Genomic DNA, 57,671 nt, shown 5'->3' on the forward strand with positions numbered 1-57,671 from the left:
CAGCGATTATACATACAGTATTTTTTATGATTGGTTTCTCGGTTATTTTTTATGCGTTAGGTTTATCGGTAAGCTGGATTGGGGTTACTTTTTCATCTAATCAAAGGCTGATTCAGCAAATTGGTGGGATATTTATTATTTTAATGGGGCTATTTATGACTGGATTGATTCAGCCTAAGTGGCTTATGGCAGAGAAAAAAGTACAATATAGAAGTAAATCGACAGGGTATATTCGCTCAATTTTGGTCGGCATGACATATGCAGCAGGATGGACACCGTGTGTTGGACCGATATTTTCTGCAGTGCTTATGCTCGGTGCGACCAATCCTGAAAGTGCGCTTCTGTATATTACAGCGTACACCCTTGGATTTGCAGTTCCGTTTTTCGTGATGGCATTTTTTATTGGAAAGGTAAAGTGGATTGTTACATATGCCAATGTCATGATGAAAATTGGTGGTGGAATGATGATACTAACAGGGGTTTTATTATATACAAATCAAATGACGAAAATTACAGCATTCTTTATTCGTATATTTGGTGGATTTACAGGATTTTAGAAATGAGGAGGAAGAAAAGTGAAGAAACTAATTGCTATTATACTGGCCGGGGCACTAATTTGGACAGGAGTTAACTTTTATAATACAAAGAAAGAAGAAAAAGAAAGAAAAGCGAAACAAGCGGAGTTACAAGAGAAAGAAGTATTACCACAAGTAGGATTTAAAGCACCAAACATAACATTAAAAGGATTAGATGGGAAGTTGTATTCATTAAATGATGCAAAGGGAAAACCATATGTTATTAATTTTTGGGCATCGTGGTGTGGCCCATGTGAAATGGAGGCTCCTGATTTAGTTCGTTTGTATGATAAATATAAAAAGGATGTTGAAATTTTTGCGGTAAATGCAACAATCGGTGATCCAGTACAAGAAGCGAGTGCATTTGCAGATCGCCACGGATTTACATTTCCAGTTCTATTAGATATGGACGGAGTAGCTGGATTAGATTATAAAGTATTCTCTTTACCAACGACATTTTTTGTTAATAAAGATGGAATTATAGTAGATCAAGCACGAGGTGTATTACCTCCAGATCAATTAGAAAAGAAGTTTAAGAAATTAATTGAGAATTAAGAGGGGATTTCATAGTGATGGAGTGGATGGTGAGGTTACAACCAGTTTCTCTTATAATAGGAAGTTTATTTGGATTTACTCTGATGAAACTAAGGATGAAAAAGCAAAATATTCAATATGAAAAAATGATGGATGCAGTAACGAATGGTTTTCTCATCATTGTATTAGTATGGAAATTTGCACCGGCAATATTAAATCCAGTATGGGCTTTTGGATCGCCGGTGCAAGCATTATTAGCTGTAGGGAGCATGCAACATATTATAGTAGGATGCATAATTGCCAGTATATATATTGTTTGGAAAAGTAAAAAAGAGCAATTTTCTCTTCGGATTTTACTTGATACATTGCCTTTTGGATTGTGCGTGAGTATTATCTTTTATTTTCTATTCCATCAAGAAGTAGGTGCACAAACGACACTGCCGTGGGGGATGAAAATATATGAATCAAGATTTTTGTATCATCCTATTTTCATGTATGAGATTATACTCGCACTCTGTATAATTGGCTCGTTATGGATTGAAAATGAAAGATTAGGAAAGGGAAAGAATATAAGCTTTTTTCTAATTTGCGAGGGAATTGCTCATATCATTATTTCACTTATTAGTGAACAAAATTCAGTTCTATTTGGTCTTTCAATACAGCAAATACTCAGTTTTTTTGTTATTAGTTTAGGGATCTTGTTCGTACCAAAAAAATAAAAGTAGCCATGCACAGAGAGCATCTATGCATGGCTATTTCTGTATCATTATATGAATTAAAAAATCGGCGGAGTAACAGAAAATAAAACAATCGCATTTTTCTCGAATTGATTTACCCATTTATGTTTTAAATAAGCTGGTATTTTTACGCTATCACCAGTTTCTAATGTGTATTCTTCTTCATTTAAGTGCAATGTGATTTTTCCATCTAATACAAATGCTAATTCTTCTCCTTTATGTTCTAGAACATTTTCTGATGAAGCAGTATTCGGTGGGATAGTCATAATTGCTGTTGCTAAATTTCCTGTGAAATCAGGTGATAACAATTCATATGATAAATTATCGATAATCATTTTTTTTCTTTTATGAGAGCGCACGATTAAATCATCTGTATTTGTTTCTTCGAGTAAAAAACTAAATGTTGGAACATCAAGAGCTTTTGCGAGTACCTTTAACGTTTGAATGGAAGGGTTAGCAGAACCACGTTCAATTTGACTAAGCATGGATGGTGTGATTTCGGCCATCTTTGCCAATTCTTTACTAGTTAATCCTTTCTCTTTTCTTTGTTTTTCAATTTTTTTACCGATATCTATATTCTCCATAATAAATGCTCCTTAATAATTATTAAATTATATTTAAATAAATTAAATTAAAATTAACTAAAATGAATTATTTATGTTAAACTATATTAAAATTAATTTAATTATAATTTATTATATGGCTAGCTACAAGGATATGAGGAGGAAGAGGAATGAAGGAGATAGAGGCATTAAAAGAGCAATATCCACTAGTAAATAACTTAATCGCAACAGAAGAAGTATTTTGGATAAACCCGAATATGGAAAAGTATGAAACAGCAATAAAAAATTCGCCACTTAATCAAGAACATGTAAAAGATGCGGAAGAGAGATTAAAGCGTTTTGCACCATATATTGCGAAAGTATTTCCTGAAACGAAAGAAACGGGCGGTATTATAGAATCACCTTTAGTGAAAATCTCTTCTATGAAACAATCTTTAGAGAAAAGTTATGGGCAACCTATTTTAGGGGAATTATTATTAAAATGTGATAGCGGGCTTCCGATATCAGGATCAATTAAAGCTAGAGGCGGCATTTATGAAGTGTTGAAACATGCAGAGCAATTAGCACTTCAGCATGGAATGTTAACAGAGGAAGACGATTATTCAATTTTAGATAGTGATAGATTTAGAGGTTTTTTTGCGAAGTATTCAATTGCAGTAGGTTCTACTGGAAATTTAGGGCTTAGCATTGGGATTATGAGTGCGAAATTAGGTTTTAATGTGACGGTCCATATGTCAGCAGACGCAAAACAATGGAAAAAAGATTTATTAAGAAGTAAAGGTGTAAACGTTATTGAATATGAAGCTGATTATAGTAAAGCGGTAGAAGAAGGAAGACTGCAAGCAGATGCAGATCCTAGCTGTTATTTTGTTGATGATGAAAACTCACATGATTTATTTTTAGGATACGCAGTAGCAGCGTCACGTTTACAAAAACAATTAGAAGAGTTAGAGATTGTAGTAGATGAAGAGCACCCTTTATTCGTTTATCTTCCGTGCGGAGTAGGGGGAGGACCTGGCGGAGTAGCATTTGGTTTAAAGTTATTGTATAAAGACAACGTACACTGTTTCTTTGCGGAGCCTACGCACTCTCCATGTATGTTACTCGGTTTAATGACAGGGCTTCACGATAAAATTGCCGTTCAAGATATCGGGATTGACAATGTAACTGATGCGGATGGGCTTGCAGTAGGAAGACCATCTGGATTTGTCGGTAAAACGATGGAACCATTTTTGAGTGGAAATTACACAGTAAGTGATGAAGCGTTATATAGATTATTAAAAGAACTGGCTGATACTGAAAATATTTATTTAGAGCCATCTGCATTAGCGGGTATGATAGGGCCGTTGAATGTATGCAAAACTGAAAATGAATATTTACAAAAACAACAGTTAACAGAGAAGGTGAAGGAAGGTACACATATTGTGTGGGGAACTGGTGGAAGTATGGTTCCAAAAGACGTGATGAATGGGTATTATAAAACAGGTGTGGAATTAACGTATAAATAAAAATGAGGCTATTTACAGCCTCATTTTTTTCATGTACATAAAATTCTTTGTTATTTTCGCACTAGTTCTTTATAGTATAGATATAAAGGATTGCTAATATCGAATGAAAATAACAAAAAGCTTTATTTTACATAATAAGAGGATGTGTATACGATGTCATTACAGACTAAATATATAGCGGGTATTTCGCTTGGGGTTATGGGCGTAGGTTTTGCGGCTACCATCCCTTTTCAAGGAACGGTAGCTGGGGAGATTATTCAAGGGGGATTTGAAGCTGGGTTAGTTGGTGGACTTGCGGATTGGTTTGCGGTTACGGCTTTATTCCGTCATCCGTTGGGAATTCCAATTCCACATACAGCATTATTACCTAAAAATCGGAAACGGGTAACAAAGGGTCTCGTTTCTACGTTAGAAAACGAATGGCTAACGAAAGAAAGTATTACAAGTAAAGTAAAAGAAATGCAGCTAGCGCAAATGGTACTGCAAATTGCTGAGAAAGAGTTACAGTCTGATGCTGTGAAAAAAGGGATTGTAACAATTGCTGAGAAAGCGATTCTTCAAATAGATACGGAAAAATTGGCAGTTATTATTGAAAAAGAATTAAAAACGTATTTGCATACAATTAACACAAGTAACATATTACAAGTTCTCGTGGATCAATTAGTAGTGCAAGAATATGATGAAAAAACACTTGATTACATATTGGTAAAAGTGAAAGATTGGACAGCTCAAGATGAAGCGCGTTATCAGCTCGGAAGCTTAGGAATGAAGGCGATGGAAAACATAAAAGTAGATGGATTCCTACAGTTTACTTTGAAATCGTTTATGAACATTGTTGATGAAGATAAAATTGGTGGCATTTTGCAGAAGTTTATTATTAGCAATATTAACAGCTTGCAAGATGCTGATAATAGCACAAGACAACTTATATTAGCGAAGATTCGTCAAGAAATTATAAATGTAAAAGAAAATGAATCTTTATTAGAGGAATTAGAGAAGTGGAAAGAAAAATGGATTGCAAATTGGGATGCTACTGAAAAAATAAAAGAGATGCTAGAGCAAGTACAACAAAGGGCAGTTACCTTTGTGAAGAATGAAGAATTTGCTGATAAATATGTTGTTCCATTCTTACAAACACAAATGAATAAAATAAAAGAAGACGAACTGACTGTTCAAAAAATAGAAGATTGGTTACAAAAACAAGTTGTTACTATAGTTGAAAAGAATCATTCGAAAATTGGAAAGCTTGTGCAAGAAAACCTTGATAAGTTAGATGATAAAACATTAATCGAAATGATTGAAAATAATGTCGGTAAAGATTTGCAGTGGATTCGTGTAAACGGGGCTGTTTGTGGTTTTATGATTGGATTAGTTTTAGAAGGAATAAAAGCGATTATATAAGAAAAACCTTCCACAATTGTGGAAGGTTTCTTATTTTTCGATAACACTCATATTTATATTATAAGCTTTCTCAATATTTAATTTGTACGTCCCATTTCCTGTTTTTATCGAGTTTTTATACCAATGTTCTTGCTCGTTTAATTCTGGATTTTCTTCTGAAGAATTATTTTCTTTTTTCGTTAAATCTTCTACTTGTTCCCAAGGTGTGTTTCCATGAGTTTCTTTTTTGTTTGTTACGGCGATTAAAGATACATCACTTTCTTTTGCTAAATGAACAGATACATTCGAACTTTCTTGTACAAACCAATTATTTTGTAATTGGCCTGGATAAAGGGATAGTTCGTTATTTGAAGCACGAACTTCTACATTTTTATTTTGCGGAAGAACGAGTGTTGGTTTTACCTGTGGTGCTGAATTCCATAACGTATGTTGAACTGGTAATGATTTTAAAGTGATATACATCGTTTCCCCAGCTGTTTGAACTGAAAGGAAATCTTCTTGTTTTAAATTAAGTTTTTCATTAGCTTTCGTTGTCATTTCATATGTTCCAAGAAGGTGAATTTGATTTGTATCATTACCCTCTATTGTTAGAGGATAATGCCCTGCATCCACTACAATTTTTTTGATAGATTCAGGTATATCAAGTTGTCCACTTGGAATATTACTCGTTTGCTGAGTGGTATGAATAGAATGACGAACTTCATCTAGTAATCCAGTTGATAATAAACAGTAAAAAGCAATTCCGACGCTTCCTAAAACGCCGATAAAGAAAATACTAAAAATATCATATTTAATAAAGGATTGTTCCTTCTTAGAAAATAGAAGGTATAGTAAAATTTCCACGCCAAGTATGATAAGTAAAACAGGCCACCAAGCTGTTAAGGAATCTAATACCTCAGTACCTTTTATAACTGAAAATAGTAAGAAGCAACCTAATGCAATAATAGAAAGCCCCATTGAAAATGTTCCAACGCGCCATGTTCTCATTCTTTTGTACCACCTTTGTTTTCTTTATTTCCAATTAACAATTTAAAGCCGCCACCAATTAAGAGGAGTGCAACGATAGATGTTTGGAAATAGCGATAATATAGTTCGCTAAGATGAATGTTAAATATAGTTGCAAAGTAATCGTTCAAAATAGGAAGGACTGTTTGATCTAATAAATAATAACCACCGAGTGTAATTAACCCAATGCCGATCCATCTTTGATGATTGATAAAATAATCAATGATAGGTTCGTCATTTACACGTTCTTTTCCATACTTTGCGGTTTGCTGTAAAGCGTCAAAAAAGCTATAGAACCAAATGATTGGAACTAAAAATAAAAACGCTGAAAGTCTTAATAAGTCGAGTAAATATATGGAAAGTAAAAAGGCTGCCATAAGCTGAAGGCCGCGGCGTTGTAAGCCTAAATACATATGTCCTGCTCCGGGGAACATCGCTAAAATAGAAGCGAATGTTTTATTCTTCTTTCCTTGTTCACGGTGTTCTTCAAACTCTTCAAAAATAGTACGATCATCTAGTTGCTCGCCACGTTCTTTTTTCTGGAGTTGCTGAACAACATCGAAGAAATTGTAAATCCATAAAACAGGTAATGTAATAAGGAAGATAAGGAAACTTTCTTGCGATGTTAAAAGTGCAACGAAAATAATCATACTTCCGATTCCTGTGCAAGCTACTAAAAATGTAAGTCCACGTTGCATAAGTCCTAATTGAAAATGTCCAAGTCCAGGGATGATTGATAGGAGAATGATATAAAATCGTTCGCTCTCTTTAGAGGACTCTGTAAATTCTCCGGCAGCTTGTTTTTTTGATTGATTAATAATAGTGATAACTAAATCTAATAAATTGATCGCCCATAAGACGACTAGTAAAAATAGAGAAAGAAAAGCAATATCACGCGCACCTAATGCTATTGTACAAAATGCTGCAAAGATAAATAGAAATACAGCCCCTCCGCTATATAAAATAAACCGTCCAAATTTCTTTAAATATAAATGTCCAAGCCCGGGAATTAGCCCTAATACAAGTGCTAAAAAGGGATTTTTATTCATGCTTTGAACCTCCGTCCTTTTTTGATGTGTCTACCGATTTGTTTACAATTTGTTGTGAGATAGAAGACTCGTTATGTTTTGAAGATTTCTCGAAATTTGATGTTGCTGTGAAAATATACTGGAATAAACCACTTACCATAAAAATAATTGTAGCCGCAGTTGCAATTATGTAGTGAATAATCGTGCGCTTTAGTGAGTTTGTTTTTATATTTTCATTAGATTGTAGTGTTTCAAAATTAATTTGCGTCATAACTTCGTTCGTAAATGAATCATCATTTATCATTGGAAGGTTTTCATGTTGTTCATCAATACTTTCCATATAAAGTGCTAAACAATGATCACATTCATAAAGATGTTCTTCCATAGATTCACGTTCATTGCTTGCTATAAAATCTAAAGTATAATTGCGCCAATCTTCTTTTGAATAATGCATCATAGAAACTCTTCCTCCTTCCAATGTTTTTTAATCCATTTTCTTGCCCGATACAGTTTCATTTCGACTGTTTTCACTTCGATATTTTCCTGAAAAGCAATTTCTTGATAACTTTTTTCCTCTAAATAATGCGCGAGAACGACATCACGGTAATTTTCCGGAAGTTCTCTCAGTTTTTGAGCAATCAATAATTTTTGTTCTTTCGTCAATAGTAAAGCTTCAATGTTATGAGAGGATTTTATATTTTCCTCAGTTTCTTTACATAAGGAGAGTTCTTCGTGTTCTCTAGCTTTCTTCCTTTTATAATCAATAGCGTGATTGGTGGCAATACGTGCCATCCACGTTTTTAATCCGCGAAATTGATAATTAGGGAGAGAGCTGTGAATTTTTACGAATACTTCTTGTGTAACATCTTTAGCATCTTCTTCATGTCTTAAAATAGAAAAGATAACTTGAAAAATATAATGACGATATGTTTGTACAAGGATACGAAAAGCATGTTCGCTTCCTTGCTGTGCTTTTTCAATTAATTGTTTTTCCTCAATGGGTCTCTCCCTCCTTTTTGACGCATTCTATTATATAGACGTAAGAAATGATCGGTCACCCTACACATGTTGTAAAAAAAGAATAATATATTTTTAGGAAGGAAGCTATATGAAAAAAGGTGTGAAAAAATGGTAAAGAGAAGTATATAATGAGCAAGTAGGAAATGTTACGGGAAGAAAGGATGTGAATGTTAGTAGGGGAAGGTCCATACTAACAAACATGAAAATTAAAATATTAATAGCGGATGATAATTCTTTTATTAGAGAAGGCATGAAAATTATTTTAAATACATATGAAGAGTTCGAAGTTGTAGATACAGTAAATGATGGGAAAGAAGCAGTGGACTATTGCAAAAAGAACGACGTCGATATTGCCCTTTTAGATGTTCGTATGCCAAACATGAACGGGGTAGAGGCAACAAAGTTCATTTGTGAAGAGACGAAAACGAAACCGCTAATTTTAACGACGTTTGATGATGATGAATATATTTTGGACGCAGTAAAAAACGGAGCGAAAGGTTATTTGTTAAAAAATAACGATCCAGAGCGTATCCGTGATGCAATAAAAGGAGTATATAACGGTCAAACTGTTATGCAAGATGTAGTACTTGATAAAATTAAGTCTAATTTAATGGAAAGTAAAGAAGAAGAATCTAAAATTGATAAGAGCCTTTTCACAGAAAGAGAGCTTAGTATTATCGCATTAATTGCGAAAGGTTTCTCAAATAAAGAAATTTCGAAGAAACTTTTCATATCTGAAGGAACGATTGCAAATTATATTACATCAGTTTTAGGGAAAACTGGACTTGAACATCGTACACAAATTGCAATTTATTATTTAACAGGGAAAGTAGATTAAAGATATGGAATTTTGGTTAATTGTAAGTAAATTAATTGTCTTTATATATATTGTGTTTAGTTACATTTATTTAAATGTCGCGAACTTACCATGGATTATACTTACTTTGCTTTTATATCTTTCTGTAAACGTTCTGATTTCTATATTTAAAAAAGATACGTACAAAAATATATTAACTAGTGTTTCAATTGGTATAGTTATGTTATTTACATGGAAGGTTCATCCGTTTTTTATTTTGTTTTTACCATTGAACTTATATGAAATTATATTTCATTATATAGAGAAGAAATGGCAGCTTTTTATCATTATGATGATTCCTATTATCTTTACAGAAGAAAGTATTCGAATGACATATGGATTAATTGTTGCATTTTCTTTCATCGTATTAACTATGGCAGAACGGTATATATCGCGTGTATTAAAGCTTGAATCACAAAATGATAAGATGCGAAAAGATATGCAGCGACTGACGAAAAGCCTAAATGAAAATAAAGAGTACATAAGGCAATCGGAGTACACATTTAAGTTAGAAGAGAGAAATCGGTTATCACAAGAAATTCATGATAAAATCGGTCACTCGATGACAGGTGCGCTAATTCAAATGGAAGCAGCAAAGAGATTAATGGGGATAGATAAAGAAAAATCTGCCGAGTTATTACAAAATGCAATTCATATTTCGAAAGATGGAATTGAAAGTATTCGGGTTACATTAAAAAATATGAAGCCACCAACAGAGCAAATTGGCATTCATCGTATGAAATTATTCATAGAGGAATTTGCTGGTAAGCATGATATAAATATTCCTTTCGTATATAAAGGGAATTTGGATATGATTTCACCAATTCAGTGGAAGATTATCGGTGAAAATGTTACGGAGGCACTAACGAACGCGATGAAATATGCTGATGCGACAGTCATTTCAATCGATATTCATGTACTTAACAAGATGGTGAAAGTACAAGTGAAGGATAATGGTAAAGGTGCAGATCTCGTTAAGAAAGGCCTCGGTATTATGGGGATGGAGGAGCGAACAGCGTCTGTAAACGGTAAAATCATTGTAGATGGAACAAGTGGTTTTTCAGTAACGATGTTGTTGCCGATATGAGGGATGAATCATCTCATATGAAAAAAGTGAATATTCTCATGTGAAAAGAGTGAACTTCTGCACTGAGCAGGTTCACTTTTTTTGTTTATAATAAACAGCAGAGAAACCGAAATAGGGGTGAAATGATGAATACATTAGAAATTAAAAATTTAACGAAAAAATTTGGTGATTTCATCGCGGTAGATAATATGTCGTTATCTATTAAAGAAGGAGAGATATTTGGCTTTTTAGGATCAAATGGTGCTGGTAAGAGTACAACGATAAATATGATTGCTGGGTTGTTAAGAAGTAATGAAGGTGAAATTAGCATACTAGGAAAAAATATAAAGAAACATAATCGATTTGCCAAAATGAACATCGGTATCGTTCCGCAAGATATTGCGATTTATGAAGAGTTAACTGCCTATGAAAATGTGAAATTCTTTGCTGGATTGTATGGGTTAAGAGGAGTGGAGTTAAAAGCGAGAGTAGAGGAAGCACTTCAATTTGTGGGGCTTAGCGATAAACATAAAAGTTACCCAAAAAACTTTTCTGGTGGAATGAAACGAAGACTGAATATCGCTTGTGCAATCGCTCATAGACCGAAATTAATTATTATGGATGAGCCGACAGTTGGAATTGATCCACAATCAAGAAACTATATCCTCCAGTCTGTTCGAAAATTAAATGAAATGGGAAGCACCATTATTTATACGAGTCACTACATGGAAGAAGTAGAAGAGATTTGTTCGAAAATAGCAATTGTCGATCACGGTAAAGTAATTGCAGAAGGAACGAAAGAACAGTTAAAAGCGATTATTACAGATACGAAAGATATTTGGATTGAAGTAAAGTCAGTAGAAAATTTAGATGTAGAAAATTTAAAAGAGATAAATGGTGTGAAAGCTGTTCAAATTGAAGAGAACGTAATTAAAGTAAACTCGGATGCAGGAGTAAATAATTTAAATAAAATTATTCAGCATTTCATTAATCATGACATTGAAATTCGTTCGTTAGAGGAGCAGGCCCCGAACTTAGAAACAGTATTCCTTACGTTGACTGGAAGAAACTTACGAGATAAATAAAAGGTAAATGAAGAAAAGGTAAAGGGAGGTTCATCAATTGAACATCTTCAATATTGCAGTTATGCATATTAAAAGAGATTTCAGGGACGTAAGAACTTTAGTTTTTATGTTAGCATTTCCGATTGTACTTATGCTTGTGTTAGGAACAGCGTTAACGAATGCATTTGATAGCGATAGTCAAGCAATTAAAGATATACAAGTGCTCTACAAAGATGAAGCGAGTAGCACATTTTCTCAATCGTTCGAAGCATTTACGAAAGAAGTCGATAAATCGGGTATTCATTTTAAAAAAGCTTCCGGCAGTATAGATGGGAAAGAAGAAGTGAAGCAAAATAAATATGCTGCTTATGTAGAGTTAAATAAAGATGGTGCAAAATTTTACGGAAGTGACAAAAGTAGTGTTGAGGGAAGTATTGTGGAAGGCATGCTTACAACATTTGTTGATAAGTACAATGTAGCGGCCGAAGTTGCAAAAGTAGATCCTAGTAAGGTGAGCACAGTTTTTTCAAGCGGAAATCATAATGATTATATAAAAGAAACATCTTTACAAGCTGCGAAAAAACCAGGTTCTATGGATTACTACGCGGTTGTAATGACAACGATGATTGCACTATATGCTGCGATGGGAGCGAGTTCTTTAATTCGAGGAGAACGAATACGTAAAACAGGAGATCGTCTCATTGCTGCACCTATCAGTAAGGCTGAAATATTCATTGGAAAAGTACTTGGTAGCCTAGTAGCAAATGCTCTGTGCATATTACTCGTCATGTTATTTAGTAAATTTGTTTTTCAAGCGAATTGGGGCGACCATCTTGGAATCATATTTCTTATTTTATTAACACAAATCTTCCTAGCAATTAGCTTCGGTTTAGGAATCGGATATATTACAAAAACACCGGAATCATCTAGAGCGATTATTATGGTTATTGTGCAATTAGCATCTATTTTTGGTGGTGCATATTTCGTAATAGAAGAAAATTTTGTTACGAATTTATCACCATTAACGTGGGCAAACACAGCTATTATGAAAATTATTTATGCAAATGATGTAGGAGCAGCACTGCCGGTAATATGTTTAAATCTTGGCATTTCGGCACTCTTTTTATTAATTGCAATTATTGCATTACGTAGACGGGAGGGGCTATAGTATGAAAGATATTTTATGGCTCATACAAAAAACGTTATCTGTACTTTTGAAAAATAAAAAAGGGTTATTCATTATTATTAGTTTGCCGATAATCGGAACGCTAATCTCTTTCTCAATGTATGGGAATGTGGGGCAAGGGACGTTAAATATCGGGGTTATAAATAAAGAAAATCAATCTATAGCAAATGATACGGTGAAATTTTTAGAAGGATTAAATCATGTAAAGGTAAGTAAAATTAAAGAATCTGAAGTAGAAGATAAACTCACTTCCAAAAAACTTGATGGAGTTATTACATTAGATTCTGGTTTTTCAAAAAGTGTTCGAGAAGGGAAACCAGCTCATATTGAAATTTCATCGATTAAAGGTGATCAAGTAACAGGATTTATAAAATCATATTTATACAATTATGTTGATAATATCGCTGCGATTAGTAAAGTAGCAGGAACAGAGCAAAGTACATTTGATAATATGTACGCAGGATATCAAAAAGGTTCAATTAAAATGAAAACTGAGACGCTAGAAGATACTTCGAAAAATAAAGATATGACAAACCAAACGATGGGTTACCTTATTATGTTTATGCTATTTTCAGCAGCGAACTTATCAGGTTATATTTTAAAAGAAAAAGAAAATAGAACGTATTTTAGACTCTTATCAACGCCGATAGATGGGAAGAAATTTATATTATCTAATGTCGGGGTAAATATGATGCTATTAACAGTACAAATTCTGATTACAATCTTATTCTTAACGAATGTTTTTCATATAAATATCAATATGCCTTTCGTAGTGATGATTGGTGTACTCATGCTATTTGCGTTAATAGCGATTGGAATATCGTTAGTCCTTGTCGCTTTTTCGAAAAACTCAGCATCGGCAAATGCACTGCAAAATATGATCATTGTACCGACATGTTTACTCGCTGGATGCTATTTTCCGTATGACATTATGCCAAAAGCGGTACAAAAAGTAGCTGATTTTCTTCCGCAGAGATGGCTATTAGACACAGTATCAAAACTACAACAAGGAATTCCAATTTCAGATTTGTATTTAAATATTTTAATTTTATTCGCTTTCGCGATAGCATTCTTCTTAATTGCTATTTATAAGTTTGGAAGAAATAATGATGCGAGGAATTTTGTTTAATGAAAAAAGGTGTGGCGTAATGCCACGCCTTTTTTATATTCGTAATTAAAAGTAAGAAATACATTTCGTATGAAAAAATAATTTAATGAAACACTACGAAATAGTAAGTAATATGAGCGGAAGGAAATCAAAATGATTAAAAAGATATTGCGAGTTACTTCTATTATTATTGCTATTTTCGTTTTTATTTTAATTTGGATGCATATCGATGTTACTGTAGGCAGGAAAATGGAAGCTGGGAAAAATATGCCGACAGAGTATGCACCTCATTATAGTGACTTTCAATTATATGTAGAAGGGAAGTCGTTTTATAAACAATTATTTACTGATATAAGAGAAGCGAAGCAGTCTATTTACACGTATTTTTTTATTTTGTCGGATGATAAAAGTAGCCATACTTTTTTAAACTTATTAAAAGAGAAGGCGAAAGAAGGAGTAAACGTCTATTTATCGGTTGATCGCATTAATGATTTATCATTTGAAAGAAAGATGAAAAATGAATTGCGGGAAAGTGGTGTACATTTTACATATAGTAGAAAACCTGAATTGCCATTCGGATTTTATTCACTTCACCATCGTAATCATCGGCGTATTACGACGATGGATGGGGAGATTGGATATACAGGTGGTTTTAATATAGGAGATGAGTACTTAGGGAAAGATAAGCGATTTGGATATTGGCGTGACTATCATGTAAGGATAAGAGGAGAAGGAGCAAAAGATTTAGAGGAACAATTTGCTTTAGATTGGAAGCGAGATACGAAAGAAGATATAAAGAGAAGTACGAATAAAGCCAGTAAAGGGAACACAGTACATACGATGACTAGTTACAATGGTCACCACGTCGCTGAAAAGTATATAGAGTTAATCAAACAAGCGAAACATTCAATCGTAATTACAACGCCTTATTTTATAGCGAAGAATAAAGAGTTAATGAATGCTTTAATTGCGGCGCAAAAACGTGGTGTTACAGTGAAAATACTTTGGTCATATAAACCGGATATACCTCTTATTAAAGAGGCGGCATATCCTTATATCCGTCAAGCTGTTAAAAACGGGATTACTGTGTATGGTTATAAAAAAGGGATGTTTCATGGAAAGTTAATGCTTATTGATAATGAATTAACTGTTATCGGTACAACGAACATAACTGCACGTAGCTTCTATATAAATGATGAGATGAATTTGTATATTCATGGTGGACCTATCATAGCGCAAGTGAATGAGGCGTTAACGCAAGACATTGGTGATTCGAAAGAGATGACAGAAACATTTTTTGACAACTTATCTTTCTGGGAGCGTTGTAAAGAGAAAGTAGTTGGATGGGTTGATTTTTATTTGTGATGATTAACGAACAAAGGGTGTCTATAAAAGGCACCCTTTGTTAATGGAAAATACTATTTTTCATGCACAAGCATCGAAACATCATCATTAATCAATGTCCCAACATGTTCACCTAAACAAATTCTTTTCATAACGCCAGGCTCATCAAAGTTAAAGACGTGTGCCGGTAAATTATAATCTCGAGCAAGCAATAAAGCCGCTTGATCCATTACTTGTATGTTTTGCCTAACAACATCGTTATAGTTCAGTTTTCGATACATTTTCGCTGATTTATTATGTTTCGGATCACTTGTAAAGACGCCGTCGACTCCTTGTTTTGCGACTAAAATGGCGTCGCTATTCATTTCAATGGCTCTTTGTACACTTGGATAATCTGTTGTAACGAATGGTTGCCCGTTACCACCACCGAATATGACAACATAACCGTTATCTAAATGATGTACTGCACGTAAGCGAATATATGGTTCAGCTACTGCATTAAAAGGGATGGAAGTCATAACGCGTACTTCTCTATCTGTTTTACTTGTTAAAACGCCGCGAAGCATTAAGCTGTTAATAATCGTACCTAGCGTACCGATATTATCAGCTTCTACACGATCAATTCCCCATTCTTCAGCTAGATGACCTCTGAAAATGTTACCGCCGCCGATGACAATGGATACTTCGATATCTAGGTCAATAATGGATATTATTTCGTTTGCGATATGTTCTAACCGTTTGGAGTTAAAGCTATTTCCTGATTGATCAGCAAGCGCGCCACCGCTTAGTTTAATTAAGACGCGTTTATATGGTTTCATAACAATTCCCCCTATATAAATGGCAATAAAAAAGGAACAAAGGCGAATGCCCTTGTTCCTTACTGAGAAAATGAAAAAGAAAAGAAGAAGATAGGCTGAATTTCTGTACATAATTTTTCATAACATCCACTCCTTTTCATTTCGATTTATTGTAAGTGTATATCTTTTTGATTATACAAAACAATCTGATTACTTATCAAGTATATTTTATCGCTTTTTAACAAAATGGTGTCAATGAAAAATTGGAGAAAAATATTTGAATTTTTTGTGACGAACTTGTAGGTTTTTGTATGATTTTGTAGGTTCGCCTATATGATGTGTGAGTAAGCTTTTATAAATACTAAATGAAAGCGTTCGCATAAAAGGGGATGAACATAAATGAAAAAATTCGGATTGGCAACACAAATTTTTGTCGCACTTGTTTTAGGGATTGTAGTAGGGGCAATCTTTTATGGCAATAAAACGGCGATTTCTTATATCACACCAGTTGGGGATATATTTATTCATTTAATTAAGATGATTGTAGTACCGATTGTTATTTCAGCATTAATTGTTGCGGTAGCTGGTGTAGGAGATATGAAAAAGCTTGGGAAACTAGGCGGGAAAACAATTCTTTATTTCGAAATTATTACGACAATTGCTATTTTAATGGGATTACTTGCAGCGAATATATTCCAGCCAGGTACTGGCGTTGATATGAGTAATTTACAGCAAAGTGATATTTCTTCTTATAAACAAACAGCAGATGCTACAGAGAAGAAAGGCTTTGCAGAAACGATTGTTCATATTGTACCGAAAAATATATTTGAGTCTATTACACAAGGTGACTTATTACCGATTATATTCTTCTCAGTACTATTCGGTTTAGGAGTTGCAGCAATCGGTGAAAAGGGAAAGCCTGTTTTTAACTTTTTTGAAGGTGTACTCGAAGCAATGTTTTGGGTTACAAATCAAGTGATGAAATTCGCACCATTTGGTGTATTCGCATTAATTGCTGTTACGGTTGCAAAATTTGGTGTAGCGACACTACTTCCTTTAGGAAAACTAGTGCTAGCTGTATACGTAACTGTTATACTATTCGTTGTGATTGTATTAGGTATTAATGCACGAATGGTTGGAGTAAACATTTTTACATTAATGAAAATTTTAAAAGAAGAACTTATTCTTTCATTTACGACAGCAAGTTCAGAAGCTGTTTTACCTAATATAATGAGAAAAATGGAAGAGTTCGGTTGTCCAAAGGCAGTTGCCTCTTTCGTAATTCCGACAGGTTATACATTTAACTTGACTGGATCGGCTATTTATCAAGCTTTAGCGGCATTGTTTGTTGCACAAATGTACGGTGTGCACATGTCGCTGACAGAGCAAATCACGTTATTATTCGTTCTCATGTTAACATCCAAGGGTATGGCGGGAGTTCCAGGTGCATCATTCGTTGTTGTATTAGCGACGTTAGGATCAATGGGCTTACCGTTAGAAGGTATCGCATTAATTGCGGGAATTGACCGTATTTTAGATATGATTCGCTCAGCTGTCAATGTATTAGGAAATGCATTAGCTGCCATTGTTATGTCGAAGTGGGAAGGCGAATTCGATAATGAGAAAGCAAAACAATATGTAGAAACAGTCAACCAAACAAAAGCAGCATAAGAAATCGTTAAGGAGTGAAAAGTCATGGCAACATTAACTGAAGTTAAAAATGGAGTACGAATTGAAAAAGATTTTTTAGGTGAAAAAGAAGTACCAAACTATGCATACTACGGCGTACAAACAATGCGTGCAGTTGAAAACTTCCCAATTACAGGATACAAAATTCATGAAGGTTTAATTAAAGCGTTCGCAATTGTAAAGAAAGCTGCAGCACTTGCTAATACAGATGTAGGAAGATTGGAATTGAATAAGGGCGGCGCGATCGCAGAAGCAGCTCAAGAAATTCTTGATGGAAAATGGCATGATCATTTCATCGTAGATCCAATTCAAGGCGGAGCAGGTACTTCAATGAACATGAATGCAAATGAAGTCATGGCCAATCGTGCTCTTGAATTATTAGGAATGGAAAAGGGAGACTATCATTATATTAGTCCAAATAGTCATGTAAACATGGCGCAATCAACGAACGATGCATTCCCAACAGCGATTCATATTGCAACATTAAATGCATTAGAAGGCTTATTACAAACGATGGGTTATATGCATGATGTATTTGAATTAAAAGCAGAACAGTTCGACCATGTTATTAAAATGGGTCGTACACATTTACAAGACGCTGTGCCAATTCGTCTTGGACAAGAATTTAAAGCGTACTCTCGCGTACTTGAACGTGATATGAAACGTATCAAGCAATCACGTCAACATCTATATGAAGTAAATATGGGAGCAACTGCAGTTGGTACAGGCTTAAATGCAGATCCAGAATATATTGAAGCAGTTGTAAAGCATTTAGCTACAATTAGTGAACTACCACTTGTTGGTGCAGAAGACTTAGTAGATGCAACGCAAAATACGGATGCATATACAGAAGTATCAGCAGCACTTAAAGTATGTATGATGAATATGTCTAAAATTGCGAATGACCTTCGCTTAATGGCATCAGGTCCACGTGTTGGTTTAGCGGAAATTATGCTACCAGCTCGTCAACCAGGTTCATCAATTATGCCAGGGAAAGTAAATCCTGTTATGCCAGAAGTAATTAATCAAATTGCGTTCCAAGTAATTGGTAACGACCATACAATTTGCCTTGCTTCAGAAGCAGGACAATTAGAATTAAATGTTATGGAACCAGTACTTGTTTTCAACTTACTTCAATCTATTAGCATTATGAATAACGGTTTCCGTGCCTTTACAGATAATTGCTTAAAAGGAATTGAAGCGAATGAAGATCGCTTAAAAGAGTATGTTGAGAAGAGTGTAGGAATTATTACAGCCGTGAACCCTCATATCGGCTATGAAGCAGCAGCTCGCGTTGCGAAAGAAGCAATTGCGACAGGGCAATCCGTTCGAGAACTATGTGTGAAAAATGGTGTATTATCACAAGAAGAATTAGAGTTAATTCTAGATCCATTCGAAATGACACACCCAGGGATTGCAGGGGCAACTCTTTTAAAGAAAAATTAAAAGAAGAGGGGGACAATCCCCTCTTTTTTGTTTACAATATAGAAATGCTATATATGAATAGAGGTAGGGATGTTATGAGTAAGTTTACAGTGGCTTCTAATGGTTCATTAGAAACGACATTAAGAGGAGTAGAAGTATTATCAACACCACTTTTAAATAAAGGGGTAGCTTTCACGCAAGAAGAAAGAGAAGAATTAGGTTTAAAAGGGTTATTACCGCCAGCGGTTTTAACACTAGATGAACAAGCACGTAGAGCGTATGAGCAATTCTGTTCTCAGCCGGATGATTTATTAAAGAATGTATACTTAACAGCGTTACATGATCGAAATGAAGTGTTATTTTATCGTATTTTAACAAATCATTTACGTGAAATGTTACCAATCGTATATACACCTACTGTTGGTGTAGCAATTCAAAGATATAGCCATGAATATCGTAAACCACGCGGTGTTTATTTATCAGTTAATGATCCTTCAGGTATTGAAGAAGCATTTGCAAATATCGGTGCAACAGCTGAGAATATTGATTTAGTTGTTGTAACAGATGGAGAAGGTATATTAGGAATTGGTGACTGGGGTGTTGGTGGTATTAACATCGCGATCGGAAAGTTAGCTGTATATACGGCCGCAGTTGGAATCGATCCTAGTCGTGTATTACCAGTAATTTTAGATGTAGGTACAAATCGTGAGGAACTATTAAATAATCCATTTTATATTGGAAATCGTCATCCACGTGTAACTGGTGAAGCTTACGATGAATTTATTGATACATTTGTACAAGCAGTAGGCAATAAGTTCCCGAAAGCGCTTTTACATTGGGAAGACTTCAGTTCTCGAAATGCACGAAAAATTTTAGATAAATATCGTCATGACGTTTGTACATTTAATGATGATATTCAAGGTACAGGTGCAGTTTCACTTGCTGCAGTATTATCGGCAGTGAAAGCTTCGGGTGTACCACTAAGTGAACACCGCGTTGTTGTATTTGGTGCTGGTACGGCTGGAATCGGTATCGCAGATCAAGTTAGAGATGCGATGGTCCGCGTAGGCGTATCAGAAGAAGAATCATATAAGCGTTTCTGGTGTATTGATCGTAACGGGTTAGTTACAGATAATATGGAAGATCTTCTTGATTTCCAAATGCCGTATGCAAGAAAAGAAGCGGAAGTAAGTGAGTGGAAACAAAATGATGTGATCGGACTTGCTGAAGTTGTAAAACATGTAAAACCGACAATTTTAATCGGTACATCAACTGTTGCAGGCGCGTTTAAAGAAGAAATTATTAAAGAAATGGCTTCTCACGTTGAAAGACCAATTATTTTACCAATGTCGAATCCGACGCCACTTGCTGAAGCAAAACCAGTAGATTTAATTGAGTGGACAGAAGGAAGAGCATTAGTTGCAACAGGAAGTCCATTTGAACCAGTTACATATAACGGTGTAACGTATGTGATTGGACAATCAAATAATGCACTTATTTTCCCAGGGCTTGGTCTTGGAACAATTGTGGTACGTGCAAGCGTCATGACTGATGGAATGTTCGCAGCAGCTGCTGAAGCGGTTGCAAGCATGGTAGACACAAGTCAGCCAGGAGCACCTATTTTGCCAGAAGTTGAAGAGTTACGTAATATCTCGGAAATGGTTGCAATTGAAGTAGCGAAAGTTGCTGTTGCAGAAGGTGTAGCTAGAGAGAACTTAAGTGATAACGATATTAAGATTGCAGTGAAAGAAGCAATCTGGGAGCCAGAGTATCGCCAAATAAAAGCGGTAGAAAAGGTTAGAATATAGAAATAAAGCCCGTTTATAAAAATAAGCGGGCTTTCACTTTTATTGCCGAAAAAAGTATAGGAAGTGGCACCTTTGAATTGGAATCAGTTATGGAAGAAAGATATATCCCTTTTAATTATATTAATGGTAGTTGTTCCGATTGCTGGAGAGCTTAATTTTCATCCTTTTAATGATATGTTTCGTGTTAGCTTTGGGACACCGCTTTTCTTCTTTTTATTACTATTTTTAAGAAGAATACCAGCAGCGGCTGCAGGTATTCTTGTTGGTATATGTGTCGTTTTATTCCGCGTATGTCTTGACTGGGTTATGCAAGGTTCATTTCATATGACAGAATCATTTTATTTGCGTTATCCTGTGTTCTTTTATTATTTTATTTATGGAAGTCTTTTTTCACTTTGTAGGGTAAATAAGTTTCATCAGAAACCAATCGTTATTGGATGCCTTGGAATTACAATTGAAATTATCGCAAGTATGTCAGAACTAGCGATTTATCATATGGTCGTGCTCGGTACAACGATAACAGTTTCTGAAGTAAATAAACTTATCATTATTGCTATTTTCCGTAGTTTCTTTGCACTTGGCTTTTTAAATATGATGATTTTATATGAAACGAAATTAAAAGAGTCACAAGTCCGAAAAGAAAATGAAAAAATGTTCATGCACCTTTCAAATTTATATGTTGAATCTGTTCACTTGAAAAAAACGTTACAAAATGCAGAGTTGATTACACAAGAAGCATATCAACTATATCGAAACTTACAAGCGAACGGTGATTCCAGTAGTAAAACAGCATTGAAAATAGCAGGAGAAGTGCACGAAATAAAAAAGGATAATCAAAGAATTTTTGCAGGATTATCTAAACTGCTATTAGATAAAAATGTGGCTGAGTATGTAGAAGGTCATGAACTTGCAGAAATGATTGTAAGAATAAATGAAAAGTATGCTGAAATGCTAGGTAAAGATATACGTTTTTCTAAACATATAGAAGGTGAACACGCTGCATATCACGTGTATACAGTGCTATCAATTTTTAATAACTTAGTTGCGAATGCAGTAGAAGCAATTGAAGATAGAGGTCTCATTCTTATTCAGTTATATAAACGAGATCAACATGTAATCTTTGAAGTAATTGATGATGGACCTGGTATTGCACAAAAGTATAAGAAATTAGTATTTAAGCCCGGGTTTACTTCCAAGTATGATCAAACGGGAACACCGTCAACAGGTATTGGACTTTCTTACATACACGAAATGGTAACAGAGCTCGGCGGAGAAGTAAGGTTAGAAGACAATGAAACTGAAAAAGGGTGTAAGTTTATCGTTTGTTTACCGGAGTGCAGTTTAAAGCAGGAAGGGGAATAGGTTTGTTTTATTATATCGTAGATGATGATGAAGTTTTCCGCTCCATGCTTTCACAAATTATTGAAGATGGCGATCTTGGGGAAGTAATTGGAGAATCGGAAGACGGGGCTTTTATTGAAGCAGATCAACTAAATTTTAAAAAAGTAGATATTTTATTTATTGATTTATTAATGCCAATGCGAGACGGCATTGAAACAGTTCGCCATATCGCATCCTCTTTTACTGGGAAAATTATTATGATTTCTCAAGTTGAATCGAAGCAGCTTATAGGTGAGGCCTATACACTTGGTGTGGAATATTATATTACAAAACCATTAAATAAAATTGAGGTTATATCTGTTGTACGGAAAGTGATGGAACGTATTCGTTTAGAGCGCTCTATATATGATATTCAAAAATCATTGAATAACGTTTTCAAGTGGGAACAGCCGCAAGTTCGAAATGAGCCAATGCAAGAAGGGAAAAAAATAACGGATTCAGGACGCTATTTATTATCAGAACTCGGTATCGCGGGAGAGAATGGAAGTAAAGATTTACTTAGTATGTTGGAATATTTATATGGGCAAGAAAAAGAGCAAACGTTTGAATTTGGATTTCCTGCGCTAAAAGATATCTTTCATCATATAACTATAAGAAAATTAGAGAATATAGCTTCAGATGCAGATATAGATAAGGAGAGAAAAGCATCTGAACAAAGGGTACGTAGAGCGATTTATCAATCGTTAAATCACTTAGCTTCCCTTGGATTAACAGACTTTTCAAATCCAAAATTTGAAAGTTATGCTCCGAAATTTTTTGATTTCACTGTAGTTAGAAAACGGATGACAGAAATGACAAAGGAAGAAGTAGCAACTTCTGGACATACGCGAATTAATACGAAAAAATTTATTCAAGTGTTGTATTTTGAGGCGAAACGGTTGATGGAGATAGGGTGAAAAAAGATGCTTATATACGAGCATCTTTTTTTATTAAATCTACATTTTATATTTTCTCGTAGAGCATGTAAAATGTTAGTTAAGAGAAACTGGTTTTAAATTAAGGAAGTGTCAAAAAATGAGTTTTGTATTAAACAAATCGATTATTAAAGAAGTATGCGGAGAGACCTCATATAAAAGAGGCGAAGCTTATTATAAATCAAATAAAGTAATAATAAATCATTATGATGAAAATAAAGAAATTTGCGAGGCGACGGTAAAAGGGAACGAAGATTTTCATGTTACAGTAGAAAAAGCTAAAAAAGGTGATGTTGTTGCGAAATGTAGTTGTCCTTCGTTAGCGTCTTTTCAAACATACTGTCAACATGTTGCGGCAGTATTGATACAAATAAATTATAATCAGCAAACCGGTGGAATGGTGCCTATTAGTAGCGGAAATGAACAATTAACAAGCGGGATGTTTCAGTTGTTTGCAGACAAACCACTGCGGCCAAAAAGTAAACAACACCGCTTTGATACACGTGAATTACTTCATGTTGAATTTATTTGTACACCAGTAGTTACGAAAAAGGGCGGGGCACTTCTAGGAATTCAGTTGAAACTTGCCAAAACGTATTTCGTAAATCATATTAGAGAATTTCTTTCTAATGTGGAGAAAAGAGAACCTTTTAATTGTTCCAATGAATTTACATACACACCAGATGTACATAGCTTTAGGCAAGAAACGGATGCGATTATTCAGCAACTTATTAAAATGTATCATAACGAAAAAATGTATGAAGATACACTCGAAGTACATGCAAAACAAGATGATAGCATGATTTTAATACCGCCAGCTTCGTGGATGGATATGCTTTCTTTCCTTTCTAAAGCTGAGTTTGTCAGACTTAATCAAGATGGACAATCTTTTCACGGTTTACAAATTTCAAAAGGACTACTTCCTTTACATTTTGAGTTTAATAAAGGGAGTAACGGTGGGTTTACACTTTATATTGACGGCTTACAACAAGTAGATGTAATGGATACGTATAGTTATGCTCTATTTGGAGGGAAACTGTATCAGTTGAACGCTGAGGATTGCAAGCGGCTTATCGGATTACAAAAAATGATGAATCGTTCTAGTAGTAACCAATTGTTTATTCCAGCAGATAAGATGGAGCACTTTGTAGCAAAAGTTGTACCAGGGTTAATGAAGCTAGGAACTGTGCGAATAGATGAGGTAGTATCAGATCGTGTTGAAACACCCGCATTAAAAGCGAAATTATATTTAGATCGAGTGAAAAACCGCTTATTAGCAGGTCTTGAATTTCACTATGGAAACGTCCTGATTAATCCGTTAGAAGAGGATGGACAGCCGTCTGTTTTTAATCGTGATGAGAAAAAGGAAAAAGAGATTTTAGACATTATGCGTGAAAGTGCCTTTGCGAAAACGGAAGGCGGTTATTTTATGCATAATGAAGAAGCTGAGTATAATTTTTTATATCATGTTGTTCCAACGTTAAAAGGTTTAGTTGATATTTATGCGACGACAGCAATCAAATTACGTATTCATAAAGGAGACACCGCTCCTCTTATAAGGGTTAGAAGGAAAGAGAGAATTGATTGGTTATCATTCCGCTTTGATATAAAAGGTATTCCAGAGGCAGAAATTAAAGGGGTATTAGTTGCTCTTGAGGAGAAGCGAAAATATTATCGTTTAGCAAGTGGTTCCCTACTATCACTTGAGAGTAAAGAGTTTAATGACATTAATCAGTTTATAAAAGAGTCTAGTATTCGAAAAGAGTTTTTAAAGGGAGAAGAAATAGACGTCCCTCTTATTCGTAGTGTGAAATGGATGAATTCACTACAAGAAGGAAATGTTTTAAGTTTAGATGAGTCTGTTCAAGAGTTAGTAGAAAATATTCAAAATCCGAAAAAATTAAAGTTTGCTGTGCCAAATACGTTAAATGCAGAAATGAGAGATTATCAAGTATACGGATTTCAGTGGATGAAAACACTCGCACATTACCGTTTTGGGGGTGTTTTAGCAGACGATATGGGACTAGGAAAAACGTTGCAAAGCATTGCTTTTATAGATTCTGTTTTGCCGGAAATTCGAGAGAAGAAACTGCCTATATTAGTTGTTTCTCCATCGTCCCTTGTTTACAACTGGCTTAGCGAGTTGAAAAAATTTGCTCCACATATTAGAGCGGTTATTGCCGATGGAAATCAAGAAGAGCGCCGGAAAATTGTAAAAGATATAACGAAATTTGATGTTGTCATTACGTCATACCCTTTACTAAGAAGAGATATAAGGTTATATGCAATACCATTCCATACGTTATTTCTTGATGAAGCACAAGCGTTTAAAAACCCTACAACGCAAACGGCAAGAGCAGTGAAAACGATTCAAGCTGAGTATCGTTTTGGATTAACAGGCACACCTGTAGAAAATTCATTAGAAGAGCTATGGTCTATCTTCCACGTCGTCTTCCCAGAATTATTACCAGGAAGAAAAGAGTTCGGTGATTTAAGACGTGAAGATATTGCGAAGCGGGTAAAACCTTTCGTGTTAAGAAGGTTAAAGGAAGATGTATTACAGGAGCTACCAGAAAAAATTGAGCACATACAATCATCAGAACTTTTACCAGATCAAAAGAGGCTTTACGCAGCTTATTTAGCGAAGTTAAGAGAAGAAACGTTAAAACATTTGGATAAAGATACGTTACGTAAAAATAAAATTCGAGTTTTAGCTGGTTTAACGAGGCTTCGGCAAATTTGTTGTCATCCTGCATTGTTTGTTGATGACTATAAAGGGAGTTCAGCTAAATTTGATCAGCTTCTAGAAATTTTGGAGGAATGCAGAAGTACAGGGAAGAGAATTCTTATCTTTTCCCAATTTACGAAGATGCTTTCGATAATTGGACGTGAATTAAATCGTCAAGCAGTTCCATACTTTTATTTAGACGGGAGTACACCAGCGCAAGAACGTGTAGAGCTATGCAATCGATTTAACGAAGGAGAAGGGGATCTATTTCTTATTTCGTTAAAAGCTGGTGGCACAGGACTAAATTTAACAGGTGCAGATACAGTTATATTGTACGACTTATGGTGGAATCCAGCTGTTGAACAACAAGCAGCGGATAGAGCGTATCGAATGGGACAAAAAAATACAGTGCAAGTGATTAAGTTAGTAGCACATGGAACAATTGAAGAAAAAATGCACGAGTTACAAGAGAGTAAGAAAAATTTAATCGCTGAAATTATCGAACCGGGAGAAGAGAAGTTATCTTCTATTACGGAGGAAGAAATCCGCGATATTCTTATGATTTAATATGGAAAAAGCTATGCTTTCATAGAGATGAAAGCATAGCTTTTTTGTTGTAATAATTATATTTTGTTTTGTACAAAGTAAAGAGATAAAGTGAAACTTTAATTAGTGGAAGTCCTACTGCCCGTTAATGCGGGATAAGACACTATTTATTTTACTTCTTTGTACCTTTACTTTTGTATGGCTTTGCAGCTGCCTTTTTCTTTGCACTTGATTGCCAACGGTTCCATCCTTTACTTCCTGTACCTTGTCCTACACCTTTTTTCGGTTTTGCTTTCGTTTTACTCATATGATCACTCCGTTATATAAAAAATCTTATTTGATAATAGCCAATGTTTTAGAAAAATACTATCGATAAATGACTATGCTTGCTTTAAGTAAAAACAAACTGCTTGAATGCTATAGTATACCATGAAATTGCGAGTAAACTGAAAGGAATTATAAAGAAAATGAAAATAATAAGAAATACTGCGGATTCCATATTTCGAACAATCACACTACTTGTGGTATATATGTTAGTTTCAATTAGTGAAACATTTTTTGGATTGAAGAGACAAAGGAAATAAAAATGTTATATTAAGAACAGTCGGTAAAGACGTAAAATAAAGAATTGAAAAATATTTGGAAACTTTTTGTTGACTTTCTCTATTTTTTGTATAGAATAATCATTAATAAAATGTTTCAGAGATGTGACAACAAAACGACTATGAAAGGACGAGTAGTAGTAGGACGTAGTTTAAGCGAGTCAGGGACGGTGTGAGCCTGATACGAAGCCTATTATGAAGAACCTCCTGGAGTCGCTAACCAAAATCCTTTATAGGAAAGTAGACTTAGCCGGGAACTTCGCCGTTACAAGAAGAACAGTATCGAGATTTTTTCATCTCCGTACTGTATAAGTGAGCAACCTCTGTTGCTAATTTGGGTGGTACCGCGGAACCAAAGCCTTTCGTCCCAGTTTTTTGGGGAAGAAGGGCTTTTTTTGTTGGCTTCTTTTCACAACATCCAAACATTTTAGGAGGAAACCACCATGTATCAATCATTAATGACAGTAAGAGAGACTCAAATCGCAATTAAGGAAGTTAAAACATTTTTCGAGGATCAATTAGCAAAACGCCTTGAATTATTCCGCGTATCTGCACCATTATTCGTAACGAAAAAATCAGGATTAAACGATCACTTAAACGGTGTAGAACGTCCAATTGAATTTGATATGTTACATTCAGGAGAAGAATTAGAAATTGTTCATTCACTAGCGAAGTGGAAAAGATTCGCATTACATGAATACGGATATGAAGCTGGTGAGGGTTTATATACTAACATGAACGCGATTCGTCGTGATGAAGAACTTGATGCAACGCATTCCATTTATGTTGACCAATGGGATTGGGAAAAAATTGTTCAAAAAGAATGGCGTACTTTCGATTACTTACAAAAAACAGTACAAACAATTTATGGAATATTCAAAGAATTGGAAGATCACTTATTTGAAAAGTATCCGTTCCTTGGAAAGTATTTACCAGAAGAAATTGTTTTCGTTACTTCTCAAGAACTAGAAGATAAATATCCAGAATTAACACCGAAAGATCGCGAACATGCAATTGCGAAAGAACATGGTGCAGTCTTTATTATTGGAATTGGAGATGCACTCCGTTCAGGTGAAAAGCACGATGGACGCGCATCCGATTATGATGATTGGAAATTAAACGGTGACATTTTATTCTGGCACCCAGTACTACAAGCTTCATTCGAATTATCATCAATGGGAATTCGTGTTGATAGTAAATCACTTGATGAGCAGTTAACGAAAACGGGAGAAGAATTCAAACGAGAGTATGATTTCCATAAAGGTATTTTAGAAGATGTACTACCATTAACAATTGGTGGTGGTATCGGCCAATCAAGAATGTGTATGTACTTCTTACGTAAAGCACATATCGGTGAAGTTCAATCTTCTGTATGGCCTGACGATTTACGTGAAGCTTGCAAGAAAGAAAACATTCATCTGTTTTAATAGAAGAGAGAGGATAACTCAAAGAGTTATTCTCTCTTTTTCATTGTGTAAACGAATGGTTTACATTGAATTTTACCAATAGTTTCTTTCTTTTTTATCTCCTATTATGTAATAATTTGTTAAAGGAGGGACGTTATGAGCTTAGGACAACAACTTAAAAAATTAAGAGAATCAAAAGGGTATTCACAAGAAGATGTTGCTAAAAAGATTGGTATAACGAGGCAAGCAGTGTATAAAGTGAAACTTTAATCAGTGGGCGATTTATCCTACTGATTATTAGTTGAACCAATCGGGCTTTTATAGGCAGTTAATCGCATCTGGCTGCCTTGATTGTGCTTAAAAGCTTTGATGAGATTTACTGCCTGTTAAAGCGGGGTAAGTGGGAAAATGATAAAAGTTGCCCTGATATTGAAAATTTAATTTTATTGAGCGAAATGTATAATGTTACGCTCGATGAGTTAATAAAAGGGAACCGAAATTTAAAAGAGAAAATACATATTGATGAAGATGAGGATTTTGAGAAAGAGAATGAGTTTGGTTTTTATATTGGGTTTGGTTTGCTAATTATGAGTGCTTTCATTGATTATGAAGGAATTCAAGAGATTTTATTAGGAATTGCACTTTTCATGATGGTCTTTTATTCTGACGTGAAGAAAGTTATTTTGAATGAATTTCGCTCGTTATTTAAAGGGAAAAATATATATGATAAGAAGTGAGAAGAGGCCGTTATATTTCCTGGGAAAGGGTATTGTAAATAACTATATTGTTTTATAATGATTTTTAGATGTAAAGAATATGTTAAAAAGCTGTTTGTATAGAGTCTTGAAATCTATGTGTAAAATGATAATAAAGTTATTTAATTTTAAAAGCTCAAACAAGCATAACCCCCGTTCTAAAGTTAGGACGGGGTTGAAAATCTAAGTTTTATTGAATAAGAATTTTCTTCAAATATTTTTACTTCAGTACTGTATATTTCAGTAAAGACTTTTGATAAAACATTACTTACTTATTTGTTACCGAGTTCTTCCGCTAAACCGATTAAAATTCCTTCGGTTCCACGAATGTAGCAGAGTCGATACGAGTCCTCGTACTGAACTACTTCGCCAACGAGCTGAGCACCATGCTTAGTAAGTCTGGATACCATTTCGTCAATGTCTTCAACGGTGAACATGACGCGCAGATAACCGAGGGCGTTCACAGGAGCTGTCCGATGATCTGCTATAGTAGGTGGGGTGAGGAATCGCGAAAGTTCAATTCGACTGTGGCCATCTGGTGTAACCATCATAGCAATCTCTACGCACTGAGAACCGAGTCCTGTTACGCGACCAGCCCATTCACCTTCGACAGTGGCTCGCCCTTCGAGGTTCAAGCCAATCTCCTCGAAGAAAGATATTGCGTCATCAAGGGATTCTACAACGATGCTGACATTGTCCATTCTTAGTAATTTGTTTTTTGTCATTGTCTTTATCTCCTTATGTGTAAAAATATATTAATTGATCATCCTCATAATTATACTATTAAAAAGTTACAAATTCCTTCTATGCAAAAATACCTTGTCACAGTGTAGGAAAAAGTGACAAGGTGTTTTCGGGTATAGTATATACCATCTTGTTAACGAACAACACTTCGTAAAACATCTACTATTGAAATGTGCGCGAACTTTATTTCGTGAATGCTATCATGTTCAAGTGGTTTCAAGAACTTGATACTGTAGTTGCTATTCGATAAAATAACTTCGACTTCCCCACAAAATATTCCTATCCTGTACGCCATTAAATGGCCCGATTGTTGTAAACGACTTTATTTTAACGTAAATAACTTTCTTGTCACTCTATACAATGCAAACAGCTTTCTATTTATATAGGTAGGAAATAGATTCATATAATTTATTGTAAGTTTTACCGGTGGAAATTAGCTCATTTGCACTAAAGGCTCAATTTTCGCCATAAATGATTGATGTAGTGCTTCAACACCATCTACTAAGTGAATACGGTCAATTACAACTGATACTTTAATTTCCGATGTACTTACCATTTTAATATGAATACCGCCTTCTTTTAAAGTAGTAAACATATTCGCAGCGACACCTGGGTTAGATACCATACCTGATCCTACAATTGATACTTTTGCTAAATGGTTTTCATATTCTACAGATTCATAGTGAAGTGCTTCTTGATTTTGTTCCAATACTTCTAATGTTTCTCTTAAATCATTAGAATGGATTGAGAAAGAGAGGTGAACAGTTCCTTCATTTGTAATACTTTGAATAATAATATCTACATTAATATGTGCCACTGCTAATGTAGAGAAAACTGTTGAAAGTGCACCTTGTTCTAATCCTTTAATTGTGACGCGTGTAATATTATCCTCAAATGCAATACCTTTAACGATTGATTGTTGTTCCATGTTACATTCTCCCCTTACAATTGTTCCGTTTTCTTGTTCCATACTTGATCGTACTTCTAAAACTACATTATGATTTTTAGCAAATTCAACAGCGCGTGGGTGTAACACGCCAGCACCGAGATTGGCAAGCTCTAACATTTCGTCATAAGAAATTTCATCTAATTTATAAGCATCTTGTACAACGCGTGGATCAGTCGTATATACGCCGGTCACATCCGTATAAATATCACATTTTTTTGCTTTTAATGCCGCTGCTAATGCAACAGCAGTCGTATCAGAACCACCGCGTCCAAGCGTTGTAATTTCATGTTTTTCACTAACGCCTTGGAAGCCAGCTACAATAACAATCGTACCTTCAGTAAGATAAGACTGAATTCGATCTGTATGAATGTCAGTAATCCGTGCACTACTATGTACAGATTCTGTCGTAATACCAGCTTGCCACCCTGTTAATGAAATTGCGTTATAACCTTTTGTTTGTAGTGCCATTGTTAATAATGAAATGGTTACTTGTTCTCCTGTAGATAGGAGCATATCCATTTCACGTTTACTTGGATTTTCAGTAATAGCGTTAGCAAGTGCGACAAGTTCATCTGTACTTTTTCCCATTGCTGAAACGACAGAGACAATGCTATGTCCTCGTTCATATTCTTCAATAATTAAATTTGCTACATGTTGAATGCGTTCGACGCTTCCAACAGAAGTACCGCCAAACTTTTGTACAATCGTTTCCATTACGAATTCCTTCTTTCGTCCATTTTTAAGAATAGGTTAGGACATATACAAATCCCAATATTCCTGTAGTTACCAGAGAGAAAAACAAAAAACACCATCTCAAATAAGTGAGGATGGTGCTGTTACAGGAAAAGGGAAACAGAAAACGGAGCTAATAAAAAAACCGCCAAAAAAGGAATATCATAAAAAATGATATCTCTTTTTTGTAGATAGCTCTTCACACGTACATGTCTGTACATATGACAGTTCTGTTTCTATTCGAAAACAGCCCCAATCGATAAATGCAGAGAAATTTATCAATTTCGGCAACACTTCCTTTCTTCTAAATTCATAGACATCTCTGTGTCTCCTTTAGAATACTTATAAGCGTTGCAACCTCTATCTCACGTTTTAGGCGAGAGTGTTTGATTTATAAAGTTGTTGGTAACATTTGTTTTATAATAATTTAAATTTTTCAGGGAATCAAGTGTTTTGTATATTTTTTAAAAATTCCATCTTTTTTGGGGGTTAGTTTGTGAAAAGTGTAGCAAAATAAATTCATAGCATGTACATTAAATTTATAGTGCATAGGAGGTGGAAGAATGAAGGGGAAAAAGCCTATTTATGTTTCAGCAGAAATGAACACAACAATGGAAAAATTATGGGGATATACACAGGAACCAGATATACACACAGAATGGGATGCTCGCTTTACTGAAATTTCGTATTTAGAGAAAAAAGAAGGAGAACCGCAGAAGTTTTTATATAAAACTAAAATTGGATTTGGACTTGAAATAGCTGGTGAAGGGGAATCGATAGGAGAAATAAGAAAAGAAACGGGTGAACGGATTTCTTCTTTAAAATTTTGGACAGATAATAAATTATCACTTATTCAAATGGGGCGTGGTTATTGGAAGTATACACCGCGTAAAGAACATATTTATTTTGAGACGCAATATGATTATGATACAAGGTTTGGTCGTATAGGAAATATGATAGATTCATATGTTTTTCGACCCTTATTAGGTTGGGCGACAGCATGGAGTTTTGATGCTTTAAAATTATGGTTAGAAAAGGGACTTCATCCTAAGTTGCTAATTAGAAGAACAATGACGTATTGGCTCGTTTGCTTTCTATTTGCCTTCGTATGGTTATATCAAGGGATTGTACCAAAATTGATGTTTACTCATTCAGAAGAAGTAAAGATGCTTTCTGCACTAATCGGATCGAATGAAAGTAGTATTTTTATACTTAAAATAGTTGGATTTTTAGAAATAATATGGGGTGTTATGTGGCTATTGCCACTTCAAAAGCGAAAACTATTTATATTGCATATTATATTGTTGATAGTTTTAACATTAGCGGCAGGATCGACGAATATCGCTAGTTTTACGCAACCATTTAATCCAATTACATTAAACCTTCTTTTAATAGGGTTATCGATTGTCGGTTATATGAATTGCACTAATTTGCCAAGCGCAAAAAATTGCAAGAGGAAGAGAAAGGGATAAATGTATGGTTAATATTTATGAGAGATTATTAGGAGATACCTATAAAAATCTTCATCCAAAATTACAGAAGCGATATGCGATTACAGAAGAGAATAGTTTTACAGGAGAAGGGGAAATGGATGAAATTTACGGTGGCTCTTTTTTCGTTAAATTAATTTTGAAAATTGCATCGAAGTTTCGAATGTTTTTCTCTGAGCGAGGAAAGAAGGTGCCATTTACGATACATAATACCGCTGAGCGAGATGAACAGGGGAAAGAATTTGTACGGTGGAATCGTACTTTTTATTTTCATAATAAGAAAAGATATTTTAACGCTGTTATGCAGCTGGATGAAGAGAATAATGAAATTGTAGATTATTTTGGTGAGCCACATTTACTCGTTTCTACATTGAATTTTTATATTGATGAAAAGGGCGGGATGCATATTTCTTCAAAGAAACAATGGTTTTTTATGTTTGGAAGAAAAATACCGTTACCTAGATTTTTATACGGAGAGGCGAAAATTGTAGAAAGTTATGATGAAACACTACAATGCTTTCGAATTCATGTACAAGTACGAAATCCGTTAATTGGCTCACTATTTTCCTATAAGGGGACATTTGTGGAAAGGAAATATACGAGATGAAAAATATACTATTTGGGCTTGCTTGTTATATTATATTTCTAATTTACGAGTGGTCGAATGTAAATCCTGTTGAAGCAATTATATTGTTATCTATTTTGTTATTTATACCGATGTCTTTTTGTATTATTGACAAGAAAAAAAGAAATGGATCGTATGTATTATTTTATAAATTTGTAGCGTTTTTATATCCAATCGCAGCAATCAGTGCAATGCTAGCTTTCATAACAAATCACTATTTCTTTGCGCTAATTTGGTTTGCATATACTGCAGTCGTTGCGTTATTTGGTGTAAGTAGATTGCTAGAAAGAGGATTGAAACCGTTAGAGGAGACAGCTATCGATAGTGCGTTTATGTATTTGTTTTTAGGTGGTTTCTGGTTTTTTGCTTCTGTAGCAAAGCTTTCCATTATGCACTTTAGTTCCGACATTGTTTTGCTTACAGCTGCACACTTTCATTATTCGGCATTTCTATTGCCGTTATCAGCTGGTTTAATTGGGAGGAAAAGAGAAAAGAGAAGTAAAGTATATGATGCTATTATTTTTATCATCGTCATTTCTCCAATGACGGTTGCAATAGGAATTACGTATTCGAGGACGTTTGAATTCTTTGCAGTATTCATATATTTATGTGCCATTTATGGATATGGGATTTACGTATGGAAAACGAAATTCAATGCTATAAGTGCAAAGGTACTTTTAGTTCTTTCTTCTAGTACACTTATGGTAACAATAATGTTTTCACTCATATATTCATACGGAAATTTCAAACAAGTAATGACGATTACAATTGCACAAATGGTCTGGATTCACGGAGTGGTAAATGGAATTGGAGTAGCGTTACCAGCATTTGTTGGCTGGATGATTGAAAAGAGTACTCCGAATTATAAATATTACGGGAAACCAATGAGCAGGTTAAGAGGAACTGCGACAGTTGGTGAAGCATTTTTACATAACAGAAATTTAATAGATAGCAAGGAATACAAAGGTTTAGTTGATAAAATGAATGATTTTCATAGTGAGGCATTTGACGCGATGAAGATTCCTTTAAGTATTATTCGTTTTTATGAAAATACAAAAGAGTATCAGTTACAATCGCATATTAAATGGACTCGTTGGTTCCACCCGGTTGCATTTTGTTATGCAAAAATGAGTAAGCGTGTAGGACAAATACATTTAGGAATGGGCGGCAAGTGGGAAACGATGCATGGCTCTATCATGGGGATAATAGATGAGAAGGATGGAAGAGAGAATGTAAGGGCTTGGCTAAGAAAAAATGAAGCGGGAGAATCTATTTTTGTAGCTCTTTACTCAAAACATACACATAAGAATGAGACGTATATGAATATTGGATTACCTTTACCATATTCGAATATGACGGGAGTTTTGAAATTATGTAATAAGAGTAATGATTTAATCATTACTAGTAAGCTGAGAAGAAATGGTAAGGGAGATGAAGGGATATACTTACATACTCGCTTCTTTACAATACGCTTACCATTAGCAGAGACTTTTATGATTAAAGAGGGCAAGGATCAAATATTAACAGCTAACCATCGAATGTGGATATTCGGAGTTAAGTTTTTAGAAATTGATTATGAGATTAAGAAAATAGAAGAGAAGTAAGAAAAGCTTGGAGAGATTCCAAGCTTTTTTATGTATGCGTAATTGTCATAGCAACTTGTTTATCTAAGTCTTGGTCCCAAACACGTTGAATTTCAAACGTACTTTTTTCAAAAAATAATGGGAATCTTTCTTTAAACCAATCTTGCATAGGAAGATTTAGTGCTGTATCGATTGGTACCCATAATAATTCGCCTTCAGGAGGATTCAAAAGGAGTTCACCTTCAAATGAATCTGTCCAATAATTAAATACCATATATCGAACATTTTCTTTCGGATTTACGTATTCATCTAATCCCTTAAAAGTTAAATTTGAAACAAGTAATCCAGTTTCTTCTTTTACTTCTCGTTTAGCGGCTTGAACGATACTTTCTGGGAAATCTACTTTACCACCAGGAGCGATGTAACCAGGGAAGCCTAGATGATCGGGGCGCTGTATTAGCAATACTTCATTATTCCACTGAATCATACACATTGTATAAATGCGGTGTTCTATATCTTTCCAATTCTTGCTCATACGAATCTCTCCTCTTATAAAACCTTATAGTTTTTAACTATAGTTATGTATGACAAAAAATACAATAATAATACAAAATTATACAAATCACAATTGACTATTACTAATTTTCAGAACTATAATTAGTCTGTTATATAAAAACATTGTACTTGAGAGGGGAATATATTCTATGAAAAATAGAATAATCGCAGCAGGAATAATCGCAGCTAGTATATTATCTTATTCATCTAGTAGTTTCGCACAAATAAAAACGTTTCCAGATGTCCAAGCAGGGCACTGGGCAGAAGATTCTATTAACTACTTAGCAGAAAAAGGCGCAGTTACAGGTAACGAGAAAGGAATGTTCGAGCCTGGAAAAGAGATCACTCGTGCAGAAGCAGCTACAATGATGGCTAAAATCTTAAACTTACCATTCGATAAAGATGCTAAACCATCTTTCGTTGACTCTCAAAACGGATGGTATACCCCATACATCGCAGCTGTAGAAAAAGCTGGTGTTGTTAAAGGGAAAGGGCCAGGTGTATTTGATCCAACTGGGAAAATTGACCGGGTTTCAATGGCCTCTCTTATTGTAGAAGCTTACAGATTAGATTCTAAAGTAAATGGTACTCCAGCAACTAAATTCAGTGATTTAGAAAAAAGCTGGGGTAAAGCAAAAGCTAACATCCTAGTTGAATTAGGGATTTCTGTTGGTACTGGTGATAAATGGGAGCCTGAAAAAATTCTAACTAAAGCAGAGGCAGCTCAATTTATTAAAAAGGCAGATTCTCTTAAAATAGGTAACCCTTTAGTAGAAAAGGTAGTTATTATTGATCCTGGTCATGGAGGATTTGATCCAGGGAATCCAGGACAAGGTGTAGAGGAAAGTAAAATTGTATTTGATATATCTTTAAGATTACAGCAATTGTTAGAAAAAAATACACCTTTAAAAGCTTTGTTAACACGTGAAGAGAACGGAAATCCAGGAAGTAACAAGAATGAGTCTCTTGTGAATCGAGTGAAATTTGGTCAAGAGAACAATGCAGATATATTTGTAAGCATTCATGCAAACTCTTCTGAAAATCATGATGGTCATGGAACGGAAACATATTATTATAAAAAATCCAAGCGTGGAGAAGAGACACAGATTGAAAAGGATAGCGAAGTATTAGCGAAAAAAATTCAAAAGCGAGTAGTAGAGGCACTACATACAAGAGATAGAGATATAAAAGATGATCATTCATTTTATGTAGTAAATAAAAATACAGTACCAGCAGTTTTAACAGAGCTTGCCTTTATTGATAATAATATAGATAATGGCAAATTAGCTACTGAATCAGGAAGACAAATTGCTGCAGAGGCAGTTTATGCTGGTATTTTAGATTATTATGAGTGGAAAGGTTTCAATGTTTCAAAGTATCGTTTAGCTAAATAAAAAACATCGTTTGTTAAGCCCATCGTCTATATAGAGATGGGCTTTTTATATGTGTTTATATAATTTTGTATCGAAATAAAAAGATATATCGTATTATGCTGATTATAAATAAAATAATGGTAGATTAGTTTATTTTTATCACGTATACTTTTACTGTTGACTAATTAAATTAAGAGTTTGTTAGTTTAATAGGGAAAATTTTATTATAAAGGGAGGCAAGTTAACACGGGACAAGCATATACATAACGTGTTAAAAAATATGAAAAAAATTATTTCTAATGTGTTAGCAGTGACAGTCGCACTTCAAGTAGTGATGGCTCCAGCAACTTCATTTGCAGCTGAAAAGGAATTTCCAGACGTTCCGAAAGGTCATTGGTCATATAAGGCAATTACTAATTTAACGTCAAAAGAAATTATTGCAGGATATGATAATGGTAAGTTTGGATTTGGGGATATTGTAAATCGTGAGCAAGTAGCCGCATTAATATATCGTGCATTAAAGCCAGAAGCGAAAAGCGAGTATAAAAATCCATACTCTGATATTAGCGAAGGGACAACAATGTTCCGAAAAGAAATTTTAGCTTTAACAGATATGGGGATTTTCGTAGGTGACGGTAAAGGAACATTTAGACCGAAAGAATCTTTAACTCGTGCTGAAATGGCTGTAATTTTACAGAAAGCTTTTAAACTAAAAGTAAAAGCTAATCATACATTTAATGATGTTCCGAAAAATCATTGGGCAAATGATGCGATTAGTGCATTAGAGTCTAACGGCGTTGCTGCAGGTAATGGTGCAGGTGCATTTAATCCAACTAGTGTCTTAACACGTGAAGAATATGCGCAATTTTTATATAATGCCATGGCATCATATATCGATTTAGATGTAACATTACCTTCTAATGTAACACCTCAAGAGATTGATAATTATATTAAAAGATATCATCCCGATAGTCCGCTTGTTGGAGTTGGACAAGACTTTATTAAAGCGCAAAACGAGTATGGCGTGAACTCTTTATATTTAGCAGCACATGCAATCTTAGAGTCTGGATACGGGAAATCAGAAATTGCATATCGTAAACATAATTTATTTGGACTACGAGCGTATGATTGGGACCCATTCGCACATGCAAAATACTTACCATCTTATGGATTAAGTATTTCATACAATGCTGATTATGTGAGAAAGAATTACTTAGAACAAGGTGCTAAGTATTTCAACGGTTACACATTACCTGCGATGAATGTAATGTATTCAACTGACAAAGAATGGGCTGGCAAAATCGCCAATATTATGGAGCGTATTAAGCCTTTCAATAACAAAGATTATCAAAATGTAAACCGATTGCCGAAAAACCCTAATACATTAAATGTAGAGGCATTAGGTGAAGCAATTCCATATAAAGATTATGCGAAAGATGCGAAAGCTACTGTTCAATCAGTAGGATCTTACTATCAAGTTCCATTCCCGTTTAACAATCCAATTAAGAGTGTACCAAATGTTACACAAAATGAAGTTGGAAAATTAGAGAATGGTAAAAAAGTAAATGTATATCGTGAAGATCCAAATGGCTGGGTAGAATTCTCATTTGAAAATGCTCAAGAAAAGTATTGGACATTGAAGAAGAACTTAAAATTATAAATAAAAAAGGTGTTTTCATATATGAAAACACCTTTTTTATTTGTATTCAACACGTAATATTTGTTGATTCATTATGATTTTCTTTTTATATTTTTACCGATGATTAACAGTTTCGTATATAATTAAAAGTATTGAAGTTTGAATTTTCTGTGTTTAACCCTAGATATTAACTTGATTTGAAAGGAGGAGAGAGATATGCAAGGAGAAATACCGACAGAGAAGAATTTAGGTTATGTCGGTAAATTGTTATTGCCAGTTAAAGTGTCACCACACTTTAAGTTTTTATGGCTTGGGCAATTACTTTCGACTTTAGGTAGTTCGGTAACGATGGTTATTCTGCCAGTCGTTGTATATTCATTAACTGGTTCAACAGTTGTAATGGGAATGACTATGGCAATGTACATGCTTCCTAATATTCTTGCGTTACCGTTTGCTGGATTAGTCGTGGATCGAATTGACCGGGTGAAATTGATGTTATTTACAGATATAATCCGCTGCATATTAATGATGTTATTCGCAACACTTATATTTATGGACGTTTTAACAATTCCACTTTTATATGTACTGGTTGCGTTATATGGACTTATGGAAGGTATATTTCAGCCGGCGTATTCAGCTGTAAGAGCAAAAGTATTTGTACCGGAAATTCGAAATGCAGCTAATGCATTAACGCAAATGAGTAATCAAGGTATACGACTAATTGGACCGGCTCTTGGAGGATTAATCGTTTCAGTTGCATCTGCTGGAATAGGATTTGGACTGGATGCAGTAACGTATTTGCTATCATTTTTATGTTTATTATTTTTAAGAGAAATAAAGTTTAATAAAGTACAGAAATTTGAAAGAAATAAAGTCAATTACAAAAAAGATTTTATGGAAGGGATTCTTGTTCTAAAAAGTCATCCGTGGCTATGGATTACAATTTTAGTCTTTTCTTTCATAAATATTTGTTATGCAGGAATTATCGTTGTATTAATTCCATGGTTGTTTAATGTTCATCATCATTTTGAAGCTTACGTATATGGATTGGGTATGGCTTCTTCTGGTGCTGGAGCTGTAATTGCAGCACTAATTTTTGGTGGGAGGCAGCAGTGGCGGAAGAGGGGATTACTAGCATATGGTGGTGTGTTAATAAGTGGAATAGCACTATTAATTATGCCTTTCGTTTCTTGGGCACCTGCTTTAATAGCTTTAATGGCAATGGAAGGATTCGGTATGATGATATTTGGGCTCATTTGGGAAACAAGTTTACAAGAGCTTGTACCAGAAGAAGCTTTTGGAAGAGTGGCAAGCCTTGATATGTTAGGTTCATTTGCTTTATTACCATTAGGGTATGTGGTTGTAGGCTGGTTAGCTACTGTAATAGGTGGAAAGATAACAATTATAATGCTAGCTATTTTAGTACTCATAACAATTGGAATGGCATTGTCTGTACCAAATATTCGGCGGTTCGATTGATTATGTAGGCTAAAAGGGGGATATGGTATATGACTATAGAAAACCTACATGATTTAGTAATAGGTGAGTTAGGTTGTAAATATGTTTTGGGAGAAAAGGTATTTGCAGCAAAGAATTTTACGGTGTATATTGCGACTCCTATAGAAAGTAAAATGGCATATAATCGATTCATCTTAATTAAGCATTTGTCTAATGAAGGGCCTTCTGTACATGTTTGGGACAAAAAAGTTTGTGTAGACGCTACAAAAATACATATTGCAAGAGAATTGACAGAAGCAATTCAATCGGGTTTTGTAAATAAAGAGTAAGCCCTAATCAAATTAGGGCTTACTCTTCATTAAACACAAATGTTTGTTTCATTTTTTTACTCTCATTTACTGGATGGCCGTTGTAAGAGAATTTTTTTTCTTCCCAAGTAATGACGACTTTAAAATTATGGCTATTAAAGTCTAATGGGAATACCATGTAGTCAAAGCTTGTATGACTTTTTGAAACGTTGTTATTTGATGTATTAGGATTAAAAGTAGCTTTAGATGTAGGTGTGTTATCAAGTATTTCCACTGATACATTTGAGACATCATTACCGATGTTTTTTACGAATAAACTATACGTATCATATACACCGTGTTTTGGCTGTACTGCTTGCTTGTTTGAGTTATGAGATTTGTCAATTTCGATATACCACTGTTTAGACTTTGACGCAATTGGTAGTGATTGAAATGTGTATGCACTAGCTTGTATTGGTAGTGCTAAACAGATTAGTGCAAAGAGGGAAAATATTTTTCGTTTCATCTTTATAGAGCTCCCATTCTTTAATGGATTTATTGGTTATTATCTTCTCTTTGGGAAAAAATATACCATATAATGTAAGGTGGCATTGTAAATAAGAGAGGCTGTTTTTTATCTTATAAAAAGAATATACTAAAAATTCCGTATAAATCATTTATTTAATATAGTTAAATATGCTAGAATAAATTGAAAGCGATTTCTTATATAGAAATCAGAAAATGCTTTCTGAAGGGGAGGGGATAGACGTGATTACATTTTTAGTATCAATCGTCGTATTGATAATCGGTTATTTTACATATGGAAAGTTTATTGAAAAGATATTTGGAGTAAATTATTCAAGAAAGACACCAGCTTATGTGAATCAAGATGGGATAGATTATGTACCTATGGATAGGCGAAAGAATTCTATGATTCAATTACTTAATATTGCAGGTACTGGTCCTATATTCGGACCAATATTAGGTGCTTTATATGGTCCAGTTGCATTTGTTTGGATCGTTATCGGAGCGATTTTTGCAGGGGCTGTTCATGATTATCTTACAGGGATGATTTCTATTCGAAATAAAGGGGCGCATATTCCTGAATTAGCAGGGAAATTTTTAGGAAATGCAATGAGACATATTGTAAATATCTTTTCACTTTTACTTTTAGTATTAGTAGGAACTGTGTTTATAACAACACCAGCATCATTACTTGATATCGTATTGCAAGGGAAAGTATCAATAACTATTATTTTATCTGTAATTTTCATATATTATATTTTATCGACTATCTTACCGATTGATAAAATTATTGGTAAAATTTATCCGGTATTAGGTGCATTATTGCTAATAAGTGCTATTGGCATAGGGGGAATGATGATAATAAAAGGCTCTCCGATTCCAGAGCTAACGTTTGAAAATATGCATCCAGACAATGCACCTATTTTCCCATTATTAATGTTGACGATTACGTGTGGTGCCTTATCAGGATTCCACGCAACACAATCACCAATTATTTCACGTACACTTCAAACGGAGAAACATGGCCGTTATGTATTTTTCGGTATGATGATTGCAGAAGCGATAATTGCAATGATCTGGGCAGCTGCGGCAATGAGTATTTTCTCTTACGGTGAATTAAATGAGCTAATTAAATCGGGTACACCAGCTGCGGTTGTAAGTGAAATCTCGAAGACGATGTTAGGTGCTGTGGGTGGCACAATAGCTGTTCTTGGTGTCATTGTATTACCAATTACATCTGGAGACACAGCATTCCGTGCGGCACGTTCTATTATTGCGGATTACTTCCATTTCAATCAAACAAAATTAAAAAATCGCTTAATTATTGCGATTCCATTATTTGTTATTGCATATGGTTTAACGAAAATTGACTTTACACTACTATGGAGATATTTCTCTTGGGCTAACCAATCGACTGCAGCCATTGCGTTATGGATTGGAACGATGTATTTATTTATAAAAGGAAAACAGTATATCGTTTCTTTAATTCCAGCGATATTTATGACGCTCATGACAGTTGTTTATATTTTAAATGCGAAAATTGGTTTTAATATTCCGCTAAATACATCGTATATTGTAGGTGCGGTTATTACAGTTATTTTAACTGCTGTATTCTTTATGAAAGCTGTGAAAAATAAAAATGAGAATATTGAAGTAGATGTGCAATTAGAGAAGGAAGCTGTGTAGAGGTTTTTCTACACAGTTTTTTTCTAATGCGAAAAAATTCCCAATAATATGTTAAAATAACATTGTCTTACAACAAGGGGGATTTGGTTTATGGAAAATGGATATCTTGTCAATGTAGATTTAACGAAAAAAATTGAATCAAAATCTAAGTACAATAAGAAACTTGAAAAATATCAAATGCGCTTATTAGCACTACAGCAAATTTTAAAAGAAGAAAAAATCGCTGTTATGCTCGTTATGGAAGGGTGGGATGCAGCAGGTAAAGGCGGAGCAATTAAGCGATTGACTGAACATCTTGACCCACGTGGATTCCAAGTAAATCCAATTGGCGCGCCTGCTCCTCATGAAAAAAGGTATCATTATTTACAACGTTTTTGGCGGAAACTACCTCAATATGGGCAAATTACTATATTCGACCGTTCATGGTATGGGCGTGTATTAGTTGAACGTGTTGAAGGTTTTGCTACAAAAGAAGAGTGGACGAGAGCGTATGGTGAAATTAATGATTTCGAAAAACTATTAACTGATGATCATTACATAATAGGAAAGTTTTTCTATCATATTAGTAAAGATGAACAATTAAAGAGGTTTAAAGAAAGAGAGAACAATCCTCTTAAAAGATGGAAAATTACAGACGAAGACTGGCGTAATCGTGAAAAATGGGATGAGTATGTAGAAGCAATGGAAGACATGTTTGAAAACACAAATAAACCGAATGCGAAATGGAATATTATTGCGAGTAATGATAAATTATACGCTCGTTTGAAAACATTGAAAGTGATTATTTCATTAATTGAAGATTATTTCTTAGAACATAATATAGAATTACCTTCGTATTATTATGAAATAAAAGAAGGTAAGAAAAAGGAAATTAAATCTGTGCAAGATGCAGGAGTCAAATAGTAAAAAGGTTTGTATAGGAAATATGAAGGGAAGCTGTCTTGTAATTTGGTTTTACCAAATTACAAGACAGCTTTTTAGTTGGAAGTATTTTATATATTTATATAAAGCGAGTGTACCAATTATTTTAGTTTGTGCTGTAGTAAGTTTGTTGTTTTAGGAAGGGGAAGCTTTAAGAAAGAGTAGTAAGGGAATAGGCTAAATATGAATCGCATTTTATTTATGGAACGTTAGCTGTCAAAAAAATTTATAGAGTTATTTTGGGAACTCCTCGGTAATGGGCGAAACGTAAACCGTGGAGTTCTTTATTTTGTGATTATATGCATATGTATCACTGTCATTAAGTATTTGCTTTCATTCATTATCCGTCAAGGTCAAGTTTTCGAAGTTTAGAAAGATAAACTGAATAATATTAATAAGATGTATAATTGTTTTTTACATGTCATGAATGGGCACGTATCAAGTTCAAATAACGGATGCATAATATTATTTTCATAGGATTTTAAATATATTTTTCAAAGGGGTGTTCTTTAAATGTTTATAAAACCTATAAATTTAGCGATTCGATTTTTTCTAGAATTATGTGCTCTTGCATCACTATGTTACTGGGGCTTTCAATTTTGGGAAAGTGTATATGTGAAATTTATTTTTGCAATTGGCTCACCACTACTTTTTGCGACAATATGGGGGATTTTCATTGCACCTAAAGCATCATTAAAACTGCCAGAACCATATAGGTTTATGTTGGAAATTATATTGTTTGGAGTTATCTCGGTTGCTCTATACGTTGTTGATCAAATAACCTTAGCTATTATTCTTGGAATGGTATTTATAATAAATCGCACTTTAATCATTATTTGGAAACAATAATTTTTTTTGCTAAGTTTCTCACGAAAGGAACTTAGCATTATTTAAGGTGTAGGAGTAACGAAATATGGATAAATTTAAGCGCTTTAAATTTTGGGATTTTGTTGTTTTATAGTACATTAACAAGAGGAATTAATTTCAAAAGGAGGGTGAAAAAATGCTAGGTAAGGCGGATGCTTCAATAAGTAACCATATGTATACAGAAGAAGACCAACAAAAATTATATAAACGAACGTTACTAATCGTAAGTATTTCACAAATGTTTGGCGGAGCGGGGTTAGCTGCTGGAATTACAGTAGGTGCACTTCTTGCGCAGCAAATGCTTGGAACAGATGCATATGCAGGATTACCGGCTGCTATGTTTACGATGGGATCTGCGGTAGCGGCTTTCTTTGTGGGGAAGTTATCGCAGAAATATGGTCGCCGAATAGGACTTGCAACAGGGTTTATAGTAGGGGGACTAGGGGCTATTGGAGTTGTATTGGCTGCGTTAACAAATAGTATTATTCTTTTACTAGTTTCTTTACTCATATACGGTGCAGGTACAGCGACGAATCTACAAGCTCGTTATGCTGGTACCGATTTAGCAGATAAGAAGCAGCGAGCAACTGCTATTAGTATTACGATGGTTATGACGACTTTTGGTGCGGTAGCTGGTCCAAATTTAGTAGGTGTAATGGGGAATTTTGCTGATTCAATTGGAATTCCTAACCTTGCTGGTCCGTTCATATTATCAGCAGCGGCATTTATACTTGCGGGTCTTGTTCTTTTTGTTATGCTTCGTCCAGACCCGTTAATTATCGCTAACATAATAGAAACATATAAACAAGAACATACATATAAAGGGCAACCAGTAACAGAAGAAAAGATAGAAAATAAACGTGGTGTTACTGTTGGAGCAATCGTAATGATACTTACTCAAATAGTGATGGTTGCGATTATGACTATGACGCCAGTACATATGGGACACCATGGTCATGGACTAAGTGAAGTAGGGCTAGTCATTGGATTCCACGTAGGGGCAATGTACCTTCCATCGCTTGTTACAGGAATGTTAATTGATAAAATTGGCCGTACTACGATGAGTATAGCTGGTGGGATGATTTTACTTGCAGCGGGTGTCATAGCTGCGATAGCACCGAGTGATTCTTTACTATTATTAATTGTTGCTCTTTCTTTACTTGGATTAGGGTGGAACCTTGGATTGATTAGTGGTACAGCTCAAATCGTTGACTCCACAACTCCTTCTACACGTGCTAAAACACAAGGGAAAATAGATGTTTTTATTGCGTTAGCCGGAGCTTCAGGTGGAGCGATGTCAGGAATGGTAGTAGCTAATTCCAGTTATGCGGCATTATCATTAGCGGGAGGGGCTGTAGCCTTACTGCTTATTCCAATTGTGATATGGTCTCGGACAGGTAAATAAAATTTAAATGAAAGAAGCGGCGTTCAAAGGGAGCTAATAAATCCTTGAATGCCGCTTTTTGTGATTAACTAATAGTTTAACTGGAATCGTTTATATAATTTCATTTACCGTAATGTTAGCTGTATAAAAAGTGTTAGTCTAAACCCCACTCCACAATAAGCCCTAAATGCGTAAGACCACCGCCAAAACCGTACAGTAAAAGTGTATCTCCGTTATTTAATTTCCCTTCTTTTCTAGCTAAATCTAAAGCGAGTGGAATGGAAGCTGAAGATGTATTGCCCATGTATTTTACGCTGGTTAAAGTTTTTTGAATTGGAATTTCAGTTTTCTCGCAAATAGATTCAATCATCCGTAAGTTAACACTGTGTGGTACGAACCAGTCTATATCATCTATTTGCATATTTGTGGTATGTAATAGTTCTTTTATACCTGCTGGCACTGTGCGTGTTGCCCATTTATATACTTCTCTTCCGTTTTGAACGATTTTTTCATTTGTTTGCAGTGGTGTGCCATTCATAGTAGTAGATAAGTTTGTTCTGTATAGATGAATGCCACCAGCACCATTTGTTCCCATGTGAGCAGCGATAAAGCTTGGTTTATTTTCATCTCTTTCTAATAAAATAGCTCCAGCGCCATCACCGAACAAAATACAGGTCGTTCTATCGGTGTAATCAGTAACTTTAGATAATGTCTCTGTCGCTATGACGAGTACTTTTTCATGTGATCCAGAAGTGATTAAGCTATTACCGACATGCAGTCCGTATGTGAAACCAGCGCAAGTCGCATTTAAATCAAAAGCTAGTGTATGAGGTATGTTGAAGTATTGTTGTATTTGGCAAGCAACACTAGGGAAAACATAGTCAGCAGTAGTTGTAGCGACGATGATACAGTCAATATCTTCTAAGTTTTTCTTATATGTTGTACACAAATTTTCGATTGCTTTAATGGCTAAGTGTGAGGAGTATTCTTCTTTGTTAGCAATCCTTCTTTCCTTCATTCCTGTTCTTTGCACAATCCATTCATCATTCGTATCGATCATCTTTTCTAAATCATTATTAGATAATATTTGATCTGGAACATAAGTACCAATTGCAGTAATACGAGATTGAGAATTCATAAGAACATCTCCTAACTTGTTTTTATAACCTGATACTAATATCAGGTTATAAAAATGTCAATAAAGATTTTCTGTTTAATAAAATCAATATATTTTAATGAACAGAAAGGGGTTTGAGGAGTGATGTCCAAATAATATACGGAAAGCTTCTAAAATTGATAATGAAGGGTTTGAGATTCTTGAAAAGAATCGTATATGTATTGTCTCTTGTTTTAATTTGTAGCTTTACTTATTTTATTTTACCAGAGAAGTCTTATGCTTGTGATTGTACGAAAGCATCACCAGAAGAGAGGTTACAAAATAATGATGTAGTGTTTGAAGGTAATGTATTAGAAGTTCAAGAGAAGGACGGAAGAATGAAAACATTATTTGAAGTGAAGAAAATTTGGAAAGGGACAAGTTCTTCGCAAGTTATTATATATACAAATGTAAGTAGCTGTGCATTTCGTTTTGCAGAGGGAGGAGAGTATTTAGTTTTTTCTTCTTATAGAGGGGAGGGAAAATTAGAGACATCTATGTGCAGTGGAACGAAGAGATTAGATGAGGCAGAGATGGAGAGAAATACGTTAAGTCATATTGCGAAGGAAGCTGTTCCGACGAAGAAAGTCGATTTAAAAGATGAAATGGTGAGTGGTTTAAGTTGGTGGCAAGTTGTTACCATTTCTATAGGTCTGTTACTGATAGTAGCTCTTGTGATTTTTATTGTAAGAAGAACGCGCAAAAAATGACGATTAAAGTAAAAATACAAAGATTTTCTTTCTGTTTCTATGGGTGGTTTAATCTTGTGAAAGCGAATTACTTATGCTACACTTTATGTAACTTAAAATGAACGGAGGGGCTTCCTTTGATCTTAATCAGATTACGTCTCAATACTTTGTGCCAATAATTGAATAGCGCTCAAAGGCTCTGTCTGTGTACAGAGTGAACGGGATTGGTCTGCCTATTTTAAAGGAACCCTTTTTATTAAGCTTATATGTGAAAAAGAGGGAGGGACGAATACGCCCTCTTTTTGTTTTGCCTTTATAAATAGAATGGGATAGTATAGGTGAACACTTGTTGGATACGTATACTATCTTGGGACTTTTTGACCATGTTATAGAATGAAAGCACTGCTTTCTTCTATTTCTTTGGTGAACCCTTATCCGTTTACGAAAACACAGGCAGTGACCTGTGTTTTTTATTTTGCGTAATCGAAATGGAGGAATAAATATATGGAAGAATTATTACAAAGAGCAATATTAGTTGGAGTAAATTTAGGTAATGAAGCTGATTTTGCATATTCGATGGAAGAGTTAGCAAATCTTACGGAAGCTTGTGATGTGGAAGTAATCGGTCAAGTGACGCAAAATTTACAACGAGTAAATCCGTCGCATTATATTGGAAAAGGGAAGATTGAAGAAGTAGCAGCGTATGTGAAAGAAGCAGATGCAAATATGGTCATCTTTAATGACGAATTATCTCCTTCACAAATTCGAAATTTAGAAGAGGATTTAGATTGTAAAGTAATTGATCGTACCATTTTAATTTTAGATATCTTTGCGCAACGTGCGAAAACGAAAGAAGCGCAGTTACAAGTAGAAGTGGCCCATCTTCAGTACATGATGCCTCGTTTAATCGGTCTTCGTGAATCGTTAGGAAGACAGAGCGGGGGAGTTGGCACGAAAAATAAAGGTGTCGGTGAGAAGAAGTTGGAATTAGACCGTCGTAAAATTGAAGAACAAATTGCGGCTCTAAATAAAGAATTAGAGGCACTTGTTGCACAGCGTCAAACGCAGCGTAAACAACGTAAGAAAAATGAAATGCCAGTTGTGTCATTAGTAGGATATACGAATGCAGGTAAATCAACAATAATGAATACAATGCTTGAAATTTTTAATGGTACTGTAGAAAAACAAGTATTTGAAAAAGATATGTTATTTGCGACGTTAGAGACATCTGTACGAAATATTGATTTGCCGGATAATAAATCATTTTTATTAACGGATACTGTTGGATTTGTAAGTAAATTACCGCATCATCTTGTGAAAGCATTCCGTTCAACGCTAGAGGAAGTGGCGGAAGCAGATTTACTCATTCACGTTGTAGATTATTCAAATCCCAATTATGAGCAATTAATTGATATTACAAATGAAACGTTAAAGAAAATTGGCGTGGAAAATATCCCGACGATTTATGCATACAACAAATCAGATATGGTAGATGTTGAAATTCCGAAAGTGCAAGAAGATCGCGTGTATCTATCTGCGAAGAGACATGTTGGAATTGAAGAGCTTGTAGAATTAGTTCGCTCACACATTTATAAAGAGTATACGAAGTGTGAAATGTTAATTCCATATGATCAAGGACAGGTAGTTTCGTATTTCAACAATCATGCGCACGTTTTATCTACGAGTTATGAAAACGAAGGTACGAAAATTGCACTAGAATGTAAGACGAGTGATTATGAGAAGTATAAGCGTTTTGCTATTTAATAAAAAAGGCGATCCTAATATGTTTTAGGGTCGTCTTTTTCTTCATAATTGCAAGCCTTCCCGTCGTCCTAACTTAGTATAAAAGAAAGTACAGAGAGTTCATATAAATAAATCTGATAAAACAGATAGGGAAAATTTAATATTTATGAAGTGATATTTCTGGAAAAAGAAATGAAACCAGTATAGAATAGAAATGTTTCAAAACTCAGAATTTATTACACTTACTGTAATAAATATATATTTTGTACGGGAAGGAGAGATTCGTATATGCAGGCAGTTTCACAAAAAAGTGCAGCGGAAACACCAACGATATATCGAATATTATTTGCGATTAGTTTCGGACATTTTTTGAATGATTCGATGCAAGCAGTTGTGCCGGCGTTGTTTCCTATTTTGGAAAAAACGATGAATTTATCCTACATGCAAGTAGGGTGGATAGCGTTCGCGTTAAATATGACTTCATCGATTATGCAACCGGTTTTTGGTATGTATTCAGATAAGAAGCCGTCACCATTTTTATTACCACTCGGTATGTTTTCGAGCATGCTTGGGATGATTGGGCTCGCGTTTGCCCCGAATTTTATTATTGTTATTATTTCTGTTTTATTTATTGGATTAGGTTCCGCAGTCTTTCATCCAGAAGGTGCCCGCGTTGCTTATATGGCGGCAGGTGCCAAACGTGGTTTAGCACAAGCGATTTATCAAGTGGGAGGAAACACAGGGAATTCTCTAGCACCTATTTTTACAGCATTAATTTTCGTCCCGCTTGGTCAAATTGGTTCTTTAGGTTTTACAGCCTTTGCAGCAGTAGGAATTGTATTACTAATTTTTGTATCAAATTGGTATAAAAATGAATTAGCCACTGGTGCTGTAAGAAGGAAAAAGAGGGCTGCACTTGAGGCGGAAAATGCAATTGTAAGTACACATATTAAATTTGTTATTATACTTCTTGTTTTTCTAACATTTGTACGTTCTTGGTACGGTGCTGGTATCGGGAATTTCTATCAATTTTATTTAATAGAGCATTATGGATTATCTATAAAAAACGCACAGTATTTCGTCTTTGCTTTTATGATTGCTGGTGTATTAGGTACTTTCTTTGGTGGTCCGTTAGCAGATAAATTCGGTAAGAAAAAGATAATTGTATTTTCAATGCTCGGTTCAGCACCGCTTGCGCTTTTACTACCTCACGTTTCGCTCGTGTGGGTTGTACCATTATTTTTATGTATTGGTTTTATTAGTTCAAGTAGTTTTAGTGTAATTGTTGTATATGCACAAGAGCTTGTTCCTGGAAAAGTAGGGATGGTATCAGGATTGATTGTTGGCCTTGCGTTTGGTCTTGGAGCATTAGGTGCTGTAGTCCTTGGAAAATTAGCTGATATATATAGCCTTCAATTTATTATGCTATTATGTAGTTGTTTACCATTAATTGGACTTACTTCATGGTTACTGCCGAATGATAAGAAAACGATAGAATAGGGGATGCGCTATGAAATTATGTGAAAACGTTACAGAATTAATAGGAGATACACCTGTCGTCCGATTATCTAAATTTATTCCAGAGGACGCAGCGGATGTGTATGTAAAACTGGAAATGTTTAATCCGTCACGCAGTGTGAAAGATCGTGCAGCTTATAATTTACTTCATGCCGCTGAGGAAAAGGGACTTATAAAACCTGGTGATACAATTATTGAACCGACAAGTGGAAATACAGGAATTGGCTTAGCGATGAATGCAGCTGCTAAAGGATATAAAGCGATTTTAATTATGCCAGATAATATGTCCAAAGAGCGTATTAATTTATTGAAAGCATACGGCGCAGAAGTAGTTTTAACACCAGCAGAACAAAGAATGCCAGGAGCGATTGCGAAGGCGGTAGCGTTACAAAAAGAAATTTCAAATAGTTTTATTCCGCAGCAATTTGAAAATCCAGCAAACCCGAATATACATCGTTATACGACTGCACTTGAAATTTATGAACAAATGGATGGAGAGCTTGATGCATTTGTAGCAACGGCGGGGACGGGTGGAACAATTACAGGGACCGGTGAAACATTAAAAGAGAAACTACCAAACTTATATATTGCAGTAGTAGAACCGAAAGGATCACCAGTGTTATCTGGCGGTGTTCCAGGCCCTCATAAACTAGTAGGAACAAGTCCTGGTTTTATTCCAAAAAACTTAAATACAGAAGTGTATAACGAAATTATTCAAATTGCAGATGAAGAGGCATTAACGACAATGAGAAATTTAGCAAGACAAGAAGGCTTATTAGTAGGGCCATCTTCAGGAGCTTCTGTTTACGCAGCAATTATGATAGCGAAACGATTAGGCGCTGGTAAAAAAGTTTTATGTATTGCACCTGATACAGGTGAGCGTTATTTGAGTATGGGATTATTTGAATGAAATTGATAGAAACACCTTAATAGCGAAATAGAGCTATTAAGGTGTTTGTTTTTGGTTATTAAGAGGGGAGAATGACAATGAAACTATTAAAGCCAATACATGAATATAGTGGGGAAATTATGGCATATAGACATGCGTTTTTACAATCAGGAGAACAACCACACGGCAGCAGTTCTCTACAAAATTTTGATTCTCTCGATGAATGGTTTGAAAAAGTGAGTAAACAAGAATTAGGAGAAAGTTTACTGGCTAATCGAGTACCGTCTAGCCAATTTTTAAGTTTTGAAAAAGGAGAACTTATAGGTTTTGTGAATATTAGACATCGATTAAATCCAGAATTATTACTGGAAAGCGGTCATATCGGTTATAGTGTCCATCCGAATAAACGTCGCCAAGGTTACGCTACGAAGCAACTGCAACTTTCATTGGCTGAGGCGCAAAAATTAGGGTTGAAGAAAGTGTTAATAACTTGTGATAAAGAAAATATTGGTTCTGCTAAAACAATACAAAAGGTTGGCGGTGTGCTAGAAAATGAAGTAGTTTCTTCTAATTCTGGCGAAATTGTTCAGCGTTATTGGGTAGAAATATGATTTAGTAGGAATTTGAAAAGGTAATGTAATGTTTAATATCGAAATAGATAAATGAAAAGTAAGGGGAATACTGCGGCTTTAGGGGGAAATGCAATGGGATTAAAAGAGAAAGCGATAGAGATGTCGGAGATTTATAGGCAAAACAAGAAAGTCGAAGCTATTATTTTAGCAGGATCTGTAGCGAGAAAGTTAGAAGATGAACATTCAGATATTGAATTACATATTTTATGGTCAGAACCACCAGAGGATGAAGAGCGTCTAGGTCCAATTAACAATATTGGTGGAACGATTTTGTCATATCATCCCTATGAGGATGAAGAATGGTCGGAAACGTATTTGACGAAAGAAGGAATTAAGCTAGAGATTAGTAACTTTTTAACATTGACAGTAGAAAAGATTATTTCAGAAGTTGTAGAGCAGTATGATATAAATTATGAGAAACAATGTATTGTATCATCGGTTCATGATGGTGTGAGTTTGTATGGAGAAGTAAAAGTACATGCTCTAAAAGATAGGATTGAAGTATATCCAGAAGAATTGGCGAAAAGGATGATTTCAGAAAATCTTTGGTTAAGCAATCGTTGGCATAATCGAGAGGCTCTTTTAACACGAAAGGATTGGCTTATGCTTTACGATGTTATTTGTGAAGTACAAAGAGATTTATTCGGTGTTTTATTTGGTTTGAATAAACTGTATGTACATCATCCTGCATTTAAATGGATGGCTTATAATGTAGAGCGTATGAATATCAAACCTGAAAATCTATATGAGCGTATGGTGAATACGTTAATAGGGAAACCGGAGTATAGTGTACAGGAGTTAGAAGTGTTGATCGAAGAGGTATTACATTTAGTAGAACAATATGCTCCAGAATTAAATATTGCTGAACAACAAAAGCGCATTCAATATGCGAAGTAAAAAACAAGAGATGTAACAACGCGTTACATCTCTTGTTTTTTTATTTTACTAACTTTCCTAATACAGGTAAACGTTGAATACGATCACCGAGAATATGCGAAGCAAGTCCACTCGTTAGTACGAATAAAAGATAAACAAGTCCTCCTGCTACGGCGCATATAAACACAATAATTAATGATTCTATATAAGATTGGCCAGGAATAATCCAACTTATAAATGCTCTTAATGCGATTACAACAGCAGACATTGCCGCGGAATAAATCGTAATAAGAAATACTGTTTTTGCTGTTTCGCCAATTTTAAATTTCGCAAATTTAACGATGCAGTACAACATAATAATATTTGAAACGAGATAGCCAAGAATTGTTCCAAGCACAGCACCATGTCCACCGAATAAATGTAAGAGCGGTGTGTTCACCACAATTTTAACGAGAATACCGACTGAGAATGCAATCATTGTTTTTCTTTGATAATCAATTCCTTGTAATATAGCAGCTGAAACTGTGAAAATCGCACTTAATACAGCAGAAGGTGCAAATGAAATTAAATATTGTGATCCACCAAGTGCAATTTCGGGATTTACATAAACCATGCGGAATGCATCGTAAGCGATACTAGCTAAACCGAATGCAGCTGGGATAGTGAAGAATAATAATACTTGAAATATCTTTGAAATTTGTCCTTGTAATTCATCTAGTTTCCCGCTTGTAAATGATTTCGTTATAGCTGGAATGATCGTTAATGAGAATCCGGTTGCAAGTGAAGCGGGAATCATAATTAACTTTTGTGCATAGTTCGTTATATAAGCGAAAACTGCATTCGCGGTTTCTAAAGGCTCTCCCATCGCTCTAAGTACATCAGCTACAGTATATTGATCTACTAACGTATAGAGCGGAATTGCAATACCGACAAATACAATTGGGATTGCATATCGAAGTAATTCTATATAAATATTTTTTAATGGAATCTCGGATGCCCTTGACTTTAATTCACCTTCAGGAGGTTTTAATCCATTATATTTTTTCCAGTACATCATTAAAATAGAGACGCTGGCAAGTGCCCCGATAACAGCACCAAACGTAGCAACCGCAACAGAAGAAGCTACTGAACCACCTAATAGTTTTGAGACGATAAAACTACCAACTAAAATGAAAACAACGCGTGCGATTTGTTCCACAACTTGAGAAGCAGCACTTGGTTTCATATGTTGAAAACCTTGGAAATAACCACGTGTAACACTCATAGCCGGTACGATAATAAGCGCGAAGCTTAATGCTCGCATTGTAAGTGTCACGTCGGCGATAAATTGTGGATCTGGCGTTTTCGAGCGAATAATAAATTGTGATATGTACGGTGCTCCAATAAATAAAATTAAAAATCCTAAAAAGCCCATAAACAACATCAATTTTACGCTAGAGTTGTATAATTTTTTACTTGTACTATAATCACCAAGCGCATTATGTTTTGCAACAAATTTGGAGACGGCAATAGGAATACCAGCTGTTGAAAAGCTTAATAAAATACCGTACCAAGAGTATGCATATCCGTATAAAGCGACCCCTTGCGTTCCAACTAATAATTGAAAAGGGAAGAAGTATATAAAACCTAAAATTCGTGAAATCATTGTTGCACCACTTAATAAAGCAGTGCCTTTTAAAACTTTTGAAGTGGACAAAATCCTTTCCTCCTACTCGTGCTGTCTTGCATTCATCGTATACTACTATAAACCTGCTAGAGAAGTTAATACAGTATAAACCATAAATGTTCTAATACTATTCATACAAAAGTCATATTTTGAATTTTTAAATAGAATGTAATACATAAAAATTCAAAATATAAGTTGACACTATTTTTAATGTGTGATAAAAATGATAGTAATCAATTCGGAAAATAATATTTGGGCAATGAAAGGGTATAGTAGTGAAAATCTCCCTATTTCAGAGAGCTGATGGTTGGTGTGAATCAGTATATAGATTATTCATGAAGTTCGTCCTGGAGCATCTTTCATAAATCTCACATTATGAGGAAATGAAAGACGGTAGTTTATACCGTTATCAAATAAAGTGGTGAAGATTGTTTCACAACTAGGGTGGTACCGCGATATTTATCGTCCCTACGTATTTACGTAGGGACGTTTTTTATTTAGGTCCTAACTTTGTTGTGGCTTCATAACTAGGGTGGTACCGCGATATTTTATCGTCCCTACGTATTTGCGTAGGGACGTTTTTTATTTAGGTCTTACTTTTGTTGTATCTTCATAACTAGGGTGGTACCGCGATATTTTTGTCGTCCCTACGTATTTACGTAGGGGCGTTTTTTATTATTAGGGAGGAAGTGAACGTATTAGAAAAGAGTATGGATAGAACAATATAAATACCGGATTGTAAAACAGAAAAAGATAAAGAGAGGAGATTAACAAATGAATTCACAGCAATGGACATCGAAATTAGGTTTCGTATTAGCTGCAGCAGGTTCAGCGATTGGTCTTGGAGCGATTTGGAAGTTCCCGTATATGGCCGGAATTGGAGGGGGCGGCGCGTTCTTCCTTATTTTCATCGGTTTCACATTATTAATTGGTTTACCGCTATTATTAGCTGAATTCGTTATCGGGAGAAGTACACAAAAAGAGGCTGTTGATGCATATAGAGAAATCGCACCAAAAACACTATGGCCTTGGTTAGGTAAATTAGGGATTGTAACTTGTTTCATACTACTTTCTTTCTACAGCGTTGTAGGGGGTTGGATTATATTATATTTATGGAATGCAATTACAGGTAGACTATGGGAAGGCAATGGTGCATACGAAGCTACGTTTGGTGAAATCATTTCCAATCCATATTTAGCAGTTGGATCACAGCTATTATTCATCCTTATTACTATTTTTATCGTAAGTAAAGGTGTGCAAAATGGTGTTGAAAAAGTAAATAAATATTTCATGCCAGCATTATTCGTTTTATTCTTTGTATTAATTGTTCGTGCACTTACATTAGACGGTGCTGGAGAAGGAGTTCGCTTCTTCTTACAACCTGATTTCTCAAACGTAACGTCAGAAATTATTTTATATGCAATGGGACAATCGTTCTTCTCACTATCTGTTGGTGTAGCCGTTATGGTAACGTATAGCTCGTACTTACCGAAAGAAGAAAGTTTACCGCGTTCAGCATTTTCTATCGTAGCTTTAACACTTGTGATTACATTACTTGCAGGACTAGCAATTTTCCCAGTTGTATTCGCATTTGGAATGGAACCATCTCAAGGACCTGGACTATTATTTATCGTACTGCCAGCTATTTTCAGTAAAATGGCGTTCGGGAAATTATTCTTCATTGTTTTCTTATTACTATTCTTCTTTGCTACTATTACATCAGCAATTTCGATGTTAGAAATTAGCGTTGCATCTTTAACTGCAAAAGGTAAAGGGAAACGTGAAAAAATGGCCTTAATCGTAGGATTATTAATCTTTGTTGTTGGGGTGCCATCAGCATTATCATTCGGTTTGTTAAGCGATGTGAAACCATTTGGAAAAACAATTTTTGATTTAGCAGATTATGCGGTTAGTAACATACTAATGCCACTTGGTGTTTTATTAGTTTCTATCTTTGTTCCTTTAAAAATGAAGAAAGATGTATTAATGAAAGAGCTTGGTGTAAGTAAAAATAAAGGCTATAAATTATTCGTATTATGGTTATTCTTACTTCGCTATATTGCACCAATTGCGATTATTATCGTATTCCTAAATGTACTTGGAATTATATAAAAAGAAAGGTAGCGTATCGTGGTATGATACGCTACCTTTTTACTTTGCTCTTTTTTGCAGCTCATTTACTGTTACAAATTGATAGCCCTTCTTAGATAAAGAGTCTAAAATACCTTCAATCGTTTGTAAATTTTCATTAGACTCATCATACATAGAGTGCAGTAAAATGATAGAACCTGGTTTTACGTTTTTAGCAACATATTCAATTTTATCGGCCGCAGATTTATAAAAAGTATCAGGTTCAAGGTCCCATGTGATTGTTTCGATATTGTTTTTATTTAAATAATATGGCAGACCAATTAGCTTTTTACCGTTTGGTGGTCTAAAATCAATTTCGCCTGTAAATCCTGTTTGGCGGATTAATGAATTCGTTTTTTCTATTTCTTCTTTAATAAAAGAAGGTGTTTTAAAAACCAATCTGTTATGAGAATATGTATGGTTTCCAATTTGGTGCCCAGAGTGTACGATAGTTTCTCCTAACGATAGGTTTTTCTCTAATTCATTTC

Annotated in this window: 51 protein-coding genes, 1 pseudogene, 1 riboswitch and 2 other annotated features (2 of these 55 cut by a window edge); of the genes and pseudogenes, 38 read left to right on the forward strand and 14 right to left on the reverse strand. The window is 34.8% G+C overall.

The genetic code is table 11. The annotated features are described in order from the left end of the window. The 3 genes in view from ccdA to BAU23_RS06105 are tightly spaced (at most 18 nt apart) and all read left to right on the forward strand, a layout consistent with a single transcriptional unit that may run on beyond the window. Positions 1–557, forward strand: the 3' portion of a protein-coding gene (gene ccdA, locus BAU23_RS06095; protein WP_000990454.1) for a cytochrome c-type biogenesis protein CcdA. The gene continues 157 nt to the left of window position 1, outside the view; the window shows 557 of its 714 coding nt (coding positions 158–714); the start codon falls outside the window, past its left edge; the stop codon is at positions 555–557. An 18-nt stretch (positions 558–575) separates the two neighbouring features. Continuing rightward, positions 576–1,130, forward strand: a complete 555-nt coding sequence (locus BAU23_RS06100) for a TlpA family protein disulfide reductase (RefSeq protein ID WP_000733171.1) — start codon at positions 576–578, stop codon at positions 1,128–1,130. A 14-nt stretch (positions 1,131–1,144) separates the two neighbouring features. Beyond that, the gene (locus BAU23_RS06105; RefSeq protein ID WP_002094654.1) at positions 1,145–1,828 is read left to right on the forward strand and encodes a prolipoprotein diacylglyceryl transferase family protein; all 684 of its coding nucleotides are present in this window, start codon (positions 1,145–1,147) and stop codon (positions 1,826–1,828) included. A gap of 56 nt (positions 1,829–1,884) precedes the next feature. Here the strand turns inward: BAU23_RS06105 and BAU23_RS06110 are convergent, their stop codons facing one another. Continuing rightward, complete coding sequence (locus BAU23_RS06110) at positions 1,885–2,430, reverse strand: helix-turn-helix domain-containing protein (RefSeq protein WP_000427648.1); 546 nt, start codon at positions 2,428–2,430, stop codon at positions 1,885–1,887. Positions 2,431–2,579: 149 nt separating this feature from the next. On the opposite strand from BAU23_RS06110, the gene BAU23_RS06115 reads away from it, so the two are divergent. Together BAU23_RS06115 and BAU23_RS06120 are read left to right on the forward strand one after the other, a co-directional pair. Beyond that, positions 2,580–3,917: a D-serine ammonia-lyase gene (locus BAU23_RS06115; protein ID WP_000658329.1), complete on the forward strand. Its 1,338-nt coding sequence runs from the start codon at positions 2,580–2,582 to the stop codon at positions 3,915–3,917. 153 nt (positions 3,918–4,070) lie between these two features. Further along, positions 4,071–5,318, forward strand: coding sequence for a DUF445 domain-containing protein (locus BAU23_RS06120; RefSeq protein WP_000058336.1), 1,248 nt, complete (start codon positions 4,071–4,073; stop codon positions 5,316–5,318). Between the two features lie 30 nt (positions 5,319–5,348). Here BAU23_RS06120 and exsE read toward each other — a convergent pair whose 3' ends face one another. The 4 genes from exsE to BAU23_RS06140 are packed head-to-tail and all read right to left on the reverse strand — an operon-like array spanning position 5,349 to position 8,350. Continuing rightward, positions 5,349–6,305 (reverse strand): exosporium protein ExsE, encoded by a 957-nt coding sequence (gene exsE, locus BAU23_RS06125; protein WP_016129099.1) that lies wholly within the window; start codon positions 6,303–6,305, stop codon positions 5,349–5,351. Beyond that, positions 6,302–7,372 carry a hypothetical protein gene (locus tag BAU23_RS06130; RefSeq protein ID WP_001039099.1) on the reverse strand — a complete coding sequence of 357 codons (1,071 nt, stop codon included), beginning with the start codon at positions 7,370–7,372 and terminating at the stop codon, positions 6,302–6,304. Before BAU23_RS06130 ends, exsE begins: the two co-directional genes overlap by 4 nt. Further along, positions 7,365–7,808: a hypothetical protein gene (locus BAU23_RS06135; protein WP_000972335.1), complete on the reverse strand. Its 444-nt coding sequence runs from the start codon at positions 7,806–7,808 to the stop codon at positions 7,365–7,367. Before BAU23_RS06135 ends, BAU23_RS06130 begins: the two co-directional genes overlap by 8 nt. After that, on the reverse strand, positions 7,805–8,350 hold the full coding sequence (locus BAU23_RS06140; RefSeq protein ID WP_306475274.1) for an RNA polymerase sigma factor: 546 nt from the start codon (positions 8,348–8,350) through the stop codon (positions 7,805–7,807). Before BAU23_RS06140 ends, BAU23_RS06135 begins: the two co-directional genes overlap by 4 nt. Positions 8,351–8,570: 220 nt before the next feature. On the opposite strand from BAU23_RS06140, the gene BAU23_RS06150 reads away from it, so the two are divergent. The 6 genes from BAU23_RS06150 to cls all read left to right on the forward strand — a co-directional run bounded on the left by BAU23_RS06150 (position 8,571) and on the right by cls (position 15,016). Then, the gene (locus BAU23_RS06150) at positions 8,571–9,209 is read left to right on the forward strand and encodes a response regulator transcription factor (RefSeq protein WP_050569672.1); all 639 of its coding nucleotides are present in this window, start codon (positions 8,571–8,573) and stop codon (positions 9,207–9,209) included. A 4-nt stretch (positions 9,210–9,213) separates the two neighbouring features. Next, positions 9,214–10,314, forward strand: coding sequence for a sensor histidine kinase (locus BAU23_RS06155; protein ID WP_000397640.1), 1,101 nt, complete (start codon positions 9,214–9,216; stop codon positions 10,312–10,314). Positions 10,315–10,439: 125 nt separating this feature from the next. After that, entirely contained in the window at positions 10,440–11,378 is a 939-nt protein-coding gene (locus tag BAU23_RS06160; protein ID WP_001093827.1) for an ABC transporter ATP-binding protein, read from the forward strand. Between the two features lie 37 nt (positions 11,379–11,415). After that, complete coding sequence (locus BAU23_RS06165; protein ID WP_016129102.1) at positions 11,416–12,525, forward strand: ABC transporter permease; 1,110 nt, start codon at positions 11,416–11,418, stop codon at positions 12,523–12,525. Between the two features lies 1 nt (position 12,526). After that, complete coding sequence (locus BAU23_RS06170) at positions 12,527–13,672, forward strand: ABC transporter permease (RefSeq protein WP_000651866.1); 1,146 nt, start codon at positions 12,527–12,529, stop codon at positions 13,670–13,672. Between the two features lie 132 nt (positions 13,673–13,804). Continuing rightward, positions 13,805–15,016 (forward strand): cardiolipin synthase, encoded by a 1,212-nt coding sequence (gene cls / locus BAU23_RS06175; RefSeq protein WP_000591928.1) that lies wholly within the window; start codon positions 13,805–13,807, stop codon positions 15,014–15,016. Between the two features lie 53 nt (positions 15,017–15,069). Here cls and pyrH read toward each other — a convergent pair whose 3' ends face one another. Further along, entirely contained in the window at positions 15,070–15,813 is a 744-nt protein-coding gene (gene pyrH / locus BAU23_RS06180) for a UMP kinase (RefSeq protein ID WP_000806132.1), read from the reverse strand. A 378-nt stretch (positions 15,814–16,191) separates the two neighbouring features. On the opposite strand from pyrH, the gene BAU23_RS06185 reads away from it, so the two are divergent. The 6 genes from BAU23_RS06185 (at position 16,192) to BAU23_RS06210 (ending at position 26,324) form a co-directional block, all read left to right on the forward strand. After that, positions 16,192–17,463, forward strand: coding sequence for a cation:dicarboxylate symporter family transporter (locus BAU23_RS06185; RefSeq protein ID WP_000713284.1), 1,272 nt, complete (start codon positions 16,192–16,194; stop codon positions 17,461–17,463). A 24-nt stretch (positions 17,464–17,487) separates the two neighbouring features. Continuing rightward, entirely contained in the window at positions 17,488–18,927 is a 1,440-nt protein-coding gene (gene aspA / locus BAU23_RS06190; RefSeq protein ID WP_000224184.1) for an aspartate ammonia-lyase, read from the forward strand. Between the two features lie 74 nt (positions 18,928–19,001). Further along, positions 19,002–20,714 (forward strand): oxaloacetate-decarboxylating malate dehydrogenase, encoded by a 1,713-nt coding sequence (gene malS, locus BAU23_RS06195; protein ID WP_033656728.1) that lies wholly within the window; start codon positions 19,002–19,004, stop codon positions 20,712–20,714. 63 nt (positions 20,715–20,777) lie between these two features. Next, the gene (locus BAU23_RS06200; RefSeq protein ID WP_002079124.1) at positions 20,778–22,076 is read left to right on the forward strand and encodes a sensor histidine kinase; all 1,299 of its coding nucleotides are present in this window, start codon (positions 20,778–20,780) and stop codon (positions 22,074–22,076) included. A 2-nt stretch (positions 22,077–22,078) separates the two neighbouring features. Next, on the forward strand, positions 22,079–23,011 hold the full coding sequence (locus tag BAU23_RS06205) for a response regulator (RefSeq protein ID WP_071733783.1): 933 nt from the start codon (positions 22,079–22,081) through the stop codon (positions 23,009–23,011). Between the two features lie 118 nt (positions 23,012–23,129). After that, complete coding sequence (locus tag BAU23_RS06210; protein ID WP_071733785.1) at positions 23,130–26,324, forward strand: DEAD/DEAH box helicase; 3,195 nt, start codon at positions 23,130–23,132, stop codon at positions 26,322–26,324. 151 nt (positions 26,325–26,475) lie between these two features. Here BAU23_RS06210 and BAU23_RS06215 read toward each other — a convergent pair whose 3' ends face one another. Further along, positions 26,476–26,610, reverse strand: coding sequence for a DUF3934 domain-containing protein (locus BAU23_RS06215; RefSeq protein ID WP_000047588.1), 135 nt, complete (start codon positions 26,608–26,610; stop codon positions 26,476–26,478). A gap of 408 nt (positions 26,611–27,018) precedes the next feature. Continuing rightward, positions 27,019–27,278 (forward strand) — a binding site (T-box leader). A gap of 70 nt (positions 27,279–27,348) precedes the next feature. Here BAU23_RS06215 and asnA point away from each other — a divergent pair. The 3 genes and pseudogenes from asnA to BAU23_RS06235 all read left to right on the forward strand — a co-directional run. Continuing rightward, the gene (gene asnA, locus BAU23_RS06225) at positions 27,349–28,332 is read left to right on the forward strand and encodes an aspartate--ammonia ligase (protein ID WP_071733787.1); all 984 of its coding nucleotides are present in this window, start codon (positions 27,349–27,351) and stop codon (positions 28,330–28,332) included. Positions 28,333–28,467: 135 nt separating this feature from the next. Beyond that, entirely contained in the window at positions 28,468–28,581 is a 114-nt protein-coding gene (locus BAU23_RS06230; RefSeq protein ID WP_000052040.1) for a helix-turn-helix transcriptional regulator, read from the forward strand. 128 nt (positions 28,582–28,709) lie between these two features. Continuing rightward, positions 28,710–29,048 (forward strand): annotated as a pseudogene (locus BAU23_RS06235) (helix-turn-helix domain-containing protein); the annotation flags it as partial. A 290-nt stretch (positions 29,049–29,338) separates the two neighbouring features. Here BAU23_RS06235 and BAU23_RS06240 read toward each other — a convergent pair. Further along, on the reverse strand, positions 29,339–29,791 hold the full coding sequence (locus BAU23_RS06240) for a VOC family protein (protein ID WP_016129107.1): 453 nt from the start codon (positions 29,789–29,791) through the stop codon (positions 29,339–29,341). 452 nt (positions 29,792–30,243) lie between these two features. Further along, a complete protein-coding gene (locus BAU23_RS06250) occupies positions 30,244–31,473 on the reverse strand; it encodes an aspartate kinase (protein WP_071733789.1) in 1,230 nt (409 codons plus the stop codon). 202 nt (positions 31,474–31,675) lie between these two features. Further along, positions 31,676–31,862: riboswitch (Lysine riboswitch) on the reverse strand. Between the two features lie 192 nt (positions 31,863–32,054). Here BAU23_RS06250 and BAU23_RS06260 point away from each other — a divergent pair. Genes BAU23_RS06260 through BAU23_RS06270 form a run of 3 tightly spaced genes read left to right on the forward strand, consistent with a single transcriptional unit; the run spans position 32,055 to position 35,210 of the window. Continuing rightward, positions 32,055–32,963 carry a DoxX-like family protein gene (locus BAU23_RS06260; RefSeq protein WP_000676663.1) on the forward strand — a complete coding sequence of 303 codons (909 nt, stop codon included), beginning with the start codon at positions 32,055–32,057 and terminating at the stop codon, positions 32,961–32,963. A 4-nt stretch (positions 32,964–32,967) separates the two neighbouring features. Continuing rightward, entirely contained in the window at positions 32,968–33,588 is a 621-nt protein-coding gene (locus BAU23_RS06265) for a DUF4166 domain-containing protein (RefSeq protein ID WP_000247280.1), read from the forward strand. Next, complete coding sequence (locus BAU23_RS06270) at positions 33,585–35,210, forward strand: YndJ family protein (protein WP_071733791.1); 1,626 nt, start codon at positions 33,585–33,587, stop codon at positions 35,208–35,210. The genes BAU23_RS06265 and BAU23_RS06270 overlap by 4 nt, the downstream gene beginning before the upstream one ends. Before the next feature lie 28 nt (positions 35,211–35,238). On the opposite strand, the gene BAU23_RS06275 is transcribed toward BAU23_RS06270, so the two are convergent. Next, positions 35,239–35,724, reverse strand: a complete 486-nt coding sequence (locus tag BAU23_RS06275) for an 8-oxo-dGTP diphosphatase (RefSeq protein WP_000042286.1) — start codon at positions 35,722–35,724, stop codon at positions 35,239–35,241. A gap of 169 nt (positions 35,725–35,893) precedes the next feature. Here BAU23_RS06275 and BAU23_RS06280 point away from each other — a divergent pair, with 169 nt between their 5' ends. From BAU23_RS06280 to BAU23_RS06295, 4 genes are all read left to right on the forward strand, one after another. After that, complete coding sequence (locus BAU23_RS06280) at positions 35,894–37,138, forward strand: N-acetylmuramoyl-L-alanine amidase (RefSeq protein WP_000797219.1); 1,245 nt, start codon at positions 35,894–35,896, stop codon at positions 37,136–37,138. A 259-nt stretch (positions 37,139–37,397) separates the two neighbouring features. Then, positions 37,398–38,777: an S-layer homology domain-containing protein gene (locus BAU23_RS06285; protein WP_016129111.1), complete on the forward strand. Its 1,380-nt coding sequence runs from the start codon at positions 37,398–37,400 to the stop codon at positions 38,775–38,777. Positions 38,778–38,972: 195 nt separating this feature from the next. Continuing rightward, a complete protein-coding gene (locus BAU23_RS06290) occupies positions 38,973–40,235 on the forward strand; it encodes an MFS transporter (RefSeq protein WP_001161148.1) in 1,263 nt (420 codons plus the stop codon). A 29-nt stretch (positions 40,236–40,264) separates the two neighbouring features. Beyond that, on the forward strand, positions 40,265–40,543 hold the full coding sequence (locus tag BAU23_RS06295; protein ID WP_016129112.1) for a hypothetical protein: 279 nt from the start codon (positions 40,265–40,267) through the stop codon (positions 40,541–40,543). A 19-nt stretch (positions 40,544–40,562) separates the two neighbouring features. Here the strand turns inward: BAU23_RS06295 and BAU23_RS06300 are convergent, their stop codons facing one another. Beyond that, positions 40,563–41,027 (reverse strand): hypothetical protein, encoded by a 465-nt coding sequence (locus BAU23_RS06300; protein WP_000823167.1) that lies wholly within the window; start codon positions 41,025–41,027, stop codon positions 40,563–40,565. Positions 41,028–41,269: 242 nt separating this feature from the next. Here BAU23_RS06300 and BAU23_RS06305 point away from each other — a divergent pair, with 242 nt between their 5' ends. The 4 genes from BAU23_RS06305 (at position 41,270) to BAU23_RS06320 (ending at position 45,905) form a co-directional block, all read left to right on the forward strand. Next, on the forward strand, positions 41,270–42,712 hold the full coding sequence (locus BAU23_RS06305) for a carbon starvation CstA family protein (RefSeq protein WP_000627651.1): 1,443 nt from the start codon (positions 41,270–41,272) through the stop codon (positions 42,710–42,712). A 90-nt stretch (positions 42,713–42,802) separates the two neighbouring features. Further along, positions 42,803–43,615 (forward strand): polyphosphate kinase 2 family protein, encoded by an 813-nt coding sequence (locus BAU23_RS06310; RefSeq protein WP_000427399.1) that lies wholly within the window; start codon positions 42,803–42,805, stop codon positions 43,613–43,615. Positions 43,616–44,146: 531 nt separating this feature from the next. Beyond that, positions 44,147–44,482 carry a YrdB family protein gene (locus tag BAU23_RS06315; RefSeq protein WP_000470085.1) on the forward strand — a complete coding sequence of 112 codons (336 nt, stop codon included), beginning with the start codon at positions 44,147–44,149 and terminating at the stop codon, positions 44,480–44,482. Positions 44,483–44,636: 154 nt separating this feature from the next. Further along, positions 44,637–45,905, forward strand: a complete 1,269-nt coding sequence (locus BAU23_RS06320) for an MFS transporter (RefSeq protein ID WP_071733793.1) — start codon at positions 44,637–44,639, stop codon at positions 45,903–45,905. A 133-nt stretch (positions 45,906–46,038) separates the two neighbouring features. Here the strand turns inward: BAU23_RS06320 and BAU23_RS06325 are convergent, their stop codons facing one another. Further along, positions 46,039–47,022 carry a ketoacyl-ACP synthase III gene (locus BAU23_RS06325; protein WP_016129115.1) on the reverse strand — a complete coding sequence of 328 codons (984 nt, stop codon included), beginning with the start codon at positions 47,020–47,022 and terminating at the stop codon, positions 46,039–46,041. 179 nt (positions 47,023–47,201) lie between these two features. On the opposite strand from BAU23_RS06325, the gene BAU23_RS06330 reads away from it, so the two are divergent. From BAU23_RS06330 to BAU23_RS06355, 6 genes are all read left to right on the forward strand, one after another. Beyond that, positions 47,202–47,750, forward strand: coding sequence for a hypothetical protein (locus tag BAU23_RS06330; RefSeq protein ID WP_016129116.1), 549 nt, complete (start codon positions 47,202–47,204; stop codon positions 47,748–47,750). Between the two features lie 483 nt (positions 47,751–48,233). Beyond that, the gene (hflX, locus tag BAU23_RS06335; RefSeq protein WP_071733794.1) at positions 48,234–49,493 is read left to right on the forward strand and encodes a GTPase HflX; all 1,260 of its coding nucleotides are present in this window, start codon (positions 48,234–48,236) and stop codon (positions 49,491–49,493) included. A 267-nt stretch (positions 49,494–49,760) separates the two neighbouring features. After that, positions 49,761–50,972: an MFS transporter gene (locus BAU23_RS06340; protein ID WP_071733796.1), complete on the forward strand. Its 1,212-nt coding sequence runs from the start codon at positions 49,761–49,763 to the stop codon at positions 50,970–50,972. Positions 50,973–50,982: 10 nt separating this feature from the next. After that, complete coding sequence (cysK, locus tag BAU23_RS06345; RefSeq protein ID WP_071733798.1) at positions 50,983–51,900, forward strand: cysteine synthase A; 918 nt, start codon at positions 50,983–50,985, stop codon at positions 51,898–51,900. 77 nt (positions 51,901–51,977) lie between these two features. Beyond that, the gene (locus BAU23_RS06350; protein WP_000771280.1) at positions 51,978–52,490 is read left to right on the forward strand and encodes a GNAT family N-acetyltransferase; all 513 of its coding nucleotides are present in this window, start codon (positions 51,978–51,980) and stop codon (positions 52,488–52,490) included. A gap of 93 nt (positions 52,491–52,583) precedes the next feature. After that, positions 52,584–53,408: a DUF4037 domain-containing protein gene (locus tag BAU23_RS06355; protein WP_071733800.1), complete on the forward strand. Its 825-nt coding sequence runs from the start codon at positions 52,584–52,586 to the stop codon at positions 53,406–53,408. 40 nt (positions 53,409–53,448) lie between these two features. On the opposite strand, the gene BAU23_RS06360 is transcribed toward BAU23_RS06355, so the two are convergent. Beyond that, the gene (locus BAU23_RS06360) at positions 53,449–55,083 is read right to left on the reverse strand and encodes a putative polysaccharide biosynthesis protein (RefSeq protein ID WP_071733802.1); all 1,635 of its coding nucleotides are present in this window, start codon (positions 55,081–55,083) and stop codon (positions 53,449–53,451) included. A gap of 220 nt (positions 55,084–55,303) precedes the next feature. After that, positions 55,304–55,526 (forward strand) — a binding site (T-box leader). 301 nt (positions 55,527–55,827) lie between these two features. Here BAU23_RS06360 and BAU23_RS06365 point away from each other — a divergent pair. After that, positions 55,828–57,165 (forward strand): sodium-dependent transporter, encoded by a 1,338-nt coding sequence (locus BAU23_RS06365; RefSeq protein WP_001088176.1) that lies wholly within the window; start codon positions 55,828–55,830, stop codon positions 57,163–57,165. A gap of 39 nt (positions 57,166–57,204) precedes the next feature. On the opposite strand, the gene BAU23_RS06370 is transcribed toward BAU23_RS06365, so the two are convergent. Next, positions 57,205–57,671, reverse strand: partial view of a polysaccharide deacetylase family protein gene (locus tag BAU23_RS06370; RefSeq protein ID WP_071733804.1) — the 3' portion only. Its footprint extends 238 nt past the window's final position; only the last 467 of its 705 coding nucleotides appear in the window; its start codon lies off the right edge, out of view; its stop codon occupies positions 57,205–57,207.

This window comes from Bacillus nitratireducens (assembly GCF_001884135.1).
Lineage (GTDB): Bacteria > Bacillota > Bacilli > Bacillales > Bacillaceae_G > Bacillus_A > Bacillus_A nitratireducens.

Excerpts from the sequence above, each read along its gene's own strand:
- BAU23_RS06365 (WP_001088176.1), top strand. The coding sequence starts at position 55,828 with ATGAATTCACAGCAATGGACATCGAAATTAGGTTTCGTATTAGCTGCA.
- hflX (WP_071733794.1), top strand. The coding sequence starts at position 48,234 with ATGGAAGAATTATTACAAAGAGCAATATTAGTTGGAGTAAATTTAGGT.
- BAU23_RS06185 (WP_000713284.1), top strand. The coding sequence starts at position 16,192 with ATGAAAAAATTCGGATTGGCAACACAAATTTTTGTCGCACTTGTTTTA.
- BAU23_RS06230 (WP_000052040.1), top strand. The coding sequence starts at position 28,468 with ATGAGCTTAGGACAACAACTTAAAAAATTAAGAGAATCAAAAGGGTAT.
- BAU23_RS06315 (WP_000470085.1), top strand. The coding sequence starts at position 44,147 with ATGTTTATAAAACCTATAAATTTAGCGATTCGATTTTTTCTAGAATTA.
- BAU23_RS06110 (WP_000427648.1), bottom strand. The coding sequence starts at position 2,430 with ATGGAGAATATAGATATCGGTAAAAAAATTGAAAAACAAAGAAAAGAG.
- exsE (WP_016129099.1), bottom strand. The coding sequence starts at position 6,305 with ATGAGAACATGGCGCGTTGGAACATTTTCAATGGGGCTTTCTATTATT.
- BAU23_RS06320 (WP_071733793.1), top strand. The coding sequence starts at position 44,637 with ATGCTAGGTAAGGCGGATGCTTCAATAAGTAACCATATGTATACAGAA.
- BAU23_RS06280 (WP_000797219.1), top strand. The coding sequence starts at position 35,894 with ATGAAAAATAGAATAATCGCAGCAGGAATAATCGCAGCTAGTATATTA.
- BAU23_RS06170 (WP_000651866.1), top strand. The coding sequence starts at position 12,527 with ATGAAAGATATTTTATGGCTCATACAAAAAACGTTATCTGTACTTTTG.
- BAU23_RS06240 (WP_016129107.1), bottom strand. The coding sequence starts at position 29,791 with ATGACAAAAAACAAATTACTAAGAATGGACAATGTCAGCATCGTTGTA.
- BAU23_RS06270 (WP_071733791.1), top strand. The coding sequence starts at position 33,585 with ATGAAAAATATACTATTTGGGCTTGCTTGTTATATTATATTTCTAATT.
- BAU23_RS06215 (WP_000047588.1), bottom strand. The coding sequence starts at position 26,610 with ATGAGTAAAACGAAAGCAAAACCGAAAAAAGGTGTAGGACAAGGTACA.
- BAU23_RS06250 (WP_071733789.1), bottom strand. The coding sequence starts at position 31,473 with ATGGAAACGATTGTACAAAAGTTTGGCGGTACTTCTGTTGGAAGCGTC.
- BAU23_RS06155 (WP_000397640.1), top strand. The coding sequence starts at position 9,214 with ATGGAATTTTGGTTAATTGTAAGTAAATTAATTGTCTTTATATATATT.
- BAU23_RS06290 (WP_001161148.1), top strand. The coding sequence starts at position 38,973 with ATGCAAGGAGAAATACCGACAGAGAAGAATTTAGGTTATGTCGGTAAA.
- BAU23_RS06150 (WP_050569672.1), top strand. The coding sequence starts at position 8,571 with ATGAAAATTAAAATATTAATAGCGGATGATAATTCTTTTATTAGAGAA.
- aspA (WP_000224184.1), top strand. The coding sequence starts at position 17,488 with ATGGCAACATTAACTGAAGTTAAAAATGGAGTACGAATTGAAAAAGAT.
- BAU23_RS06130 (WP_001039099.1), bottom strand. The coding sequence starts at position 7,372 with ATGAATAAAAATCCCTTTTTAGCACTTGTATTAGGGCTAATTCCCGGG.
- BAU23_RS06210 (WP_071733785.1), top strand. The coding sequence starts at position 23,130 with ATGAGTTTTGTATTAAACAAATCGATTATTAAAGAAGTATGCGGAGAG.
- cysK (WP_071733798.1), top strand. The coding sequence starts at position 50,983 with ATGAAATTATGTGAAAACGTTACAGAATTAATAGGAGATACACCTGTC.
- BAU23_RS06160 (WP_001093827.1), top strand. The coding sequence starts at position 10,440 with ATGAATACATTAGAAATTAAAAATTTAACGAAAAAATTTGGTGATTTC.
- BAU23_RS06265 (WP_000247280.1), top strand. The coding sequence starts at position 32,968 with ATGGTTAATATTTATGAGAGATTATTAGGAGATACCTATAAAAATCTT.
- BAU23_RS06355 (WP_071733800.1), top strand. The coding sequence starts at position 52,584 with ATGGGATTAAAAGAGAAAGCGATAGAGATGTCGGAGATTTATAGGCAA.
- BAU23_RS06300 (WP_000823167.1), bottom strand. The coding sequence starts at position 41,027 with ATGAAACGAAAAATATTTTCCCTCTTTGCACTAATCTGTTTAGCACTA.
- BAU23_RS06115 (WP_000658329.1), top strand. The coding sequence starts at position 2,580 with ATGAAGGAGATAGAGGCATTAAAAGAGCAATATCCACTAGTAAATAAC.
- malS (WP_033656728.1), top strand. The coding sequence starts at position 19,002 with ATGAGTAAGTTTACAGTGGCTTCTAATGGTTCATTAGAAACGACATTA.
- BAU23_RS06120 (WP_000058336.1), top strand. The coding sequence starts at position 4,071 with ATGTCATTACAGACTAAATATATAGCGGGTATTTCGCTTGGGGTTATG.
- BAU23_RS06350 (WP_000771280.1), top strand. The coding sequence starts at position 51,978 with ATGAAACTATTAAAGCCAATACATGAATATAGTGGGGAAATTATGGCA.
- BAU23_RS06275 (WP_000042286.1), bottom strand. The coding sequence starts at position 35,724 with ATGAGCAAGAATTGGAAAGATATAGAACACCGCATTTATACAATGTGT.
- pyrH (WP_000806132.1), bottom strand. The coding sequence starts at position 15,813 with ATGAAACCATATAAACGCGTCTTAATTAAACTAAGCGGTGGCGCGCTT.
- BAU23_RS06285 (WP_016129111.1), top strand. The coding sequence starts at position 37,398 with ATGAAAAAAATTATTTCTAATGTGTTAGCAGTGACAGTCGCACTTCAA.
- BAU23_RS06340 (WP_071733796.1), top strand. The coding sequence starts at position 49,761 with ATGCAGGCAGTTTCACAAAAAAGTGCAGCGGAAACACCAACGATATAT.
- BAU23_RS06310 (WP_000427399.1), top strand. The coding sequence starts at position 42,803 with ATGGAAAATGGATATCTTGTCAATGTAGATTTAACGAAAAAAATTGAA.
- BAU23_RS06135 (WP_000972335.1), bottom strand. The coding sequence starts at position 7,808 with ATGATGCATTATTCAAAAGAAGATTGGCGCAATTATACTTTAGATTTT.
- BAU23_RS06325 (WP_016129115.1), bottom strand. The coding sequence starts at position 47,022 with ATGAATTCTCAATCTCGTATTACTGCAATTGGTACTTATGTTCCAGAT.
- cls (WP_000591928.1), top strand. The coding sequence starts at position 13,805 with ATGATTAAAAAGATATTGCGAGTTACTTCTATTATTATTGCTATTTTC.
- BAU23_RS06260 (WP_000676663.1), top strand. The coding sequence starts at position 32,055 with ATGAAGGGGAAAAAGCCTATTTATGTTTCAGCAGAAATGAACACAACA.
- BAU23_RS06295 (WP_016129112.1), top strand. The coding sequence starts at position 40,265 with ATGACTATAGAAAACCTACATGATTTAGTAATAGGTGAGTTAGGTTGT.
- asnA (WP_071733787.1), top strand. The coding sequence starts at position 27,349 with ATGTATCAATCATTAATGACAGTAAGAGAGACTCAAATCGCAATTAAG.